Origin of the sequence: Bradyrhizobium sp. UFLA01-814, from assembly GCF_046718885.1 — a bacterium.
GTDB classification, from domain to species: domain Bacteria; phylum Pseudomonadota; class Alphaproteobacteria; order Rhizobiales; family Xanthobacteraceae; genus Bradyrhizobium; species Bradyrhizobium elkanii.
Map to the genome: position 1 here is coordinate 1 of NZ_JAQOSR010000017.1, position 57,671 is coordinate 57,671.

Annotated in this window: 50 protein-coding genes and 5 pseudogenes (1 of these 55 running past the window's edge); 19 read left to right on the forward strand and 36 right to left on the reverse strand. The window is 58.4% G+C overall.

The annotated features are described in order from the left end of the window. Nucleotides 1-42 precede the first annotated feature (42 nt). Nucleotides 43-246: pseudogene (locus tag PMN64_RS07795) on the forward strand (cold-shock protein). Nucleotides 247-594: 348 nt separating this feature from the next. On the opposite strand, the gene PMN64_RS07800 reads toward PMN64_RS07795, so the two are convergent. The 5 genes from PMN64_RS07800 to PMN64_RS07820 all read right to left on the reverse strand — a co-directional run bounded on the left by PMN64_RS07800 (nt 595) and on the right by PMN64_RS07820 (nt 5,378). After that, complete coding sequence (locus PMN64_RS07800) at nt 595-1,698, reverse strand: radical SAM protein (protein WP_411780268.1); 1,104 nt, start codon at nt 1,696-1,698, stop codon at nt 595-597. Then, nucleotides 1,695-2,993, reverse strand: a complete 1,299-nt coding sequence (locus PMN64_RS07805; RefSeq protein ID WP_411780326.1) for an APC family permease — start codon at nt 2,991-2,993, stop codon at nt 1,695-1,697. The genes PMN64_RS07800 and PMN64_RS07805 overlap by 4 nt, the downstream gene beginning before the upstream one ends. A gap of 141 nt (nt 2,994-3,134) precedes the next feature. Beyond that, on the reverse strand, nt 3,135-3,881 hold the full coding sequence (locus PMN64_RS07810) for a YqcI/YcgG family protein (protein ID WP_411780269.1): 747 nt from the start codon (nt 3,879-3,881) through the stop codon (nt 3,135-3,137). Between the two features lie 763 nt (nt 3,882-4,644). Continuing rightward, nucleotides 4,645-5,079: a type II toxin-antitoxin system VapC family toxin gene (locus PMN64_RS07815; RefSeq protein ID WP_411780270.1), complete on the reverse strand. Its 435-nt coding sequence runs from the start codon at nt 5,077-5,079 to the stop codon at nt 4,645-4,647. Beyond that, the gene (locus PMN64_RS07820; RefSeq protein ID WP_411780271.1) at nt 5,076-5,378 is read right to left on the reverse strand and encodes a hypothetical protein; all 303 of its coding nucleotides are present in this window, start codon (nt 5,376-5,378) and stop codon (nt 5,076-5,078) included. The genes PMN64_RS07815 and PMN64_RS07820 overlap by 4 nt, the downstream gene beginning before the upstream one ends. Nucleotides 5,379-5,938: 560 nt before the next feature. Here PMN64_RS07820 and PMN64_RS07825 point away from each other — a divergent pair. Further along, entirely contained in the window at nt 5,939-6,799 is an 861-nt protein-coding gene (locus PMN64_RS07825) for an MBL fold metallo-hydrolase (RefSeq protein WP_411780272.1), read from the forward strand. A gap of 957 nt (nt 6,800-7,756) precedes the next feature. Here PMN64_RS07825 and PMN64_RS07830 read toward each other — a convergent pair. Then, a complete protein-coding gene (locus PMN64_RS07830) occupies nt 7,757-9,718 on the reverse strand; it encodes a putative bifunctional diguanylate cyclase/phosphodiesterase (protein ID WP_411780273.1) in 1,962 nt (653 codons plus the stop codon). 1,374 nt (nt 9,719-11,092) lie between these two features. Then, on the reverse strand, nt 11,093-11,551 hold the full coding sequence (locus PMN64_RS07835) for an acyl-CoA dehydrogenase family protein (protein ID WP_411780274.1): 459 nt from the start codon (nt 11,549-11,551) through the stop codon (nt 11,093-11,095). Nucleotides 11,552-12,450: 899 nt separating this feature from the next. Here PMN64_RS07835 and PMN64_RS07840 point away from each other — a divergent pair. After that, nucleotides 12,451-13,920 (forward strand): pentapeptide repeat-containing protein, encoded by a 1,470-nt coding sequence (locus PMN64_RS07840; protein ID WP_411780327.1) that lies wholly within the window; start codon nt 12,451-12,453, stop codon nt 13,918-13,920. 622 nt (nt 13,921-14,542) lie between these two features. Here PMN64_RS07840 and PMN64_RS07845 read toward each other — a convergent pair. The 12 genes and pseudogenes from PMN64_RS07845 to sfnG form a co-directional block, all read right to left on the reverse strand. Next, entirely contained in the window at nt 14,543-15,715 is a 1,173-nt protein-coding gene (locus PMN64_RS07845; RefSeq protein WP_411780275.1) for an LLM class flavin-dependent oxidoreductase, read from the reverse strand. Between the two features lie 62 nt (nt 15,716-15,777). Continuing rightward, nucleotides 15,778-16,839, reverse strand: a complete 1,062-nt coding sequence (locus PMN64_RS07850) for an ABC transporter substrate-binding protein (protein ID WP_411780276.1) — start codon at nt 16,837-16,839, stop codon at nt 15,778-15,780. 33 nt (nt 16,840-16,872) lie between these two features. Continuing rightward, nucleotides 16,873-17,706 (reverse strand): ABC transporter permease, encoded by an 834-nt coding sequence (locus PMN64_RS07855; RefSeq protein WP_411780277.1) that lies wholly within the window; start codon nt 17,704-17,706, stop codon nt 16,873-16,875. Next, nucleotides 17,706-18,482 carry an ABC transporter ATP-binding protein gene (locus PMN64_RS07860; protein WP_411780278.1) on the reverse strand — a complete coding sequence of 259 codons (777 nt, stop codon included), beginning with the start codon at nt 18,480-18,482 and terminating at the stop codon, nt 17,706-17,708. The genes PMN64_RS07855 and PMN64_RS07860 overlap by 1 nt, the downstream gene beginning before the upstream one ends. A 280-nt stretch (nt 18,483-18,762) precedes the next feature. After that, nucleotides 18,763-19,161 (reverse strand): annotated as a pseudogene (locus tag PMN64_RS07865) (ATPase, T2SS/T4P/T4SS family); the annotation flags it as partial. A 110-nt stretch (nt 19,162-19,271) separates the two neighbouring features. Then, nucleotides 19,272-20,468: an acyl-CoA dehydrogenase family protein gene (locus tag PMN64_RS07870; protein ID WP_411780279.1), complete on the reverse strand. Its 1,197-nt coding sequence runs from the start codon at nt 20,466-20,468 to the stop codon at nt 19,272-19,274. 16 nt (nt 20,469-20,484) lie between these two features. Beyond that, nucleotides 20,485-21,309 carry an ABC transporter ATP-binding protein gene (locus PMN64_RS07875; RefSeq protein ID WP_411780280.1) on the reverse strand — a complete coding sequence of 275 codons (825 nt, stop codon included), beginning with the start codon at nt 21,307-21,309 and terminating at the stop codon, nt 20,485-20,487. A 67-nt stretch (nt 21,310-21,376) separates the two neighbouring features. Further along, the gene (locus PMN64_RS07880; protein ID WP_411780281.1) at nt 21,377-22,705 is read right to left on the reverse strand and encodes an ABC transporter substrate-binding protein; all 1,329 of its coding nucleotides are present in this window, start codon (nt 22,703-22,705) and stop codon (nt 21,377-21,379) included. Between the two features lie 29 nt (nt 22,706-22,734). After that, the gene (locus PMN64_RS07885) at nt 22,735-23,796 is read right to left on the reverse strand and encodes a branched-chain amino acid ABC transporter permease (RefSeq protein ID WP_411780328.1); all 1,062 of its coding nucleotides are present in this window, start codon (nt 23,794-23,796) and stop codon (nt 22,735-22,737) included. A gap of 4 nt (nt 23,797-23,800) precedes the next feature. After that, nucleotides 23,801-24,691 (reverse strand): branched-chain amino acid ABC transporter permease, encoded by an 891-nt coding sequence (locus tag PMN64_RS07890; protein WP_411780282.1) that lies wholly within the window; start codon nt 24,689-24,691, stop codon nt 23,801-23,803. Next, complete coding sequence (locus PMN64_RS07895) at nt 24,691-25,605, reverse strand: ABC transporter ATP-binding protein (protein WP_411780283.1); 915 nt, start codon at nt 25,603-25,605, stop codon at nt 24,691-24,693. Before PMN64_RS07895 ends, PMN64_RS07890 begins: the two co-directional genes overlap by 1 nt. 12 nt (nt 25,606-25,617) lie before the next feature. Continuing rightward, nucleotides 25,618-26,724 carry a dimethylsulfone monooxygenase SfnG gene (gene sfnG / locus PMN64_RS07900; protein ID WP_411780284.1) on the reverse strand — a complete coding sequence of 369 codons (1,107 nt, stop codon included), beginning with the start codon at nt 26,722-26,724 and terminating at the stop codon, nt 25,618-25,620. 852 nt (nt 26,725-27,576) lie between these two features. On the opposite strand from sfnG, the gene aepX reads away from it, so the two are divergent. The 6 genes from aepX to PMN64_RS07930 all read left to right on the forward strand — a co-directional run bounded on the left by aepX (nt 27,577) and on the right by PMN64_RS07930 (nt 33,709). Then, complete coding sequence (aepX, locus tag PMN64_RS07905) at nt 27,577-28,446, forward strand: phosphoenolpyruvate mutase (protein WP_411780329.1); 870 nt, start codon at nt 27,577-27,579, stop codon at nt 28,444-28,446. 600 nt (nt 28,447-29,046) lie between these two features. Next, the gene (locus PMN64_RS07910; protein ID WP_411780285.1) at nt 29,047-29,817 is read left to right on the forward strand and encodes a phosphocholine cytidylyltransferase family protein; all 771 of its coding nucleotides are present in this window, start codon (nt 29,047-29,049) and stop codon (nt 29,815-29,817) included. A 45-nt stretch (nt 29,818-29,862) separates the two neighbouring features. Next, the gene (locus PMN64_RS07915; protein ID WP_411780286.1) at nt 29,863-30,468 is read left to right on the forward strand and encodes a CDP-alcohol phosphatidyltransferase family protein; all 606 of its coding nucleotides are present in this window, start codon (nt 29,863-29,865) and stop codon (nt 30,466-30,468) included. A gap of 19 nt (nt 30,469-30,487) precedes the next feature. Next, nucleotides 30,488-31,267, forward strand: coding sequence for a class I SAM-dependent methyltransferase (locus PMN64_RS07920; protein WP_411780287.1), 780 nt, complete (start codon nt 30,488-30,490; stop codon nt 31,265-31,267). A 27-nt stretch (nt 31,268-31,294) separates the two neighbouring features. Beyond that, nucleotides 31,295-32,422, forward strand: a complete 1,128-nt coding sequence (locus tag PMN64_RS07925) for a PLP-dependent aminotransferase family protein (RefSeq protein WP_411780288.1) — start codon at nt 31,295-31,297, stop codon at nt 32,420-32,422. Nucleotides 32,423-32,527: 105 nt separating this feature from the next. Beyond that, nucleotides 32,528-33,709 (forward strand): MFS transporter, encoded by a 1,182-nt coding sequence (locus tag PMN64_RS07930; RefSeq protein WP_411780289.1) that lies wholly within the window; start codon nt 32,528-32,530, stop codon nt 33,707-33,709. Here PMN64_RS07930 and PMN64_RS07935 read toward each other — a convergent pair. Genes PMN64_RS07935 through PMN64_RS07965 form a run of 7 tightly spaced genes read right to left on the reverse strand, consistent with a single transcriptional unit; the run spans nt 33,683 to nt 41,362 of the window. Beyond that, complete coding sequence (locus PMN64_RS07935) at nt 33,683-35,059, reverse strand: hypothetical protein (RefSeq protein WP_411780290.1); 1,377 nt, start codon at nt 35,057-35,059, stop codon at nt 33,683-33,685. The two genes, PMN64_RS07930 and PMN64_RS07935, sit on opposite strands and share 27 nt — an antisense overlap. Further along, nucleotides 35,056-36,252, reverse strand: coding sequence for a PLP-dependent aminotransferase family protein (locus PMN64_RS07940; RefSeq protein WP_411780291.1), 1,197 nt, complete (start codon nt 36,250-36,252; stop codon nt 35,056-35,058). Before PMN64_RS07940 ends, PMN64_RS07935 begins: the two co-directional genes overlap by 4 nt. 12 nt (nt 36,253-36,264) lie before the next feature. Then, entirely contained in the window at nt 36,265-37,053 is a 789-nt protein-coding gene (locus tag PMN64_RS07945) for a glycerophosphodiester phosphodiesterase (RefSeq protein WP_411780292.1), read from the reverse strand. 7 nt (nt 37,054-37,060) lie between these two features. Next, nucleotides 37,061-38,350, reverse strand: coding sequence for an extracellular solute-binding protein (locus PMN64_RS07950; RefSeq protein ID WP_411780293.1), 1,290 nt, complete (start codon nt 38,348-38,350; stop codon nt 37,061-37,063). A 29-nt stretch (nt 38,351-38,379) separates the two neighbouring features. Then, nucleotides 38,380-39,222 (reverse strand): carbohydrate ABC transporter permease, encoded by an 843-nt coding sequence (locus tag PMN64_RS07955; RefSeq protein WP_411780294.1) that lies wholly within the window; start codon nt 39,220-39,222, stop codon nt 38,380-38,382. Beyond that, nucleotides 39,219-40,187, reverse strand: coding sequence for a carbohydrate ABC transporter permease (locus PMN64_RS07960; protein ID WP_411780295.1), 969 nt, complete (start codon nt 40,185-40,187; stop codon nt 39,219-39,221). Before PMN64_RS07960 ends, PMN64_RS07955 begins: the two co-directional genes overlap by 4 nt. After that, nucleotides 40,184-41,362 (reverse strand): ABC transporter ATP-binding protein, encoded by a 1,179-nt coding sequence (locus PMN64_RS07965; protein WP_411780296.1) that lies wholly within the window; start codon nt 41,360-41,362, stop codon nt 40,184-40,186. The genes PMN64_RS07960 and PMN64_RS07965 overlap by 4 nt, the downstream gene beginning before the upstream one ends. Nucleotides 41,363-41,919: 557 nt before the next feature. On the opposite strand from PMN64_RS07965, the gene PMN64_RS07970 reads away from it, so the two are divergent. Together PMN64_RS07970 and PMN64_RS07975 are read left to right on the forward strand one after the other, a co-directional pair. After that, a complete protein-coding gene (locus PMN64_RS07970) occupies nt 41,920-42,213 on the forward strand; it encodes a hypothetical protein (protein ID WP_411780297.1) in 294 nt (97 codons plus the stop codon). 52 nt (nt 42,214-42,265) lie between these two features. Next, entirely contained in the window at nt 42,266-43,138 is an 873-nt protein-coding gene (locus tag PMN64_RS07975; RefSeq protein ID WP_411780298.1) for an isocitrate lyase/phosphoenolpyruvate mutase family protein, read from the forward strand. A 493-nt stretch (nt 43,139-43,631) separates the two neighbouring features. On the opposite strand, the gene PMN64_RS07980 is transcribed toward PMN64_RS07975, so the two are convergent. Next, a complete protein-coding gene (locus PMN64_RS07980; RefSeq protein WP_411780299.1) occupies nt 43,632-45,170 on the reverse strand; it encodes a porin in 1,539 nt (512 codons plus the stop codon). A 167-nt stretch (nt 45,171-45,337) separates the two neighbouring features. On the opposite strand from PMN64_RS07980, the gene PMN64_RS07985 reads away from it, so the two are divergent. Together PMN64_RS07985 and PMN64_RS07990 are read left to right on the forward strand one after the other, a co-directional pair. Next, a complete protein-coding gene (locus PMN64_RS07985; protein ID WP_411780300.1) occupies nt 45,338-45,619 on the forward strand; it encodes a helix-turn-helix domain-containing protein in 282 nt (93 codons plus the stop codon). A 674-nt stretch (nt 45,620-46,293) separates the two neighbouring features. Continuing rightward, the gene (locus PMN64_RS07990; protein WP_411780301.1) at nt 46,294-47,202 is read left to right on the forward strand and encodes a LysR family transcriptional regulator; all 909 of its coding nucleotides are present in this window, start codon (nt 46,294-46,296) and stop codon (nt 47,200-47,202) included. Nucleotides 47,203-47,560: 358 nt separating this feature from the next. On the opposite strand, the gene PMN64_RS07995 is transcribed toward PMN64_RS07990, so the two are convergent. The 3 genes from PMN64_RS07995 to PMN64_RS08005 all read right to left on the reverse strand — a co-directional run bounded on the left by PMN64_RS07995 (nt 47,561) and on the right by PMN64_RS08005 (nt 48,811). Beyond that, nucleotides 47,561-48,094, reverse strand: a complete 534-nt coding sequence (locus PMN64_RS07995) for a DUF2285 domain-containing protein (RefSeq protein ID WP_411780302.1) — start codon at nt 48,092-48,094, stop codon at nt 47,561-47,563. Between the two features lie 58 nt (nt 48,095-48,152). Then, nucleotides 48,153-48,335: a transcriptional regulator domain-containing protein gene (locus tag PMN64_RS08000; protein WP_411780303.1), complete on the reverse strand. Its 183-nt coding sequence runs from the start codon at nt 48,333-48,335 to the stop codon at nt 48,153-48,155. Between the two features lie 164 nt (nt 48,336-48,499). After that, nucleotides 48,500-48,811: a DNA -binding domain-containing protein gene (locus PMN64_RS08005; protein ID WP_411780304.1), complete on the reverse strand. Its 312-nt coding sequence runs from the start codon at nt 48,809-48,811 to the stop codon at nt 48,500-48,502. A 621-nt stretch (nt 48,812-49,432) separates the two neighbouring features. Between PMN64_RS08005 and PMN64_RS08010 the strand changes: the two genes are divergently transcribed. Then, the gene (locus PMN64_RS08010; protein WP_411780305.1) at nt 49,433-49,714 is read left to right on the forward strand and encodes a helix-turn-helix domain-containing protein; all 282 of its coding nucleotides are present in this window, start codon (nt 49,433-49,435) and stop codon (nt 49,712-49,714) included. A gap of 1,353 nt (nt 49,715-51,067) precedes the next feature. On the opposite strand, the pseudogene PMN64_RS08015 reads toward PMN64_RS08010, so the two are convergent. The 3 genes and pseudogenes from PMN64_RS08015 to PMN64_RS08025 all read right to left on the reverse strand — a co-directional run. Next, nucleotides 51,068-51,624 (reverse strand): annotated as a pseudogene (locus PMN64_RS08015) (IS30 family transposase); the annotation flags it as partial. A 190-nt stretch (nt 51,625-51,814) separates the two neighbouring features. After that, complete coding sequence (locus PMN64_RS08020) at nt 51,815-52,555, reverse strand: class II aldolase/adducin family protein (protein WP_411780306.1); 741 nt, start codon at nt 52,553-52,555, stop codon at nt 51,815-51,817. Nucleotides 52,556-52,977: 422 nt separating this feature from the next. Beyond that, nucleotides 52,978-53,355 (reverse strand): LexA family protein, encoded by a 378-nt coding sequence (locus PMN64_RS08025; protein ID WP_411780307.1) that lies wholly within the window; start codon nt 53,353-53,355, stop codon nt 52,978-52,980. Nucleotides 53,356-53,419: 64 nt separating this feature from the next. On the opposite strand from PMN64_RS08025, the pseudogene PMN64_RS08030 reads away from it, so the two are divergent. Then, a pseudogene (locus PMN64_RS08030) lies at nt 53,420-53,767 on the forward strand (IS630 family transposase); the annotation flags it as partial. Nucleotides 53,768-53,775: 8 nt separating this feature from the next. Here PMN64_RS08030 and PMN64_RS08035 read toward each other — a convergent pair. Next, a pseudogene (locus PMN64_RS08035) lies at nt 53,776-54,404 on the reverse strand (IS66 family transposase); the annotation flags it as partial. Further along, nucleotides 54,401-54,640 (reverse strand): IS66 family insertion sequence element accessory protein TnpB, encoded by a 240-nt coding sequence (gene tnpB / locus PMN64_RS08040; protein ID WP_411780308.1) that lies wholly within the window; start codon nt 54,638-54,640, stop codon nt 54,401-54,403. The pseudogene PMN64_RS08035 and the gene tnpB, both read right to left, overlap by 4 nt. Nucleotides 54,641-54,970: 330 nt before the next feature. Between tnpB and PMN64_RS08045 the strand changes: the two genes are divergently transcribed. The 4 genes from PMN64_RS08045 to PMN64_RS08060 are packed head-to-tail and all read left to right on the forward strand — an operon-like array spanning nt 54,971 to nt 57,211. Then, nucleotides 54,971-55,162 carry a hypothetical protein gene (locus tag PMN64_RS08045; RefSeq protein ID WP_411780309.1) on the forward strand — a complete coding sequence of 64 codons (192 nt, stop codon included), beginning with the start codon at nt 54,971-54,973 and terminating at the stop codon, nt 55,160-55,162. After that, nucleotides 55,140-55,421, forward strand: coding sequence for a recombinase family protein (locus PMN64_RS08050; RefSeq protein ID WP_411780310.1), 282 nt, complete (start codon nt 55,140-55,142; stop codon nt 55,419-55,421). The genes PMN64_RS08045 and PMN64_RS08050 overlap by 23 nt, the downstream gene beginning before the upstream one ends. A gap of 21 nt (nt 55,422-55,442) precedes the next feature. After that, nucleotides 55,443-56,384, forward strand: coding sequence for a recombinase family protein (locus tag PMN64_RS08055; protein WP_411780311.1), 942 nt, complete (start codon nt 55,443-55,445; stop codon nt 56,382-56,384). Nucleotides 56,385-56,407: 23 nt separating this feature from the next. Further along, nucleotides 56,408-57,211, forward strand: coding sequence for a hypothetical protein (locus tag PMN64_RS08060; protein ID WP_411780312.1), 804 nt, complete (start codon nt 56,408-56,410; stop codon nt 57,209-57,211). Here PMN64_RS08060 and PMN64_RS08065 read toward each other — a convergent pair. Then, on the reverse strand, nt 57,175-57,671 hold the 3' portion of the coding sequence (locus PMN64_RS08065; protein ID WP_411780313.1) for a transposase. It continues 49 nt past the right edge of the window; the window shows 497 of its 546 coding nt (coding positions 50-546); its start codon lies beyond the right edge, outside the window — the gene reads right to left on this strand; the stop codon is at nt 57,175-57,177. The genes PMN64_RS08060 and PMN64_RS08065 overlap by 37 nt on opposite strands.

The window sequence follows — 57,671 nt, forward strand, 5'->3', positions numbered from 1 at the left end:
GCTAGATAGAACAGGCTTCAAACTGGAGATACTGCAGTGGCGATGGGTACCGTGAAGTGATTCAATCCGACCAAGGGATATGGCTTTATCAAACCCGATGATGGGGGACCGGACGTCTTCGTGCACATTAGTGCTGTAGAGAAAGCCGGCCATGACGGCCTCCCGGAGGGCGCTCGCATTAGCTATGAACCAAAGAGCGGCCGTGCGGGTAAGGTCTCCGCCGAAGATCTGCGAATTGGTGGATAGGATACGATCAGGATAGGCCGGGCTGATTTGCCGCCTCCGGCCCTTGATCACCGTGGTATCAATCTGGCCTCAGCGCATTCCTGGCATCGCTGAGGTCGTCTGCGCGTCCCGCAATGGGATTGGCATTTGGCGCGACGGCCACGGTCTTACAAGGGGGCTCTGCACCGAACGGCTTGCGATAGGGAGCAGGACCAGTCGATTGACCGGCCTTGCTAAAGGGCAACAGCATCCAGGCCGCCAACAAGCGGCGATATCCGTGCGTGGCAAAGGAAAGAGGCGGCCTGCCCCTGCAACCTGCCCTCAACGTTCTTCCGATAGGGACAATTGAACGTGTGCAGCAGACGCCATTCACACTTTCGCTCTTCCATATTCCTTCCACAGCATGACTTCGAGCTCTCCTGGAACGTCGAGATGCTCAGGAAAATCTGGGAAGGGAATTGAATTTCCGTCGCGTACGAAGAGGACGAGATCGGTATCGCCGTTCTTTTCCGTACAATGTTCTCGCCTCACCTTTCCGCAACTGGTGTCGAGCACGAACCGGGTCGAGTTGATCCATGATGGCGAAAACAAGTTGAGTTGATCTGCAATGTGCCAAATGCGACCCAAGCGCACGCGGAAAGCCGCGGAGAAGTTGATCGGATCTGGAATGAAGATTGACAGATTGCGCACGCCCAGCCCGTCGAGCCTTTCCAGCAGACGATGAAGTACTAGCTGATGATCATTGGTATTTCGCAGCAATGGAAATTGATTGTAGAGCCTAATCTTGTGCCCTCGAAGGTCTGCGATCTTTTCGGAGACCTCTTCGCAGATTTCGTATGGGTGCACGATGTGGAAGGTGATGCGAAGGCCGTGTCTCGCCAGGATATCAATCTTCTCTGCGGTGAACGCCTTTGGCTCAAATACGATCGCTCTTGTATGAATTCGGATTGACTTCACCGATGGAACCAATCGAATTCCTTCGATGATTGTCTCCAGCCGCGACGCTGGCAGCATCAAGGGATCTCCCCCTGACAGGATCACCTCAGTGACTTCTGGTTGGCGGCGAAGATAGTCAATCAGCCGATCCAGGTCAGCATCTTGTTCATCTGGCTCGTCAATGAACGTGTTCTCACTCAGCACGTCCATGCGGAAACAATACTGACAGTGTCCAAAGCACTTCGAGGTGGTTAGGAAGAGTACGCGGTCTGCGTATTTTCGCACTATCGAGGTTTTGTTGGCGCGCCCACACGCATTTGATCTGTCGTTGACGAAATCCTTTACCTCATTGGGAGCCCTCAATGAAATTCTGTCCTGCGTTGGAAAGGACACCCGGTGAAGTGGCCCCAGATGATTGCCCAGCGCCGCAACCTCTTCCTTGATCTTCTTTTCATAGAACGGCGTGACTTTCACAGGTAGCAGGCCCTCTCTCATAGAGACGGCCTTGAACTCCTCATTGATATGGCGTTGATTCATAACAATCTCGTTCGACTGTTGCGGTTCGAAAAGTACGCGATGAAGGCAGTAGATGCGATGTAGAGGAGCGAAGACTTTGCGTTAAGCAGGATCGGCGCGGAGGGAATCACCACCAAGCCAGCGAGGAGCCACGAAACTGCTCCTCGCCGCAGCCTGGCGAGCGCGATGGCCGAAATGACGTAAATGGCAAGAAAGTTCATGCCGGCCAGGCGGAACATCATCTCAATGTTTAGCAACCGAATCTGATCGGCGATCACGACCGTGATCAGACACGCAGCCACAAAATATACACTGTTGCGGGGAGCGCCATTGCGCAAGTCGCCGAGGCAGGCGGGAAGAACGCCTTGCCCGGACAGGTAAATAACAAGCCGTGAGACGGCCACAACTGATCCGAAGAGATTGGCCGCGATCAGCACTGTTCCAAGCAGAGGAATCAGCCAACCTGGCGCAGTCGGTGCGATTTGCACTGCAGCTTGAAATACTGGCGTATCAAAGTTTGACTTGATATCGGAGACATGCACGAGCGCTGCGCTGGCGATGTACACGCCGCAGACCAGAACAAACGCAAAAAACATTGCTGTCCCAAAAGTTCTCTTAGGATCGCGGAAGTCCGCAGACAAATGCGACGCGATCTCCCAGCCGGCGAAAGAGAAGAAGATCAGCGGAATCTGGGCGGCGATCGAGGCAAGATCGGTCGGGTCACTGAATCGGATACCGTTAGCCCGCGCCGCTAGCATGAGTAGGACAGCCAGCACCCCCACCAAAAGAGATAATGACGAGCCACCCACTAGCCTTACGCTACTAGAGAGTGTCTCGCTCCTGAACAGAGCAAGGCAGACAGCAAACACAATGAGCAGCGCGGCAAGGAGATGAACATCCACGCTAGAGCCGGTCAATTTTTGCAGGTAAGTCGCCCCCACAATCGCGATGGACGGCAACCCCAATACCGTCGCTCCGAAGAAGAGCAGCGATACCAGCAACTCCAGGTACTGACCGAATGCAAGCTTGGCATAGTACGCTACCCCGCCGGTGCTCGGATATGCACGACCCAGAATAGCCATTGTTACGAGGATCGGCGCAGAGAGGAGCGAGCATGCTAACCAAGCGTAGATGCCATCCTTGCCGAGCTTTTCGAATACAAGCCCCGGGATCACAAGAATGCCGGATCCAAGGATCACCGTGACGATGAGCAAAGCGCCTGAGATAAGTCCCAGGTGTCCCTTGAGTTGGCTTTGCAGCTCATCTTTCACATCAGCCCTCGAAAGAGAGAGGCGTTCGTCGCAGGTCGCGATCACCGCCAACCTCACATTTGCAACCTCTTGATTCCGCCTATGTCACGGTCGGCAGGAACGCGGAGACATCCCTCGCTTAACGCTTAAGACCAATGGACCGGCATTCGTGGTCTTGACGAAGCGAAAATCAAACCGTCCCGCAACTCAGTTGAAACGTAGAGGACACTGCAGGGGAGCATCCTCGTTGTTGTCGGCGATCATGTATTGCGGCCACTGGGCTTCACCTAGAAGGTATGATCCCAGCAACGGGCTGTGAGTGACGTCATCATAGGTGTCAATGTTGCGTCTGATCTTTGCCATGACCGCTCTGCCGCGCCGGTTGGCGGGAGCTGCGATGTCAAAGATCTTACGAGGGTTGATGACGCAGGCTAGCCCGGCTCCCATGTTTCTGCTCCTGCGAAGAACGTGCGCCGGATGGCTTACGTTCACGAAGAGCTCACAGCCGTGGAAGCACATCGTCCACGTAGGATGCGCAGGATCCTTAGACACGTGCGAAGGCCATGGTCGCTGATCTTGATCCAGCAGATATTGCATCGCTTCGATGAAAATCTGCTTGAAGTTGTCCCTCGTCGTCAGTGCCGAAACCGGCTCAAAGAGCACAAGTAATGGACGGTGGTGGCTGATATCGAGAGTGTCGATATCGATCTCCTCAATGTAGCTGCGTAACCCACAAGCAAGATGGTCTAGCTCATATCGCGAATTTTCGAGGTCATATGGGACGAGAAGGAAGCGTAGATGGCCTCGCCTAACCGCGTTTTGCGCGAAGAAGCAGGGAAAACCGGTGCGACTCCCAGCCTCATCTTCGAACTTCGTTAGAATGTACAAAATCACTGCGCGACCCCACAGGAATCGTTCAGTGAGGCCGGCGAGTTCACCCTGGTTAATCAGCATGCTCTCTCGCTTTCCATTTAGGGGACAAAGCGTTGAGCGGCGATGGCTGAGGTCGGTACGCCAGAAAGTGTTCCGCCGCTCGGAGCGCAATGTCCGGGGCCGATGTTGGGCGGGCCTGTCATGGATGACTTCTCCTCTATGGTGGAGAGCATTTGCGGGTAGCCCTGCAGGGGGCGTGCCAAACGAGACAGTCACGTTCGGATAATGGGATCACTCTGATGACCCTGTGTGATGTCCCACGCTTCGAAGTTTGATGTCGGCAAGCTGACAGTGAGGGTCGCTTTGAGGCCACGGCTCTGTGCGATTGAGCGCAAAGTTTGCCCAAGCTTAGCTCGTCGGCGTCCGATTTGATAACCATCGACGGTGCCCGCAGAAGTATTCGGTGAGAAGCTTCGTAACCAGACAGACTTGATGGCGGCAGATATCGTTGCATCCATCCGCGAATCTGGCGGCGCGTCTGCCGCCTCCAGGTGCTTGACATCGAGATCCTTGAGGAGATCCGCGCCGCGGAGATCATGGATGCACAGGTTAGAGACGGCGATACCATCTCGCGTCGCGAGCAAGACAGGTCAGCCACTCAGCTTCGGTCTTGGCCGGTACCGCTCAGTCAGATGTGGAAGCTCGCCAACGGTCTCCTCCGGATTTGTTCGGAGGCAGGGAAGTCAGAGAAGTTGGCGTCGGAAAAATCCAGGACGAAGCCGGGACCTCGGACAAAGTCGACGAGGTCGTCAATGAGGCGCAGGTCGATGGACCTGGATGCCGCTCACGGCGCTCCTCCGCGCATCGGATTTGTGATTTGAACTCCGGCGAAATCCCTCTCGTTGTCCGTTACGACAGTACATTCGTTTGCTCCCGCAACGGCTGCGATGATCATGTCGAGCCCGCTGCGCGGCTGCCCGGTGGTTTTGCCCTCAGCCATGAGTCGCGCCCAGATAAGCCCGGCTTTTTCGTCGAATGCCAGAATGCGGCCGGCGAACAAGGCTTGAGGCCCCTCCGGGCCGGAGAACCACGCATCGAGAGCATCCCGCTTCTTTCCGCGTGGCTTTTCGAGGATGCCGCGCCGGATTTCCGCGACCGTAAGTGATGCGATGAACAGATCCTCATCTCGCTGCGCTGCCATCCAAGCCAGTAGCGCCTCTGACGGCTGCGGCTTGACGACATTGCTGATGATGTTGGTGTCGAGAAGATAGCGCGTCACAGATCGACCTTGCGCCCTTCTACGCGCGGGCGCCTCAGGTCGAGATCGGCGCCGACGAGTGGCGAACGACGCAATGCGTTCAAGATGCCACCGGCCTTGGGGGGCTCACCAGAAACGGCCTGTTGAACCGTGCGCCGGAGATTGCCAGCTTCCGGCCCCTCCTCGCTCAGCTTGCGCGCAAGCCCCCTGATGAGCTCGCGATCGGTCTCGAGGGCTTGGAGCTCGAACCGCACAATGCCACGCTTCGTCAGCCGGGATCGGTAATTTTCGATCGCCCTTTTCTGCGCGCTCTTGCTCACTGTCGCCTCCACACTATATCTGGATATATAGCCGAACCTTCGGTTCGCTGCAAGGCCTCGGCTCTTTGTGACCCCAAGAGCGGCAGAGACGATAAGAGGGCGAAGCAGGGCGCGATGTCGCGCCCCTCATTTCAGACCAAACGGTTTCGATACAACTAATTGATATTACTATATTTTTATTTTGCCTTGAGAGCGCAGTTCGACGCCTTTGTTCGGATGCGGAACAATCCGCGCAATGCCCGCCCGGCCAGCCGCGCGGGATTTCGTTCAAGCCGAAACTAACAGCCATAAGCGTGACCGCCTCCCGGACTAAGGGGGCGTCATGAAGATCGAAATTTACGCCCGCTACTTGTCCGACAATCAGCGCGACGAATCGATCGAAGATCAGTTGCGGCTCTGCCGAGAAGCAAGGTTGGACGGTGGTCGATAGCTACACTGATGGCAAAGAGGCCCAATGCGATGCGTAACTTACGGCGTCTGCGAAACAGCCGGCTCTCCATGTCGCCGGCTGCAGACACTCTGACGAAGAGGGCTCGGGCCGCCTTCTGCCTGATCCTACCATGGAAGGCATGCAGATCGGCGGCCCCCAATGGGTTGGGCTGCCACTTCGCTTTGAGCAAACAGATTTCACTGCCAAGCTGGAAGCTGCCGTCGATCTGCTCGCCTCGGATTCGGAAGGGCTCATGCGCGGCCAGGCCAAGTGCGTCGAACAGACGTTTGAGGAGACCCTTGAAGCACAGCCTCCCGCCTGGGGAGCGAGTGAGGTAACCTGCAACAAATCCGCTTTGATCTTAGCAGCCTTCTGCCGGTCGAACGCAGGACGCTGTGGGCTCACCGTCGCAATCGGCGAGAACATTGCGATCGTCCAGAGGACCTTTAAAAAGATCTTACCGGCATTCGCCACCAATGGCAGCCAATTCGACCAGTTGTTCAAGGACGGTGAGGCTTTTCGGATCGGCAAGCTGGAAGGTCGCGCCATCCACACACCCGGTCACACGCCAGCCTGTGTGACGTACGTGATCGGCGATGCCGCATTTGTCGGCGATACCCTGTTCATGCCGGACTACGGAACCGGCCGATGTGACTTCCCGGGTGGTGACGCTCACATGCTTTACCGCTCGATCCGGAAGCTGTTTGCACTTCCGGCGCAAACGAGGCTTTACATTTGCCACGACTATCAGCCTGGTGGACGCGCTCCACTATGGCAAAGCACGATCGCAGAGCAACGCGAAAGGAACGTTCACGTTCATGATGGTGTGGGTGAGGAAGAATTTGTCGCGATGCGCAACGCGCGCGACAACAAGCTCGACATGCCCCTTCTGATGTTTCCTGCGGTGCAGTTCAATATGTGGGCGGGTCAGCTTCCACGTCCGGAAGACAACGGCGTCAGCTATCTGAAGACACCGCTGAACCAGTTGTAGTTGTTTGTGAGCGTTGCAATTCCTAGTAGGCTGGACTAGGTGCGCATCTGCTCAAATCTGGAGGATCGATTGCGACCGACGCGCGATCACAGCCCAGCTCGAATTAAAGACGTCACCCGAACTCGCCTTCACCTCGCACCCGCGGGCGCTTCGCGCTAGCTCCCGTCACTAGCTCCCGTCAAGTCCAGCAGTCGGGGCGAACTCAGGCTTGGATCAGACTTCGGGAAGCAACGTCATCAAAGCGCTCGAAAGGCGGTTCTTGAGCCCCTTGGGGAGACGAAGCGGTTCCGTCTAACCGCTGCATATGAGGCACATTCTCCGCTTACTGCCGAAGGCTTCGCGACCGTCCTGGCCAAGACTGTAGGCAGCCGCCCTAATAGGATTGCGGGCGCCCTCAGGCCTATGAGCTAGGAGATAGCCGAAAGTGTCGGGACACGCTTCTACACTGCTCGCACGTACCGCATTTGTCACTACCACGCGAAGTTTGTGCAACGATGTCGCTGTCGACCATTTCAGAAGTAAATTCGGCGAGCACGTGTTCCCAAGCAGAAGTAATTGGACTTCGCCGGCCTTGCAACCATAGTTGACTGACCTCAAGCCAGCCTCGGACCACGCAGCCCAAACTGCGGCTGAGGCATCGAAATTCAACGGGTCCTTAACTCGTTAGCTTGACGTGAGTTGGTCGTGTGCGGCAAATTTTGCTCGAGGGTACGTCTTTGCCGGGCGCGTGGTGCTCACCTGAGGTCAAGCCACCCCGAAATGCCCCCCGCAAATGGGGGCCGCATCATCTCAGCCGGCGTCTCTGGTGCGAGGATTCTTTCGAATGGCTCGCGGCAGTGGCATCGCCGAGACCGGCACTGGCACCGACGATGCCGGAGGCGACCGGCGCAACTCTTTCACTCAAGATGCGGATGTTCGATGTTCATCACCATCGACCTTGCGAAACGACCTCATCCTTCAAGCCGCGGAAGTCGACCATTGGCTGGGTTGATCGAGAAGAGCGAAAACATGGTCGACCGCGACCGGCCGACCGACGAGGTATCCTTGCACTTCGTCACAACCGGTCTGACGCAAATAGTCAAGCTGCTCGGCGGTTTCGACGCCTTCGGCGACCACGCCGATCTGCAGTTCCTGCGCCAGTGTGATGATTGACCTTACTATCGCTGCGCTATCCGGCCGCCTCAGCATGTCCCGTATGAAGGACTGATCGATTTTGATGCGAGTGTAAGGCAGCTTCAGCAAATAGGTCAGAGATGAATATCCTGTTCCGAAATCGTCAAGTGCCACCGTCACTCCCAGTTGCAAGAGCGAGTTGAGGATCGATGATGCCGGCGCGTACTTCGAAATGAGCATCGATTCGGTGATTTCGATCTCGAGACGGTGAGGAGCAACCCTGGCTTGGGAGAGGGCTTGCACGATTGTCTGCAGGATGCTGGCGTTATGGAATTGAGCCGCCGAAAAATTAACGGCGATCCTGAGGTCCGACGGCCAGTTCGACAGCGTCGAGCAGGCGCTTCGGACTACCCACTCGCCGATCTCGTGGATCAAGCCGGTTTCTTCGGCGATTGGAATGAACTCGGTCGGGGAAATTACTCCGCGGACAGGATGCCGCCATCGCAGCAAGGCCTCAAAGCCGGTGACCCGGTTCTTGCGAATATCAAGGAAAGGCTGGTAGAGGAGGAACAGCTCGTCTCTGTCGATCGCAAGCTCCAGATCCCGCTGCAGCGTCCTGCGTTCGCGCGCCGATTTGTCGTCGCTGGCCTCAAAGAAGCGAATTGTTCCCGGCCCCGCCTGCTTGGCGCGATAGAGCGCAATGTCGGCATTTCTCAGGAGTTCATGAGGCACGTCGCCATCGCGTGGGGCCACTGCAATTCCGACACTGGTCGCCCCTGCGATCTCGCATTTCTCGATCGGGAATGGTTCGGCGAAGGCGCCGACGAACCGCTCGGCAACTTCCAACGCGTCTTCCAACTTGGTCAGATTGGTCATAACAAGCGCAAATTCATCGCCGCCGATGCGCGCCACAGTATCAATCTCCCGTACGCATCGCTGCAGTCTGGATGCGGCCTGCGCGAGAAATTCGTCGCCTGCGAGATGGCCAAATTTGTCGTTCACTTCCTTGAAGCGATCGAGATCCAGAATAAGAACCGCGAATTCCTCGCCGGAGCGGGCGAGCCTGTTGAGGGCGCCTTCGAGGCTCTCATTGAAGGCGAAGCGGTTCGGCAGTTGGGTCAGGGGATCCCGCCGACCCCTCCTTTCGGCCTCCAGTTGTGCAATGGTGCGTCTGGTAAATTCGAAGGAATGGGCGAAAACGCCGTGCAGGAGTACGAAGCCATAGGCCACAACCAGGATGGCGACGAGCAGATAGACGAAATCGTCGTTTCTGCCGAGGCAGATTGCCGTACCCACAAAGATCGGAGCCGTGAACGCCACTGCCGCCACCGGAATCGTCGCGAAGGCGAACGCGCCACCGGCAAGCATCCCAGAGCACAGACATGTTATGACGAGCTGCCCGCCGTTTGAGGCGTTGGCGAAGAAAGCCACCGGAACGATCGCCCAGGCGGTTCCGAGAAGCAACGCATTGCGTACTAGCCGATGCATGGCCTGACGCGACACGAACTGGGGCTTCGTCATCCGGCGTGATGAACGCGCCTTCAAGCCTATGGATAGCGCGCCGCAGACGACGGTCGCCGCCCAGACCAGGGCGAAATTTCGGTCGGGCGAATGCCAAAGGGCAATTGCGAGCACGGTCGCATTGCAGGCGTTGGCCAGCATGATGGCCAGCGAATAGCCCAGCACGAGGGAGAGCTGCTCAGCACGAATATATCCTGCGACCGCTTCATCGGCGGTCGGCCCGCCGAATGCCGCCAAGTCCCCGGCCATCAGCTTGGAGAGATAGGAATTCAGATATGCCCTCATTCTGGGACCCCGCAAGGCTCGCTTCGACGTTGGCGCCAGCGCTGGAGGGTCGCGGCAAATCTTTGACAAAAGATAAACTCATGATTGTAACGCTAGCCTAACAACACCTACGAGCTTGCATCCGAAGAAAGGCGCGGCGGACTCATTGTTGAGGTCTGGAGGTGTTATGCGTTAAAGACCAACTCCGTCCGTTTCGTACCGATCTATCGTTTTTATAGATCGCAGATTTGAGCTAAGCCGCATGCGGATAGCTCGACCACCAAGCTGAATGAAACGGCGCGACGGTGCGAGATCGATCAGGCTCGACGAAGGCCGCCGAGACGCGGCATTCGACGGTTGGCGCGCTTGCTCCAACGATTCTCTCTTTGCGTGGGGCCCGCGGTTCGCCGTCCTGCTGCACGACACGCCAGACGATAATTTGGCTAGGCAATCTTTCGGTGGAGGCATCGACGATTTCCTGGCGTCAGAATTGCACCTGGGGTCTCGGATCTGGCGATGCAATCAAAGGGGATCGTGCTCAAACGTGACCGTGTCTCCGACTTGCTTTCTGACACGCACTGCGGCCAGCCTCACGCTGCTTAGCTCAAGCCTGCTCGCCTTGCGTTCACTTCAGTCGCCCCAGGTCCGGGCTTCGTCTAAGCGGACTCTGCCGGTAGACCGCAATCCGCGTTGATTGTCGCGTTGGTGCTCGGCGGGCGCACGGGTACTATGCCAACTAACGGGGTCATTTGCGTCCAGCGCGCGAAGCTCTGCCCTGTGAATTAAAGTGCGAGGTTTGCACCAAAACGCACAGACCGCACCTCGCGGTCGCCCGCCCGAAAAACTATGCTGTCATGGAACTGTGCGGTACGGACAGAAATCGGCCGGGGGACAACTTGCTAACGCCCAATCGTGGGCGCATTGACCAATGCGGCTCGGCCAATCTGCCTCTGGACATCGATTGACGTCTCTCCGCGGGTGACGGCTTCCAGGAGTTTGCAGGCGACATGAGTTCGAGCGTGGTCTCCTGACGCGAGACACTCTCGCACATCTCCTTCAGAACGGCGCGCAACAGGGTGGCCAATTCGGAAACGACCATTCGAACGCCCTCAGTCCCTCGATAATGATCATTTGCCGGCGCGTAGCGGGATAAACATCTGGTTGAGTGAACTTGGGGCTCGTATGCGGGCTTGCTCGCCCCTGTCGGGCTTAGCGCAATGGTATGACGACGATAGAATGAGCACCAGCGCAAATCACCGGGCTTGCACTTGCGCCGCTGATGCCGACGGACTGCTTTGGAGCAGACGGTCGGAAAGAGCGCGAATTCGATTCCGAAAAGCTCACGTGATCGGGTCCGTCACGGAACGGGCCCAACCATCAGCCACAGAGCTTGACCTATTCCCCGCCCTCATAGAACAGCTCGAGCGGCAACCCGACCAACGACTTTCCGATCCAGTCCCGCGCGATCACGTTCGACGGTCCCATCGCGATCGCGGCGCGCGCATCGTGGAACGAGCGTTCGATCGGCCCGCGCCGATAGCCGTAACCGCCGGTCACGGTCAAGGCTGTTGTCGCAACCGTGTTGGCGACCTCGGCGGCGTGCACCTTGAACTCGGTGAGTGGAATCAGGATCTCGCTCTGCGGCTTGCCAGCCCGCCACAGCTCGTCCAGCCTGGCGGCGAGCTCGTTGCGCCATGGACGCAAGGTTTCCACCAGCACCTTGGCGGCCCCAAGCTCCTGACGGATCGCCTGGTAATCCGACAGGTTCTTGTTTCTATGCTTGTGCACAAAGCTCGAGGTATGTGCGACTGCCGCATTCAGGGCGCCGCGCGCGACGCCTTCCCATGGCGCCAAGACCGATCAGGTAAACCGGCGAGACGCCGTCATAGATGATCTCTTGCCCTGGCCTTCGGAGCCGAGCAGGTCGTGGCTCGGAACCTTGACGCCCGCATAGCGGATCGGTCCGGAGTGGTTTGCCTTGACGCCCAGCGCGTCCCAACGGCCGGCAAGATTCCAGCCGAGCGGCCGTGCTTGAATGGCAGAAAGACGTCCACGTTCCTGGCGCCTACGATCTCGAAATCGACACCACAGCCCCCAAGATTGCGCAGCAATTGTCCTAGAGCGAATTGGACGATCCCAGGATCGTCCAACCGCGTTTGAGAAGCTGGTCGCATGCGCGAACAACGATTAAGGCGAACTGTAGTTTGAGAGCGGCGATGAAATTACTTATCGAGTTAAAGGCTGCACCCGCGCCGCCTTTGCAGCCGGTCCGAGAGCAGCGGAGTTGTCGTGAGCCAGAACCGGCCGAATAACGCCAAGGTCCCGACCGAGATGCCATAGAAGCGCCGACATCGACTTAGCCTATCTGCGACGTGCTAGTCGAAACCGGGCCGGGTCCAAGTGGAGCGAACGGAAGTCACAGGCTTCAGGCACCAAGGCAGATGCCTTGGGGAATCTCCGGGATCTTGCTCGCAAAGCAAGAAGGCTGCGGAGACGGCACATAGGGAGCAGCCTACTAGAAGTGACAGTTGAGCCGACGCGAACGGTTTGCACTATCGCTACAAGCGTCATGCAATCACCAAAGCGAAAATCGTCGGCAGGCAAGGCAAAAGGGCCAATACAATGATCCGCAATTAGAGAGGTCGAGTCGTGAGCTCAACTCGTTGACCAGCCCTGGGCATGATCCGGAAACACTCGGTCACCTAAGGGATTCTGCGCTCCAAAGAGTGTCCAAGATGTCGCGACATACAGAAATGGACTGCAACGCTGGTAATATCGGGGATTCAGCAGTCCAACGAGCGCCAATAGGTCATTCCTCATCAGATGGTGACTTTCTGCGCTACTGGAGCCGATCGGGTGATCGAGCGTCAGCACTAGCTGCGGTCCGGACGCGAACGGAGGATGCGATCAAAAAGACCGGCATCGGTCTGAGGTTATCCGATGAGAACTTTTGCGGCTATGATCTATCCGAATTTTCGCTACGCCGAAGCGTTCTTAATCGCGCGCAACTCCACCGCGCGAAGCTAGACTTGGCTGATCTGTCCGAGGCCACCCTTATTTGTCCCGGACTGGAAAATGCAAGCTTTCGAGGCGCCAAGCTCGACTTCACATATATGCATGCGATCGCCGCGCAGGTTTGCAATTTCGATGATGCAAGTCTGCGCAACGTGATTGATGCAACGGGCAGCTTATTTCATGGCTGCAGCATGAGACGAACGCGGTTCGATAACGCGGTGCTGAGTGGCGTCCTTTTCTACCAGTGCGACGCGAGCCACGCCACCTTCGACGGTGCGGAATTGCAGGGAACGACAATCAATGAATGTTTCCTTCCGCTCTCTTCCTTTCGCCTTGCCAAGCTGAACCAGGTTACCGTTACGAATACTCATCTGGCCGGCTGTTGTTTCTCCCGCTCCCGCGGTGAGAGCCTGTCAATCTTGCGCCCGACCTCAGTCAATGAGCTTGCACTAGACGACGCCTATCTTCCATATCTGCGGTTGCAGAAAGCGCACGGTCACATCATGGCAAAGGCGCTGAACGCTCCATTTTCAGATTTCAGCCTCTCGAACCTTTCAAACGCTGACCTTGAGCAAGCAGACCTAACGCAGGGGCGCTTCCTGTCCGTGAACTTCGCCAACGCTAATCTCGTCGGAGCGGTCTTGAACGGCGCATCGGTTCGGTGTTGCCAGTTCGACGGAGCGGACATGTCCCATGCGTCAGGAGAAGCCATCTCCATTACGGAGAGTGCAATGAGGGCCGCCAACTTCAGCGGCCTCCGCGCTCGCTCTGCGTTCATACGCGGCTGCGATGCCGCCGGCGCAGACTTCTCCAGGGCCTATCTCTACCGATCGGTCATTACGGGCGATCTTGCGCAATCCATGACATTGACTCGCGCGAACTTTGAGGGTGCCAATCTGATCCAGTCGTACATTGCGGCAGAAATGACCGACAGCAACCTGGAGGCCGCACGCACCGCTTATGTCCGGATGAACCAATCGTCTCTCCACAGGGCGAATTTGAGCGGGATATCGCCGTTTCAAGCAAGCTTCGTAAAGACGGACTTCTCGGATGCAAAAATTACGACGTTTGAGCCGCCGTTCTTCGCAGACCGATGTCCTGGGCTTGGGCCTGCGTTGAAGGCGGCCTCGGATCAACAGAACGACGCTTCAAATTATCTCACCGAGTTTTCGTCCTTGATGAGACGTGGTCGAGAAGGGTCAACTTGAGTCTGCTGTGAAAAACGTAAAAATCGATGACGTGGTATGCCCAGCCAAAAACCAGTCCTCCGGAAAACAGAGCAGCTGGAAGCATGTAGAGTGGGCCTCCAGCCCTATAAGCAAAGTGTCGCCCGAGCGAGCTTTTGAAGGCTTTGCGCGCCTCATCCCCGAGGGTCCAAGAGACTGCATCATGTGGGTCTTACACCGTACAAACTTGACGAGACCAACATCAGTGACATGCTATCACGATGGGAAGGATAGGTGCGGGGTTCGCCTTAGGGCGGATGGGCCGCGGACGCCGGCGAGATGCAAGCGATTGTTGAAGGAGACCAGCAAGTAGGGCTCCACGCAGCCGCGTGGGTGCCGCTATGATTGAAGCATCGATCGCCCGTGTGCGTTGGCACGGAGCTGTATCAACCGATCCAGACATCTATGGGCGGGACGATCACGCGGCAAAGTGTCCAGCAAGGACCATTCGCTCTTGCATAACCTGCCGGTTCGGCCTGCGGTGTTCTCCGGCAGGCGCTACGATAATCGGCTTGCTGGAGACCTCCGGTTCCGCATGAAGGTCGATCGATGCGGCTTGCAAACCGTAGCGAATGTGGGCTTCAGGCAGAGCAAGATTGAGCCTCTAGTTGACCGGCAACCGCACCCCGGCTTGCTGCAGTAGCGGCAAAACTGACTTGCCGAAGAATTCGAGGTCCTCGCGAAAATCGTAGAACGAGATTTGCATCCCGTCGCAGCCGGCCTTGTTCAGAGCGATGAGCCAGTCCGCAACCTGCTGCGGGTCACCGATGAGGTGTACATTCCCGCCGAGAATGCGTTCCCGCGGCACATGATTGGTCCAGGCTTTGCTGTCCCCACTCTTGAAATGATTGGCGTATCCGGCGGCCGCCTCCATGTCCGCTAACCGGATGATCTCTTCATAATACTCCTTCGCCTCGGCCTCCGTCGACCGGCAGACGATCATCGGATTGATGATGGTACGGATTTCACGACCGAAGGTGCGGGCTTGGGCCTTGAGCTTGGCCGTATGTGCGGGCAGCGCCTCGATGGCCCGAGCGACGTTGGCTCCCGCAGGACTTGTGATGAAGGCGAGATCCGAGTGCCGCGCCGCGTAGGAAAAGCCTGCGGGCGAACCGGTCGCGCTCACAAGAATCGGCCGTCCGTAGCGCGGCTTCGGACGCACGAAGGCATTCTCAAGACACCAGAATCGACCGTCATGGCTGAAATTGTGCTCTGATTGCCAAAGCCGGTTCGTGATGGACATGAACTCGTCCGCCATCTCGTAGCGAAGATCATGCTCCTGGCGGCGCATGCCGAACATCAGTGGTTCGGCTGGAGAAAAGCCGGTCACGACGTTGATGCCGAAACGCCCTTTCGAAATGTGGTCAGCCGTGGCTGCGAAGCGTGCCAGATGCATCGGATGCCACGGACCATAAAGAATGTGGATAGTCGACAACAGCAGCAACCGTCTGGTCAGCGCAGCGAGCGCAGTGACGGTGATGAACGGATCAATCGAATCCTCCCTAAAACGAATTTTCCCACCATACCCCCCGGCGCGAACCCACTCCGACAATCCGAACACCAGATCGAACCCTAGTTCCTCGGCGCGGAGTGCCAGCGCCGCGTTGTAGTCGAACTCCCATGATGTGGACCTTGGCGCGGCCGAGGCCGACCACCCTCCGCTTTGTGTGGGCAGAAACAGGCCAAGGATCATCGGTTGGCGCAGCACGCGTGCAAGCGGGCTGTCTGCAAAATCCGCAGGCGAGCGTGGCCCGGGAATTCGGGTGTCCAAATTCATCTCAACTCCAAACGAGAAGAGCCGTGCGACAGCGCAGCGGCCGGTTGTGGCAATTTCGTGCGTTAGTCCACGACCCTGATCTTCGCGGGATCAGGAAAATCGCCGGTCGCTATTTGCGTTTGCGCAATGGTCAATGGTCCGCGATCGTAATAGGAAGCGGCCTCGATCCGCGCAGTGAGCAGCTTCTGCACATGCAGGAAGTCGAGGACCTTCTGGCTTTCTAAGATTTCGTTGGCGGTGATGGTGAAATCCAGCGTCTTGACGTCCTTCACCGGCGCGCGCAGATAGCGATCGGCATCCGTGGCGACGCGCAGCAGGCTGGCGTCCAGGCGGGAGGTTTGCGCGAACCATTGGTCGGCTTGCGCGAGGTTGTTCGACGTCCACCAGGTCGCCACAATCCATGCTTTCAGGAAGCGGACCGCCGCCTCCTCGCCGTGGCGTGCCAGCCATGGCCCGCTTAATCCCTGAATTCCGGAAGCCCCCTTGGGATCGCGCCACAACTCCTTGCCGATCTTCTGCTGCAACAGCCTTTCGTAAGTCGGATCCCAGGTTGCGACCGCGTCAACGAGCCCACCTCTCAGCGATTCCGCCTGTTCGGCAATATCCTGATTGATGATGGTAATGTCCCTGAACGGCTCCTTGATTCCAGCCGCCACCACCGCCTGAACGCTGCGGGGGAATACTGTGGTTCCGAACGGGCCTGACAGCTTCGCTCCCTTCAGATCCGCAAGGGTGGTACCTTTAAAGTCGTTACGCACGACGATGCCGAAGCGCTGATCATGTGTCCGGTGCAGCACTTTCGAACCGGGAATGCGGGAGATCGCTCGCAACGTGGGCGCGTCCGCCGCATAGATGTTATCGATACTTCCAGCAACGGCGGCTTCGCCGAGCGGTCCACCGAAAGTGAAGGTCTTGAACTCGGCTTCGATTCCGTTGAGCTCGAGGATGTTAGTGTGGCGCAACGTCTCGAAAATTTCGCCGCCACCCGCCCAGAGGCTCTGATAGCCAAGTGTGATCTTGGACGATGGCTTGGCTTGCGCCTTGATGATCGGCGGCCGCGGAAACCCGGCCGCCAGACCGCCAAGCGCAGTACCTGCGCCGATCAGGAACGTTCTGCGTTTCACGACATCACCCCATTCATGTTGACAGCAATTCAATCAGTCGGCGGCTGGCCGCACAGAGAGCTTGCGCTCGACCAGCAGCATCAGGCTGTTCATGACATAGCCGATCAGGCCGATGACCATCATGCCGGCAAGCACCTTCTCAGTTTCGATCGTGGTCCGCGCAAGCTGGATCATGTAGCCAAGCCCCGAGGTCGCCGAGACCAGTTCGGCCGCGATCACGCACGTCCAGCCGGTGCCGAGCCCAATCCGCATTCCAGTTAGAATATGCGGGAGTGTCGCGGGCAACAGGACCTGGCGAATGAACAACGATCTCGGCGCACCGAAGCAGCGCGCTACGCGCACGTACACATCAGCAAGCGAGCGGGCGCCATCGTAAGTACTGGTAAAGATCGGAAAGAATGCGCCCAGTGAAATCAGAAACCAGGCGGGCCGATCCCCGAGTCCGAACCACAGAATCGCGATCGGAATCCACGCGATCACGGAGATTGGACGGACGACCTCGATCAGCGGCATTACGTACCGGCTCAGCACAGGCAACCGCCCCAGAAGAAGGCCGAACCCTACCCCCGCAATCGTAGCCACGGAGAAGCCGACCAGAACCCTGAGGATACTGGCGGACACGTCGCGCCATAGCATGCCGGCGCGAGCCAGATCCACAACGGCGGCCGCGATGGCCGACGGTGGCGGAAGCAAATTGCCGTTGACGATCCCGGACCGGACGCCCAGCTCCCACAAGACCGGCAGCAGCATTAACGGAACGAAATATCGAGCCCCGCTCAATGCGGAGACGACAGACCTCGTTTTGCCGCCACTACGCTCGGCGCTGGATCGATCCAGCGAATAATTGCCAACCTGCAACAGCGACATCAACGACTCTCCGCCGTGGGGGTGCCGTTGCCCAGCAAGTCGAGTACCTCGTGCTTCAGATTGAGGAACAGGGGATCGCGCACGCGAATCTCGGGTGCGCGGGGGCGCGGGATCGATACGTCGATGACAGAACGGATGCGGCCCGGCCGAGCTTCCATTACGATCACCCGATCGCTCAGGAACACCGCCTCCTCGACGTTGTGCGTGATCAGGAGGAAGGTCTTGCGAGCGCGGGACCAGATTGCGAGTAGCTCTTCCTGAAGCCGGTCGCGGGTGAGTGAATCAAGCGCCGCAAAGGGCTCATCCATCAAGACAACATCTGGATCCGGAGCGAGCGCTCTCGCGATGCTGACCCGCTGTCGCATGCCCCCGGACAATTGAGATGGATAGGCCGTGTCAAAACCGTCCAATCCGACGAGCGAAATGAAATGATTGACACGAGCGTCCCGTTCTTCCCTTCGCAATCTCTGCGCACCCAATCCGAACGCAATGTTGTCGGCGACGGTCAGCCACGGAAACAATGCGTAATCCTGAAACATCATTGTGCGATCCGGCCCCGGTCCGCGGACTTCGACGCCTTGCTTTAGCACGACACCCGTCGTTGGCTTGATGAAGCCCGCGACAAGGTTCAACAGGGTCGTCTTTCCGCAACCGGACGGACCGATGATCGACAGAAACTCGCCAGCCCGAATATCGAGATCAATCTCCTGAAGAGCAGAAAGGGGCTTCCCGTCGCGTTTCTCGAAATGCTTGGAGACACCCCTTACGGAGAACATCAGACGGCTCATACAGCAGTGGACAAGCCACGCATTATCCACGGGGGACGGGGATAGTGCTTTCAAAGATCGAAAGCCTCCGATTGACGTATGCTGAGTTTCCTCGATCACGCAGTACGAATGCATTGCCTGCACCTGTGGCAATCGATGCTTCGCCACGATTCTTGCATTCTTGCGGACCACCGCGCCTGCTTTCGTCCAGGCGGTGAGCAACCATAGTACGATCAGGCGGCCACCCTCACGTCGGCTCGCTGAATGTCGTCCCGGATCTCCCGCCGCACAAAGTGAGGACGGCCTCCTGGATCAGCTGCTCGAGGCGGCGAAGCGCGCCCAGTGCCGCGTGAATTGTACCCATCCCACCGGGATGGCCGGTACCCCAGGCTTTGAAGAGTTCCAAGGCTTCGCTGCCCCGCACCTCGCCGATCGGAATGCAGTCAGGGCGCAAACGTAGGAAGACCGGACCAGGTCCGACAGCGACGCGATGCATCCTTGGTGCGCAGCGCGACCAGATTGGACGGGGCACTGCAGCTCGCATGTGCCCTCGATCAGCACCACGTGATCGATGGTGCCGGCGGGTGGCCTTGCCGGCCGAGGAGCCGCCAGCGACCAGGACGTTTTTGCGCGATGCGACGGCGGGCCGCAGCGCTGCCGCTTGATCGGCGGTCACGGTTGCGAAAGCGTTTGGCCGCAAGCCTTGCGGCACTCGATCACCCGGCACGGCAAACGAAGCTCACGCGCTAGACTTTGGCGTGCGAGCAGCCGGAACACCCTGTTCCGCCGAATCGTGCCCTATTCCCCGCCCTCGTAGAATAGCTCAAGCGGCAGCCCGACCAGCGACTTTCCGATCCAATCCCGTGCGATCACGTTGGATGGACCCATCGCGATTGCAGCACGGGCATCCCGGAACGATCGTTCGATCGGCCCGCGCCGATAGCCGTAACCGCCGGTCACGGTCAACGCCGCGGCGGCCACCTTGTTCGCGACCTCGGCGGCATGAACCTTGAACTCGGTGAGCGGAATCAGGATCTCGCTCTGCGGCTTGCCGGCACGCCACAGCTCGTCCAGCTTGGCGGCGAGTTCGTTGCGCCAGGGGCGCAAAGTCTCCACCAGCACCTTCGCCGCCCCGAGCTCCTGGCGGATCGCCTGATAGTCCGACAGGTTCTTGTTCTTGTCCTTGTGAACAAAGCTCGATGTGTGCGCGACAGCCGCATTGAGGGCACCGCGCGCCACCCCCTCCCAGACCGCGCCGAGGCCGATGAGATAAGCCGGAGAGACGCCGTCATAGATGATCTCTTTACCCTGTCCCTCGGCGCCCAGACGATCGCGGCTCGGAATCTTGACGCCCGCATAGCGGATCGGTCCGGAGTGGTTTCCCTTGACGCCGAGCGCGTCCCAGCGGCCGGGCAAGATTCCAGCCGCCTTGCCATCGACGATGAAGAAAGAGATGTCGGTCTGATCCTTGGCGCCGGGAGAGCGCGTCTGGACCACGTAGAAGTCGGCCTGGCCCGAACTCGTCGTGAACGACTTCTCGGCATTGAGAACATAGTTCTCGCCATCACGTCCGGCTTCCGAGAAATTGTACCACCAATGCCCACCGGAGGCCCGCTCGCTGGTCGAATAGGTGCCGAGCAGAGTGCCGCCCTTCGCCTTGAGCCAACGCTCCTTTTGATCGTCATTGCCGAACAGGTTGATGGTCTGGGCCGCGCCGACATGCATGACATAGACGAGCCCTGTCGAAGCATCATGCTGGCCGATACGATAGGCTGCCTCCGCGAAGTCTCCATGACTTAACCCAAGCCCGCCGAAACGCAGCTCATTGAGAACCCCCGTCCAACCCGCCGCCGCCAGCGCCTGCAGGTTTTCTCTCGGAAATCGGCCTTCGAGGTCGTTGCGCTCGGCATGGAGTTTGACCGTTGTTTCGATCGCGCGGTCGAGACTAGAATAAATATCGTCCTGCGCGACGCGCGCGAGATTGTCCTTGCTCATGGGTATTCTCCTCTTTCTATCGGATGAAGCTGTTGTCAAACGGCCGCATGATCGGCCGGCGAGGGGCAGCGCAATGCGCCGGGTGGGCTGCGCTCTCCCCGGGACTTCCGAGATAGAGCGCCTTGATCTCGGCCCGCCCGCGCATGTCCGCGGCGTCGCCCGCCAGCACCGTCGATCCGGCGTCGAGCACTGCGGCGCGGTCGGCGTAGCGCAGTGCCACTGTCGAGTTCTGCTCAGCGACCAGGATCGACAATCCCTCCTCGCGATTGAGTCGCCTTAATGTGCTGAAGATCGTCTCGACCATGAGGGGGGCGAGGCCCATCGACGGCTCGTCCAGCACCAGAAGTCGCGGGCGCGCCATCAAGGCGCGGCCGATCGCCGTCATCTGCTGCTCGCCGCCCGAGGTGAGGCCCGAGGCCGATCGCCGGCGCTCTTTCAGGAGCGGAAACAATGTGTAGACGCGCCCAAGCCCCGCCGCGATCTGGCGTCGCGATAAACCGCCCCCGATGCCGCCGGCGATCAGGTTCTCCTCGACCGTGAGCGCACGAAAGCAGTGGCGGCCTTCCAGCACCGGGACCAGACCCAGACGCACCAGTTCGGCCGAGGCGAGCGCGCTTGTCTCGTGCCCGTCGAACACGATGCGACCGCGGACGAGCTGCCCACGCTCTGCATGCAACAGATTGGAGACCGCTTTCAGCGTCGTCGACTTACCCGCCCCATTGGCGCCAAGCAGCGCGACGATCTCGCCCTGGCGCAACGTGAGCGAGACGTCCGACAACGCGCGAATGGCATGGTTGTAGGTCGCAGCCAGGCCTTCGAGGACAAGAAGATGATCGCTCATTGCGATGCTCCAGATCTTCAGGATCCGGTAGCAGGCAACGCCTGCTCCCGGGTCATCTCCGTTGCCGTCACTGGCTGACTGGCGTGTCGTCGGATTTGCGAGTCTTGATGTTGTGTTCAGTCGCATAGGCCGCCGACGATTTCTCGATGATTGGGCGCAGGAACGCCCAGTCGGGTGCGATCCAGTCCGACACCACCTTCCACTTGGTGCCGTCCCACTGCTGGAAGGTCACGCGACCATCGCCCTCGTGATTGTCCCAGGTCACGTTGATGGAATGAAACAGGCCCTTGGCGCCCAGCGCCTCGACCCGCGCGGGATCGAGCTGCAGATGCTCAAAACCCCAGCGCACCTCGTCGCCGGTGAGCGTTCGCTTGCCGAATTTCTGCTGCGCGATCCGGATCGCCTCAACATTGAGAATGCCGTTGACGATGCCGAGGTTGTGATAGACGCTGCCGATTCGCTTCTTGTCCTCGAGATTGCCTTTGCCTGCACCGTAGACGGTCTTGATGATCTCCTGCAGGACCGTGTATTCGGCGCCGGACGCCTGGGTCGTGATCGCGACATAGCCCTTAGCGGCATCGCCGGCGGGAATGACGTCCTCTTCCGAATTTGACCAGACATTGCCGATGATGTGATCGACCGGGAAGCCGACTTTCTGCGCGGTCTTCAGTGCCACCGGATTCATCACGCCCCAGCCACGCAGCACCACATAATCGGGCTTGGCACGCCGGATCGACAGCCACTGCGATTGCTGTTCATTGCCGGGATGCGGCACCTCGACCTGCTCGAGGGAGAAGCCATACTTGTCGGCGAGCAGCTTGTAGATCGGGATCGTCTCCTTGCCGTACGGCGAGCCGTGATAGAGCACGACGATCTTCTTGCCCTTCAATTTGTCGGCACCGCCCTCACGCGAGGCGATGTAGTTCACGATGCCGGACGTCTCGCTGTAGGGGTTGAGCAGCAGGGGAAACACGTAAGGAAACACCCGACCGTCGGTTGAATCGGTCCGGCCATGGTTGATGGTGATCAGCGGCACCTTGTCCTTGGTGATGCGATCGATCATCGCATAGGCAATCCCGACGGAAAGCGGATTCCAGGCCGCCACCCCCGAATGGCTTTTCAGCCGCTCATAGACTTCGACACCGCGTTCGACCTCGTACTGCGTCTCGCCCTCTTCCCAGGTCAGCTTGACGCCGCCAACGCCTCCGTCGCGAATATTGATGAGGTTCAGATAGTCGATGAAGCCGCCGAAGAAGCCCGTGCCGCCAGCCGCGTAGGGGCCGACCCGGTAGCTCTGCAACGGGAAGAACTGCTCGTCGGCGTGCGCCGACAGCGCGGCAGAAAGGCCAATGGCGGCGGCGAGCGCCGCAGCCCGAAGAGATCTTGATAGACGCATGACATTTGCCCTTTGGTTCAAGAGGCCTTTCAAAACTGGGTGGAGCGACGACACCAACGAGAAGACCGGCGCAGGACCCGCTCTGCGAGGCGGTCAACCAGCGCGATCAAGCCGCGCGGTTCGGCGATCAGAAGGCCGATAATGAGCGCACCGATAACGATACGCTGACTCATCTCGAGCACACCGGAATCGAAGACATCGCCGAGCAGCGCGGCGCCAAGGCGCGAAAGCAGAAGCGGAAACACGACCATGAATGCCGCGCCGAGAAACGCTCCACGGATCGAGGCCAGCCCGCCGATGATGATAATGAACAGGATCTCGAACGAACGATCCAGGTTGAAGCCTGCGGGCTCCACGGTGCGCAAGTAGGCGAAGGCCCACAATACGCCTGCGATCCCGATGATGAACGATGAGACGCCGAAGGCGAGCAGCTTGGTACGCAACAACGGCACGCCGAGCACCTTGGCGGCGGTCTCATGGTCGCGCAGCGCAATGAAATTCCGCCCGACCTGGGAGCGCAGCAGCCGGATCGCAAGCAGCGTCACCGCTACGACGACCGTCAGCGAAAACAAGTAGCGCCCGGCCGCGCCCGAGAAGGTGAGTCCCGCCACCGAAAGCGGCGGCGCGTCGATCACGCCGGATGGATTGTTGTTCGAGAACCACTCGAACTTGGTGAGCACCCACTGCACGAAGAACTGCGCCGCGAGTGTCGAGACCGCGAGGTAGAAGCCGCGCAGCCTAAGGCTCGGCAGACCGAACACCATCCCAATGGCCGCGGCCACAAGGCCCGCGGCGACAAGGCTCACCAGGAATGGCAATTCGTGCAGACGTAGGTTGAAATTGTAGGCGGCATAGGCCCCAACAGCGAGAAAGGCTGCCGATCCGAGCGAGACTTGGCCGGCATAGCCCGTGAGCAGATTGAGGCCCAACGCGGCAAGCGCGAGTGCAAGGAACGGCGTCAGCATTGCATCGAGCAGGTAATCGGAGCCTGCGAACGGAACGACGCCATAGGCTACTATCAGAAGAATCGCAGGGGCGAGATGACTGCGGGTAAGCCAGCCGGCGGCAATCGAGCGGGCAGGTCTCGCCATCGGATCACACCCTTTCCACCAATTTCTGGCCGAACAGCCCCGAGGGGCGCACCAACAGGAAGCCAAGCGCCACCACATAGGCAGCCCAGGCCTCAATTCCGCCGCCGAAGAACGGGCCGACATAGACCTCGGCCAGCTTCTCGATCGCGCCGATCAGGACGCCGCCGACGATGGCGCCCGCGACCGAGTCGAAGCCACCAAGCACCAGCACCGGCAGTGCCTTGAGCACGACGAGGGACAGCGAGAACTGCACGCCAAGGCGCGCTCCCCACAATAGGCCCGCAACCAACGCGACGATTCCCGCCGCGGTCCACACCGCCGCCCAAACACGAGGCAGGCGCAGCCCGACCGCCAACGCGGCGAACTGGTCATCGGCGACCGCGCGGAACGCGAGCCCGGTTCGGGTGAAACGGAAGAACAGCGCAAATGCTGTGACAATAGCCCCGGCTATCACCGCCGCGAACAGGTCGAACTGACTGATTAGAACGCCGCCGAGCTCGAACGGAACGTCGTCGATGCCGAGATTGAGGCCGTGGACCTGTGTGCCCCACAGAAGCTGCGCAGCGCCCTCGATCACATAGGACAGGCCGAGGGTTGCCATGAACAGCGTCATCGGCGACTGGTTCACCAGCGGTCGCAGCACCGTGCGCTCGATTGCCACGCCAAGCGCCACCATGATCACGAGCGTCGTCCCCAAGGCCAGCCAGAACGGCACACCACGCTCGGCCAGGCTCACAAAGGTGAGCGCTGCGAACAGGAGCATCGCGCCTTGTGCGAAATTCAGGACGCCTGACGTCTTGTAGATCAGCACAAAGCCGATAGCGACCAGCGAGTACATGACGCCGGACAACAGACCGCCGACGAGAACCTCGATGAAGAACTGGTAATCGAACATCAGATCACGAGCTCCGTCTCACCTTCATGGTCCACGCCAAGATACGCATCGATCACGACCTGGTCGGACCGCACCTCGCTAGGTGTGCCATCGGCGATCTTGCGGCCGTAGTCGAGAACCGCGATCCGATCGGAGAGCCCCATGACAACGCCGATGTCGTGTTCGATCAGGACGACGGTAGTGCCAAACACGTCCCGCGCATTGCGCACATGGGCCGCCAATTCCTGCTTCTCGCCCAGGGTCACACCGGCCAGCGGCTCATCCAGCAGCAACAGCTGCGGACGAGCGATCAGCGCTCTCGCGAGCTCCACCCGCTTTTGGACTCCGAAGGGAAGTCCGGCCGCGAGCTGATGCTTGACCGCATCGAGATGGAAAAACGCGATCACGTCTTCGGCGGCGGCGCGGGCCTCGGCTTCCTCGCGACGCGCCTGCGGCGTCGAGAGCATCTGCCGCACGAAGCCGGCACGCCTGCGGTGCGCGAAGCCCATCATGACGTTGTCGAGCACCGGCAGGCCCTTGAACAACGCGAGGTTCTGGAAGGTGCGCGCCACGCCATGCGCCGCAAGCCGTTCCGTCGACACCTGCGTGAACCGTTCGCTGCCGAGCCGCACGGTCCCCCGATCCGCACGATAGAGCCCGCTCACGACATTTAGCAGCGAACTTTTGCCGGCACCGTTGGGACCGATAATGGCACGGATCTCGCCCTTGGCGACGGCGAGATCGATGCCATCGAGCGCCGTGATGCCGCCGAAGTTGAGCGTGATATCCTCGAGTCTCAGCACCGGCAGGTCGACGCCCGCCGCGCGTGCGGCTGGCGCCGCGGCAGTCGAACTCCCCACCTCCCGCGCCGCCTCGATGGCGCTCTCGCGCGCCACGATCAGGGCCTCACCGCCCGCTGCCGCAACCAGGCTCATGTCCGTCCCCGGCTATTCCGCCGCCTGAACGTGCGGCTCGCTGCGGGCTTCGAGCTCGCGGACCAGCGGGATCACGTGCTTGCCGAAATACTCGACCTCTTCCTGGAAATGCAGGAAGCCGAGCAGAATCAGGTCGGCGCCGGCGCGCTTGAGGTCGATGACGCGTTCGGCGACCTGCTGTGGCGTGCCGATCAGGTTGGAGCGGAAGCCGTCGTTATATTGGACGAGATCCTGGAAGGTGGATTTGGCCCAATTGCCCTCGCGCTCGGGGCTGGCATTGCCGGCGTTCTGGACCTCGTGGTGAAAGCCGTGCACTGCATCCGGGATCGCCTTGTCGAGAATCTCCTGCAGGACGTCCTTGGCTTCGCTTTCCGTTCTCCTGACAATGCCGAAGGCATTGATGCCGATCTTGGTTCGCCAGCCCTTGCCGAAGGTCTTTTCCTTGGCCCTGATGTCATCAACCTGCGCCGCAAGTCCCTCAGGCGTATTGCCGTTGGTAAAATACCAATCGGACACCCGGGCCGCCATGTCGCGGGCCGCACGCGAGGAGCCGCCCTGGAAGATCTCCGGCAGCGGTTCGAGCGGCTTCGGCTTCAGCGAGTATTCGTTGAACCGATAGAAGTCGCCCTTGAGGGTGAAGCTGTCCTGCGTCCAGGTCCCGCGCAACGCGTTGATGAACTCTTCGGAGCGGCGGTAGCGCTCGTCGTGATCGAGCCAGGGTTCGCCGATGGCGTGAAATTCGCCGCGGAACCAGCCCGAGACGATGTTGACCGCCACGCGGGCATTGGTCAGCTGGCTGATCGTTGCGATCTGCTTTGCAGCAAGGGCTGGGTTCCAAGGCCCGGGAAGGAGCGCGGCAATCACCTTGAGCTTTTCGGTTGCTGCAAGCAGCGCATGCGAGAAGCTGACGGATTCATGCTGCTTGTCCGCGCCGTAGCCGGCGGTGAACCTGATCTGGCTCAAGGCGTAGTCAAAACCTGCCTTCTCCGCGATCTGCGCTAGCTTGCGATTGTAATCAATGTCCCAACTCGTGCGCTGCTCGATCGAAGAAATCACAAGGCCGCCAGAGACGTTTGGGACCCAGTAGGCGAACTTGATGGGCTCGTTGTTCGTGGTCATGCGGTCACCTCATGTGAGTTGGCTATGGATCAAACCGACAGCGGACTGGCGCAGGCAGCCCATCGCATGCGCCTCCTTGCTAAAGGAAAGCGAAGGCGCAATTGCTAGGATTGGATGCAGGCTACAAGGGAGAAATGTATTCGAGTTCTGCGGTGTCAGCGCAGGAACGCATAGTTAATGCAATCAACAGAGTGATGTGCGCATGGCGCGGCCAGCGCACAAGGACCTGCTTCCTCACGGACGAGAGTTTTGCAAATCATCAGCGTTCCCCTCCCATCAATCACCAGTGATTGATGCTTCATATTCCCAGAGAAGATGCAAGCCTGCGAGTCCAAGAACCACTCTTTTTCATCGCGCCTGGAAAACTCGCTTTTCTAGTTTCGAAATAAACGGCTTGTTTGTTGCCGAGCAGCTAAAATCTTTCGCTCACACGTATCTTCGCGACCTGACGGGCCAAAAGCGCCGATAGTCATCCCTTTCGTGAGACAGCTATTACAAGAGACTTTCTTCTGGGGAAGGAACTCGAGCACTCTGCCTCCGCGCATGCTCGGTCCAAACCCAACACGGTCATAGGCCCACCCTCATCCCGTTTGTCGCCTCGTTGCCCGCTCGAAAAGGGCGATCGCGACTGTGCGCCTTCAGGCAAGATGCGGCCCGGTCAACTACCAATCCAAGTCGTTGATCCAGATGACGGAACGATGTCAAAGCTATCGACGACAAACATCGGCTGGCCACACACGACGGCAAGGACTTTGCATGCGAGATCAATCCCCACAACCTGCTCTTGCCAATGGCTTCCATATTCCTCTTGCCAATGGCTTCGATCTTCGCGCCGGCTCCTCAACTCCCCAAATGCTGCGCGATCAAATCTGCTCCAGCAGCGAACTCACCTTCCTCATGGAAGCGCACGACGGCCTCTCTGCCGCGATCGCGGGCCGCGCTGGCTTCAAGGGTCTCTGGGCGTCGGGTTTATCCATTGCATGCTCTCTTGGATATCGCGATGCCAGCGAAGCGTCATGGAGCCAACTCGTCGACGCCGTGGAGCGTATCGTGGATTCGGCCAAAATGCCTGTCTTGGTTGATGGAGATGGCGGCTTTGGGAATTTCAACAATGCCCGCCTGCTCGCCCGGAAGCTCCGCCAGCGCGGCGCGGCCGGTGTCGCGCTGGAGGACAGCTGCTTTCCGAAGATCAACTCATTTATAGGCGATCGGCATCCCCTCGCCGATATCGACGAGTTCTCCGGTCGTTTGCGCGCCGTGAAGGACACAGTCGCGGACGATCTGATCCTCGTGGCACGTATCGAGGCGTTGATCGCCGGGCACGACATGGATGAAGCCATTCTACGCGCCCACGCTTACGCCGACGCGGGAGCCGATGCGATCCTCATTCACTCGCGAAAGACAGCCGCGGACGAGATCATTGCGTTTATGCGCGCCTGGCAAAACAGATTGCCAGTCGTGATCGTTCCAACGAAATACTATCGAACACCGGTCTCGGTCTATCGTAAAGCCCGCATCTCGACCGTGATCTGGGCCAATCACTCCATGCGCGCGGCAATGATGGCGATGCGACAAGTCTGCGATCGCATCTTGGCGGAAGAGAACACAGCTAGCATTGAACCTAATATTGCGACGCTCGAGGAGATCTTCGAAATGTTCAATTACAACGAACTCGCTAGTGCGGAATTGCGATACCAATCTCCCGATAGCCCGCGCCAATAGCTTTTCACCCACACAACAGCTTATCGAAGGAACCGCTCGTGATGCGATCGTCCGCGTTGATGTCACACTTCAGACGATTTTTGCGCAGAACGCACGTTTCCCTTGCTGATACTGCACATAGGATCAAATGGCGCGACGACGTCATCGATCTGTGCACTGCCGCGTATCTCGGCTCGATCCCCCCGGATATCTCGATGGTCAGTCACGAAGGGCCTACGAGTTCATGTTTCTCCTGGAGAGCCGTCGACGCGGGCGGTAATAGGCCCTCTTTAATGACGGGGTCTTCTTTCCAGGGCAGCCGTAGATCTCACGTCGCGGCAGCGACGAGAAGCAGGATTTTTGATCGACGGAAGACCTCACCTCGGCGCAACGGATACGCTTTTTGAGATCGTCGACTACCGCCCCAGCTAGAACTGCTGCTAAGGCGGCGGACGCAAACGGCGGACACTCATCGATCTAGCAGCAGGAATAATCTGGGCAGGCTGGCGCCCTCGGCCCCGCGATAATGCAATTGCTGTGAAGCGCGCTTGGTTTGATGCCGTTGGAAGCTCAAGGCCGAAACTGAATTGGCTTGTAAGATAATGACGTGAGATCACCTAAATGACCATCAACTTCCCCAGGAAGGCCGTCATTCTCGCTGCTGGTTTCGGTTCGCGCTTGCGACCGCTGACCGATCTGCGGCCCAAACCACTCGTCGAGGTCAACGGAACCCCGATACTGCACAACGCTCTGCGAAACTTGGGAGCTGTTGGCGTGGAAGAAGTGACGATCGTTGTCGGATACCGCAAAGACGCAATTCAGTATGCCTGCGGCACTCATTTCGCTGGTGTCCAAATCCACTATGTCGAGTCTTCCGTATTCGATCGCACCGGCAGCGCTTATTCCCTCTGGCTCGCGCGCGATGCACTCTTGTCGGGCGATAGCTACGTCCTGGAAGGTGACGTCTTCTTTGAGGAGGATGCGCTCCGTTACCTCAACCTGCATTCGGGCGTCGACGTTGCTGCAGTCGCTCCCTTCGACATGAAGATGCAAGGAACAGCCGTTCTGCTCTCACAAGACGGACTTATCTCGGCGTTCCGCTTGAAGCAGTCCTCAGCAAACGTGTCGCAGAGCGGACCCGCGCTTTTCAAGACTATGAATCTGCTTAAGTTCTCGCAATCCAGCCTCAGCAACATCATCGTTCCCGCGCTCGACGACATCATCGGCTCCGGTGCCACTCAAGCCTTTATAGAGGAGCTGCTTGCCTACTTGGTGGAACGACGCGGCATGCAACTTGCCGCTGCACGCTGCGACAATCTGAGATGGTACGAAATTGACAGCACCGAAGACCTGCGAATTGCGGAAGATCTTTTTTCGAGCGCGCCAACCTAGCGCCGACGGACATACGCCGAGCGGGACAGTCGACTTGAGGGGACGATGCTCAGATATCTAGTGGATCCAGCGAATGCGATGACTGCTACAGGTATCGTGATCTCGAGTACCGCAGTCTACGCAGCACTCGTAGGACATGTCGAACTAGCAACAGCATTCGGGCTATGGGCAATGCTTGCGGACCAATTCGACGGAATCATCGCGAAGCGAACGAGGCACAGGCCTGAAGACGTCGGTAAGATCGGCAAAAGCCTTGATGGCTTCTCCGACATCATCTATGGCGCGGTGCTCCCGACGATAATCTTGATGACGATTGCGGATTATTCAATCGTCACACTAGTGCTAGGTGCCGCACTCCTTTTAGCGGGCGCACTACGGCTGAGCTACTTTAGCAACTTCGGTCTTTGTGGAGGGGCCTTCACCGGATTGCCCCTTTCGTATGACCTTCCCATCATGGCAATATTGTTGCTCGCGCGACCCCATATCGGCGATTCCGCCTTTACCCCGCTGGTTCTGTGCCTGTTTGGCGTCCTCGCCTGCCTCCACGTAGCACCGGTCCGCGTCCCTGCCCCACGAGGCATAATGTACGTGGGCATTACGGCTTTCTGTCTGGCGGCTTCAATCACCTTAATCCAGCGGGGGCTCCAGTGACGCAACCCAAGGAAGTCCAATGCTAGACATTCCGAACGGCCCCGCGACGAAGTGGGGCGATTTCAGCATGAATGCGGTCGAGTACGGTCAACGCCCGCCTTATTCACCAGTTGTACTCGGCGCACTAACAAGGACGGTTGCCAGCATTTTCGGTCAGGTGGTAATAGCCGAGCTTGGTGCCGGCACCGGCAATTTGTTGCGATCTTTCGACAGCCAAGAGGTTATCGGCTTTGCCGTCGAGCCCAATGACGCAATGCGCGCTGTTGCCCATCGCCTTGCGCCTCATGAATCTCGATTCGAATGGGTGTCAGGTACCGCCGAATCTTCCCAATTGCCCGATAATTCCGCGAATTGGGTACTTCTTGGAAATGCGTATCAGTTCGTTAATCCATCCAAGATGTTCCGCGAGGCTCACCGCATTCTCCTCGAGCATGGCTTCCTGACAATTGTCTGGAATCTGAGAGACTTTAAGCGAGATCAGCTGCAGCGCCAGATCGAGGAAATGGTGAAACGCCAAGTGCCCGATCTCAAGAGAACCGGCACGTCGGTTGCGGACATAATGGATGCGGTCGACACGGAAGGCCTGTTTTCCGAATATTGCTACCTGGAAGCCGGACACGAGCAGAACTTCCTCCCCCAGCACTTCCTGGATACGTGGAAGGCGGGGCACGATGTCCCTAGCCAAGTGTCCAAAGAGGTATGGGAAGACATTTTGAGCAAAACCGCGGAGATGATTCCCAACGAACCGTTGATCCGCACGCTCTGGATCACTCGCGCCTGGACGTTTCAGGCCATCTAGCGGTTCAAACGATAATCAAAGGCACTCGTGGCTGACGCTCCGTCCATAGATCTGTCGAAGGCTATCCCGCCGACGCCGCCGGAGCTGAATTCCGGTCTCCAAGACGTGCTTGCAGAGTTCGCTAGCGAGCCGAATGTCGGCGAAAGGCTGCGACGTAACCGTATCGGCGGTAATGACGAAGATCGCGAGGCGGGGGCCGTGTGGCTTGGCCGGCGCCTTGGCGAGAAGCCATCTCACGACAGGATTATAATGGCCCATGGTACCCAGAACCTACTTGGGCTGCTTTTGCGCCATTACGTCGGCGAAAGACACACGCTTCTGGCGGAGGCACTCACCTACCCTGTACTTGTGCCGCTAGCTGCAAGGTACGGCGTCAAGGTACGTGGGGTTGCCATTGACGAAAGCGGCCTGCTCCCCGACGCATTCGAAGCTGCATGCCGACAATGGCAACCGAAGGCACTGTTCTGCAATCCGACGGTACACAATCCCACGACATCGGTCTTACCTGCTGCTCGCCGCAGATCTGTCGTCTCGATCGCGCGGCGGTACGGCGTCGTCATCATCGAAGATGACGTTCTCGGTCCGCTGCATAAAGGTGAGCCGCCTCCGCTCGCGAGTATTGCCCCTGATGTCGTCTGGTATATTCAGTCGGTTTCCAAATGCATGGCTCTAGGGCTGAAAGTTGCATTTTTGGTCGGGCCCAGCGCCCTGCATGTGCAGCAGCTCGTAGGTCCGGTGTCCAACCATTCCTTTTGGTTCCCGTCCGCCTTGGCGGCTGAGATCGCCACTCGATTGATTCTGAGTGGCCGAGCTGAAGAAATCTGCCAATCGATCGCAGATCACGCGGCGCAAAGACAGGCGATTGCACGAAAGACCTTGCGCGATTTTTCCTTTCAGAGCGAAGCGGGCGGTTTGCACATCTGGCTCAACCTTCCCTCGCACATTTCAGGCGGCACATGCGTCACAAAGGCAGCAGCCCTCGGCGTACAGATTCGGGCCGCTGAAGCGTTTTCTACTCTCGGGGAGAGCGCCAATAGCTCAATTCCACAGGCCGTTCGGATCGCTCTGACGTCGCCAAAAACGGACGCGATGTTACAAGACGGCTTGGTGCGCTTGGCATCGATCCTTTATGGCAGCGCCGACCTGGCACCTTAGCATCCTACACCAGGCGCAGCGCAAATGAGCGAGCCAACGAAAACGTCCCGGCTTGTTGGGAAGCATCTGGCGCCACCCCGCGATGAGCGCTCCTGGACCACCTTGGTGACTGCACCCTTTCTGCCTAGCGCGCTAGCTGCATTACTAGCCTATCAAGGGTTTGTACTGGCGTGGTTTGTGACATCCGTTCTGATGACCGAATTGACGGACGATCCAGTTTATATCGCCTTGGTCAATGCCGCAGTTCAGGTGCCTTTGCTGCTCGTCGCCGTTCCAGCCGGAACCTTGGCAAGCCAGTTCAATCGCCGCACTCTGCTACTCGCGGGGCACATCTCGACGGTGGCCCTCCTGTTATTCTACGCGTACGCGACCTTGCGTTTACCCCTTACACGGTGGCTGTTGATCACCATGCTGTTCTGGCTCGGCACAACGGCCTCGTTTGCGATGGCGCTTTGGCAGATTGTGGGGCCCGATCTTGTCGCTCACGCTTCGGTTCCTACCGCCACAATCTTGATATCAGGCAGTTTCAACGCTGCCCGAGCAATCGGTCCAATCATCGGAGCCACAACCATTGGTCTCTTCGGCTCGACACCCACTCTCCTGCTCAGCGCATTCTTCGTTGGGGGTGCCATCATTCTTTTGTCCATACCGAAATCTACGGCAACTAGGCTGACAGCCGCAACCCTAGAAATGCCTTCGCCAAGGATATCGTCAAATCAACATTTGAGTCCCACGTCCTTGCCTCCCCGCACATGTCAAGCCGCTCTGGTGTCAGTCTGTGGCAGTTCGGTGCCGGCTCTGCTTCCTGCCCTGGTCAAAGGCCAATACCAGAACGACATAACGATAGCGCTGGGGCTCTTGACCTCCTTTCTAGGGTTTGGCGCATTGTGCGGGATCATCGTTTCAACAATCATTCACCGCCATTTAGGGCTCGGTTCGATTTTAAAACTGACAGCCAGCTTGTTGTTTGTGCTTAACGCCGCAATTGCGATTCCGGCACCGCTTTGGCTTTTATCTGTCATCACATTCGTGTTCGGTGCCTCTTGGTTTCTATTCGGGACATCGCTGAATATCGCTGTACGAACCGAAGCACCAATTGCCCTCAAGAGTCAGCTGGTGGCTCGATTCCTGATGACGTTCTATCTTGGCACGGCAATCGGCAGCGTCCTCTGGGGCGCTCTGGCGTCTCATATCGGAGTGCACGCGGCGCTCCTTGCTGCCTCTGTCGGAAACATCATTGCAGTCGTCGTTGAAGATAGATCACGACGTAAATGCACGAACGCTTGAGCGCTGCGAAACTGACGATGTCGCGAGTATCTCCTTGAGCCCGTCGAACAGCGTGCTACCGACGTGCGTCCAATCGAGCTTGCGTTTTAGCAATCTGCAAAACAAATCGGCTGCCGCACCAGAGAGAGTAGCGAGCCGAACTATACCCTTGTTACTCCTTGGCGCGCCAAAACTCCCCCAAGCCGTCGTGCGATCTTGAGGGCGTGGCTCAGTTAGCCTTCGTAGTTCGTCTAGCTCCTCCGAGGATATCATTGTCGCGACAACCCCGAACGTCGAGTATGGAACATTCTGCAGAATCTGTAGCCGGGAGATTGGCCCGGCTCCTAGCCAACCGAAGACGCCGTCCAGGGTCGGCTGACCGCAAGTCACATAAGCGAGGGCTATGTCAGCTCCGCCTGACGCCGCATATACGGCCTTGGCCAGGAATGTAGCGAGGGGAGCAGGCCCGCCAGACCTTGCGATCAATGGCCGATCCAGATGGCCCAAGACCTCGGATTGCTCGGCGCGAATGATATTCGCGCCATGGCCCTGCCATTGCTTTCCTGTACTCCTGACCATGTGTGCGCCGACGCTCACCTCTATGGACTTGCCCGACAAGCAAACGTCCAGGATGGCAAGCTCTGCTCCGAGCGGCCACGGCTGCACGACCGGCGTGCCTCCAATGCGACCGAAATATCGTCCCAAGGTGTGGCCTGCGACAATGAGATCAACTGCCTCGTGCCACGATCTGCAACGAGAGAAGAAACCCATCGGGTCGGCACCATAGCGGCCTTCCGAAGAAAAGGCCCAGTCCACCCCCTCATGGCAGATGCACACGACCACGCTGGCGCCCGCTCGGCGCAACTCTGCCGCAGCTTCCTTGACCTGGAACGCAAGACCCTCGCCTGCTCCGGGCATCGGCCGTTCGGGGCAGATCGACCAGGACGACATGGAGGCGTGATCATGATGTGTTAGACCGATCAATCCAACCTCGCCATCCCTAGTAGCAATCATTGCGGTACCAGGAAGTCCCAAATCGACATTGGCCGACAGCAGCGGGAAGCCAAGCGCTCCACTGTGGCGGCGAAGGAAGGACGCCCCAAAGTCGAGATCATGATTGCCGACGACCGAAGCGTCGATACCCAGTTCACCGGCGGCACGAAGTCCACCAATGCCGTTTGTTGCGACGGTGAGCGCTCCACCTTGCGAGAAGTCGCCGCTGTCAAGCCATAGCGCGCTTTTTCCCGAACGTAGTTCATTAACAGCCGAGCGTAAGGATTCGCCTCCAGATAGTTCGCCATATGAGGTAGGTACAACCGCAAACGAGCCGAAGAAATCATGTGTCGTGAGAAGCCGGATGTGGCGCGTCATGACGCGTCCTGCCCGGCGATCGGGCGAGCAGGCATGCCGTCGTCAAGCAATGAGGCGAGCCGAGTAAGGCCCGATACAAGTGATTGTCGGTCCGGCGGACTACTTAACGACAATCGAATTGCAGGAGTGGAGATGCTTTCGTGAACCGCAAACTTGTCTGCCGTTCTGACCAAGACGCCTTGTTTCTCGGCAGCCTGCTGGAAGTCAAGATTAGACCAGGGACGCGGAAGGTTTAGCCAGATGTGCATTGAACCCTGGGACCCGCGAAAGCAATGTTGCCTCAATACAGATCGGGCAAGCTCGTGCCGCTCGTCCATTTCTCTTCGAATGGCTGAGGTTGCACGCTCAGCGGTGCCGTCATCGATCCATTGACACGCAATGGCTGCGTGCAGTGGTGCAGGAAACCAGCTCGAGTACCTGCGCTCTCTTTCAAGGAGCCCCTGAGCGTCGTCAACGGATGGCGCCAGGAGATAAGCGATACGCATTCCATGCGCCAAGCATTTCGTGAGCCCCATGATATACCACGTCAGGTCGGGCGCTAAGGCGGCTATCGGAGGCGGAGCCTCGGGGTGAAGCAGGCCTAGAACGTCGTCTTCAACGATGCGAATTGAGTGTTTGCGAGCAAGCGCTACTAATTCCTTTCGCCTTTCGAGCGACATCGTCGCGGTGGTCGGGTTATGAATTGTCGGATTGCAATAGAGAAGCTTGATTTGCACTGGCGACTGCTCAAGAGCCTCTGACACGGCAGCGGGATCTAACCCTTCGTCGTCGAGCGCAAGCCCCTGTAGCCGGATTTTCGTGTGGGAGGCTATGCCCTTCAGTACACCATAGGTGAAGGCCTCCGTCAGCACGGGACAATCGGATCTGGTACAATTCCGAAATAGCAAGTGCAAGGCGCTCTGCGTGCCGTTGGTCACAATGATCCGGTTCGGATCGATTGCTTCGCCAACTCTTCGGGAGAGAAGCCGCGCCCCAGTCAACCGGTCTTCTATAGTTCCACCCGCAATGCTGCCATCGAGCAGAGTACCGACGGTCGGCTGCGCGGCGAGGCTCGTTAATGCGCTCTTTAGTCCTTCCGCAATGTCTAGCGACGCGGGAGGTATTGAACGCGTGAAATCAACCGGTGCGCACGGTCGATTGTTTTGTAGATCCGAATTCGCGTTGGACGCGTTTGCACGTGTGCTTGTTTGCATTGCTTTTTAATCCTACTTCGCGGGCGGCACTGCGGCGTCCGCCACGGCCCGCAGGGCAAGGCCCGGGTTGTTCAGCACGACCCCATCGGGCCGCAAACGCTGGAGTTGAAGGAATGCATCCCGGTCTGTATCGCCTGATGGCTTTGCAAGGGAGCCGCATGTGACCATGATCCTGGCCTTCCGCCCCCTGAAATGCTCAATTCTTTCACATGTCGTCCGCGTCTTGTGCAGACGGATCCAATGACCGGGAAACAGGGCTGCGAACTCCGCGAGTTCGTCGTCGTCGTGCATCAAGGCAACCTGCCGAATGTCGGGTTCGGCTTTCCTGACTGCGACGCCGTCGGACAAACTATTGATGCCCACTATGAACCGAGCTGGGTCCGCATGCGCCACAGCAATCCTCAAGACATCTAGTTTTGAGAATTCGGCGTGTTCCTTGACGTCAAGGTAAACCGGAAGTCCAACCCCAATGAGATCCTCGATAGTTGCTAGCCCTCTACTCCAAGCCTGGAACTCTCGATACTCGACTTGCCTGACCGCAGTCATTTTCGATCGAACCGAGACTTCCTCGTCGTGCAGGCAGACAACGCGCCCATCGGCAGTTAAGCGCAGGTCTGCCTCCAGAGCATCCGCTCCGACCTGCTTCGCATGTTGAAACGCCCAGATGGAGTTAGCTGGATAACTGGCAGAGTCGCCACCATGCGCAATCACGATGGGTCGTCCCAACGTCTGGAAGCTCGCATCCCAAAAAGATTTCATAGAATTGACCGCATCGGCGTTAGGAGGTGCATCGTCCGGCATCCTCGTTCTAGGTGCCAAGCAGCGCGCCAACCTCGGTTCGCATGGAAGCGAGAGCTTCCTCGGGAGTGCGCTTCAGCGTGAGAACTGCCTGAAGGTGCCGTTTGATAGTGTCAGATATCCTAATCGAGTTTTCGCCAGGGAATGCATACCACTCGGTGAGCCGCGATAGCTGCGTTACGGCGGCCCCTTGATTGGGCCGGTCTTTCATGTAACTGCCAAGTCGGTCCGGATCTTCAAGAGCCCGTCGGTTAACGGAAACAAGACCTGTTTGCCGGCCGATGATAGTCTGCGCCTCTACGCCGAGGGCAAATTGCAAGAGTTGCCACGCTGCGCGGCGCTTACCATCGTCTTTCGTAAGTATCATGGCGACGGTACCAGCTGCGGGAACCTTGCCATCTTCCGAGCCTAGAGGTAACGGGGCCGCGTTCAGCGTAAAGACGCCATTGGCCTGCCTCTCAAGGCCCGGGAGGGCGCCACTTGAGGTGACAAGCACGCCAATTCTGCCAGCTGAGAATGCCTGGCGCGCCTGGTCGCGAGTCATGTCGACGGCGCCCTGCCCTGCTCGCGCGAATGCTCTAAGTACTCTCAGAGCCTCCAGGCCTTTCGGATCGTCGAACAAGATCACCTTGTCGTCCGGTGACATCATTCGTCCACCAAGTGTCGCGACGAGTGCCTTGTAAGTCCAGTTCCCCGTGTTGTCGTACTCGAAGAATCCCCCAACGATGCCGGGGTCCGATTGGTGAATGCGCGAGATGAGCGAAATCGTCTCCGGCCAGGTGTTCGGAAAATGATCAGAATCTGCTCCGGCCTTACGTACCAGTTCGGCGTTGTACGCAATAACCGGCGTAGAGACACCCAACGGCGTTCCGTACTGTCTTCCAACGACTTGCCCCATACCCTCAGCACCTGGAATCAAGCCCAGCGATTGGAGACTTGCCGCCGTCGCTCCCACTTCCTCAAGCGGAATGGCGAGTTTTCTGTCGACCAATAGCCGCATAAGGTTCGGGCTGATGAACAAGACGTCGGGAAGGTCGCCGACAATTGCTGACCGCAGCGTACGCTGGACCAGCTCTTCGTCTTCGCGAACAGCAGGAATCAGTTCCACAACAACCGACGGATGGTGTTGCTTGAATGCCTCGATCACCGATGCGAATGCCTGCTGATAGATCGACGGAGCGGCCGCCACTTTAATAGTGATGGTTTGGACAGGCGCCGAGATGGCCCCGTCACGTGGTCCCGTCGTAAGCAGCAGGGAGGATGAGCCGGCGAGAAGATAACGCCGTGTGAGTTTGAACATGAGTTGATCCTATGAAGTTCGCGAGCTGTTTACTTCACCGCACCGCCTGTCATTCCCTCCACAAACCATTTTTGTGCGGCCAGGAATGCGATCAGCAGCGGCGCAACAACCATGGTTGAAGCGGCCATCAATGGTCCGTAGTCATTGCCGGCCTCTTCGTTCTTGAAGGCCAAGATGCCGAGTGGCGGCGGCATCAACGACTGGTCGCGCACCGCGATCAGCGGCCAAAAGAGGTCGTTCCAATGGGCGACAACCGAGAAGATCGAGAATGCGATGACGGCCGGGAGCGCCATCGGCACGATGATTCTCCACACGATGGCGAGTTCAGAGAGGCCATCCAGGCGGGCGGCGTGCACGACATCGTCGGGAATGGTTTTGAAGAACTGCCGAAACAGGAAGATGCCGAACGGCGAGACCACATAGGGAAAGATGAGGGCTGCATAGGTGTTGAGGATGCCGAGCAGATATCCCAGCACAAAGAGGGGCAAACACAGAACCTGGTGCGGCAGCAGCAGGCCGATGAGTAACATGCCGAAGAGCAGGTCGCGGCCGGGAAACCGCAACTTGGCGAGCGCATAGGCGCAAGGCGCGCAGATGATGATCTGAAGCGCGAGGATGACAACGCAGACAAGCAGGCCGTTGCACATGTAGCGCGGCAACGGCGCTTCGGTTAGCGCTTTCGTATAGTTTTCGATGCCATAGAATTGGGCGGGCCACAGTGAAAGCGATGCGCGAAAGACCTCTCCCGGCGGCTTGATTGACAGCGACACCATCCAAACAAAGGGGACAAGGATGAGAGTTCCGGTGATGAGCAGCACAGTATGTCGAAGAATGCCGGCGGACCGCGATAGCTGCTTGTTGGCAATGCTCATTTGTAATGCACTTTTCTGTCCATGACGTGGGTCTGGACGAGAGTGAGGGTCACGACGATGGAGAGAAATACGACGGCAACCGCCGCGCCATATCCGGTGCGCAGATATTCGAAGCTCTCGCGATAGAGCGTGTACATCAGCACCTCGGAAGTGTGACCAGGGCCGCCTTGGGTAAGCACTTTAACGGTGTCGAAAGAATTCAACGCCCTCAGTGTCACAACGACGACAATGAACATGGAGACTGGCCCGAGCATGGGCAGGGTGACGGTGCGCACCCGATCGAGCCAAAGGTCCGCCCCGTCAACGTCTGCAGCATCGTAGAGATCTTGCGGGATGCTCTTAAGACCGGCGAGAAACAGGACCATGGCATAACCGAGATTCTGCCAGATGCCGATCGCAGCCAGTACCACAAGCGCCGTATTTCCGTCGCGCAACCAGTTGTAGATCGGGATACCAATCGCGGCGAACGTCTGATTGACAAGGCCGATCGTGGGATTCAGCAGTGCCTCCCAAACAATCGCCATGGCCGTGATTGTCGCCATGAATGGCATAAAGTGGATGGCGCGGTAAAAGGCGCGGCACGACTTTCCGCTTTCGATCAGAAGCGCGATGAGGAACCCCATGACGATCGTGCCAGGCACAACGACCAGAACGTAGATGATGGTGTTGAGAAGGGAGGCCCTGAAGGCGTCATCAGCAAAGACCTCGCGGAAATTGGCGAGCCCGACGAACGAAAAGGAACGCGCCCCAAACTGCCAGTCCGTGAGGGCAATGAGGAATACGCCGATTACGGGCAGCAGGAATAGGCCAAGCAGCAAGAAGACTGCCGGCCCCGCAAGGATCCAGGCTGCCGCGGCCTCTGCAAAGGCCCGCCTGCGGGCCGGCGAGGTGGTCTGAGACAAGCCAGTGCCACCGGCCGCGGACGCCGCGTCGAACGATCCGATGAGAGGAACCGGTCGGCTCATCGGGCAACTTCCCGGATCGCGGTATTCGGTTCTCGGCTCGGTGCCACATGCCGGCGCAGGCGCCATCCGTCAGCAGCAAAGAGAAGCACGCGATCCGACGAAACGCCGACATGCAACGTCTGGCCATGAGCAACATGGCTCGCGCGTTCAGCGTCCAGCCTTGCGATTAACGGCCGGTCGACGCCCGCTAGATCAAGGTGAACAAATAGATCGGCCCCCATATGCTCGATCATGCGTACTGAGCCGGTCAGTACACCATGTCCGGCGCGGTCGATGTGATGAAGCGCCTCCGGCCGAATACCAAGTGTGACAGGCGTGCCGGAGCGCGCATCCACCTCAATCGCGATGGTCGATCCGGCCACATCGATCAGGCCGCGCTCGCGCACAACACCATTGAGCATATTGATCTTGGGCAAGCCGATGAATTCCGCGATGCGCAGCTCGCTGGGATCGGCGTATATGTCCTGTGGCGGAGCAACCTGCAATATTTCGCCGTCGAGCATCACTGCCACCCGGTCCGATAGCGTCATGGCCTCAGTTTGGTCGTGGGTGACATAGACGAAGGTGCTGCCGAGCCGCCGGTGCAACTCCTTTATTTCGGCTCGCATTTGCACACGCAGCTTGGCATCGAGGTTAGACAGCGGCTCGTCCATCAGAAAAACCGCTGGTTGGCGCACCATCGCTCGGCCGACTGCCACGCGCTGCCGCTGGCCGCCGGAGAGCTGCCCCGGCTTGCGGGCGAGCAGGTGACCAATACTAAGCGAGTCAGCCGTGCGAGCGACCTCCATGTCGATCTTTGCAGCGGCGCCCACCGCACCTGGCAGCAGGCGACCGAGAATGGGCAGCCGCTGGACAGCCGAGAGCCTGCGCATGCGAAGCGGCAGCGCCATGTTGGAGGCGACAGTCATATGCGGGTAGAGCGCGTAGGACTGAAAGACCATGGCAACGTCTCTCTGCTTCGGCCGTAGTCCGTCCACCACCCGTTCGCCGATCGAGATCGAGCCCGCGTCCTGCATCTCAAGTCCCGCCAAGATGCGCAGTAGCGTCGATTTTCCGCAACCAGAAGGGCCGAGCAGTGTCAGGAACTCACCATCTGCTATCGATAGCGAAACATCGCGCAGGACCGAAACCGGACCGAAACTCTTGCGGATACCCTCAATCGACATGGATGCCATAGCTCTTCCTTCACATCGCCACGAAACGTCTGCGGACCGTTTCCGGCGCCTCGTTCGGAGGCGTTGGCCCATGTGTGACGCCATAGAAGCTCGAAGTGCTACGATCGCGTGACAACTATCGAAAAAGTCGATAGGAACATGCGGACATGCGATGATTGGCGCGGTTGGGATGGCGTGATCTCAAGAACGGAACGGCTAGAGCAGCTGGAGGCTGTCATGCCGTGGGCAATGCGACGTCTCGACCTCCTGCCTCCGATCGAGACGATCAACAGATTCCGCCGGCGCTCCCGCGGACCTTTCTTCCGGGCATGCTCCCTCGCACCTTTCCCGCGTGCTGTCAGGAAAACGAGCTTTAGCAAGCAGCTGCATACTGACCGAGCGTCGATTACCAGCTGCTTCTTCCGGGCGGCCAATCCCCCGGGGCAATCTCAGCGTCTGTGCAACACACGCCATATGCCTCTGCGGTGCAAGCAAGCATCGCAAGTTTCGATCACCTCATACAAAAGGCGCGATGGCTCAACTACTTCGGTCGCTCGTGACGGAGTAGAAGTCCTGATATGTCTGAGCTCGCAGGTTTTTCTAACTTGTTCCTTGTTGCAGGACGGCTCGAAGTCGTCCGCCCATCTAAACCCAAGACCATGTCGGCGCGAGCCGCCGCGCTGCGCGATCATGGCGCAGACCTAATCACGCTACTGTTCGACAAACGCACACTGAGCGGCAAGGCAGTCGAATTCGATATCGATTCCGCGCCTGCCCGCTTGATGCGTTCGACGCGGCTATGGTCCGACAGTGGCCGGTGGCTTCTCTTACATCTGCATTTCCATGACTTGGCGTTCGAGAACCCCACGTAAGCCATGCGGGCACACTATCGACACCTGCGCAGCCCTAACCTGAAAGCTCCCAATGTCCCCTGCCAAATCACTGCGCGCCCGCATGGCCGAGACCGGCCTTGTTCACATCATGGCGGCCCACAGCCCGCTTTCGGCCATCCTTGCAGAAGAAGCGGGATTCGACGGCGTATGGGCCTCCGGCTTCGAGTTGTCGGCGCTTTACGGCTTGGCGGACATGAGCCTGCTTTCCATGACACAGCATCTGGACATGCTGCGCGCGATCGCAGGACGGACTACGCTGCCGATCGTCGCCGACATCGATACGGGTTATGGCAACGCCATCAATGTCATTCATGCTGTCAGCGAATACGAGCGGGCTGGCGCCAGCGCCGTCGTCATTGAGGACAAAACCTTTCCAAAGGTAACGAGCCTTATTGCCGGCGGTCGCCAGGAGCTGCTTCGCATTGAGGAATTTCAGGGAAAGATCGAGGCTGCAATCACGACAAGGCGGAACCGGGACTTTCTGGTGATCGCCCGCACCGAGGCGCTGATCGCAGGCCTTGGTGAAGCAAACGCTCTGCGACGCGCGCAAGCCTATGTGGAGGCTGGGGCCGACATGATCCTGATCCACTCGAAAAGAACGGATCCTTCAGAGATCGAGAGCTTTTCTCGCGGCTGGACCGGATCGGTGCCGCTGGTGATTGTGCCGAACGCCTACCCGGATCTCCATGTCGAACGCATCAAAGCGCTGCGCAACATCCAGATGGTGATCTACGGCAATTATGGCGTTCGCGCCGCTGCAACAGCCATTCAAGAGACCTTCCGCCGGATTATCGCCGACGGTGGCGTCCAGAACGTGCATAAGGACATTTTGCCAGTAGAGGAGATTTTTAGACTTCAGCAGATGGATGAGGTCAAGGCAGCTGAGACTCGCTTCCTTCGCTGAAACACGGAATCTCGATAGTTGTCCAAATCTTCGCACGACAGATAGCACCTCGATTGCCACGACGATCCACAAACCGCTCGTGTGTTTTTGCGCTGGTTAGTCCGCATTTGTAAAAAGGTCGGACTTTCAGAAGGCGGCTACCGTCGAGTGGTGTTTCGCCCCTCAACCAGCAAGTCGATCGCTGCTCATTTCGAATCTAGGCTGTTGTTCGCTTTCGATCCTGACAATCTGGATCATTGGAACCAAGCTGTTGCAACATGCGGTCGGCCCTTGTTGGCCCGAACAGTTCTCGCCGAAGACACCTGGATCTGAAGCGACCTCGTAGCGACATGGCGGGGATCGTCTCGATTACAACACATCAGTCCAGAATTGTTACTGGTTGTCTATCGGAGTTCGTCTTGAGACTTAGGCACAATTGGTCCCTAACAGAGTCACCCGGCTTTCATAGTTTCGCCGGGGACGCCCTTTGCTATGCTATCTTGACCCAAAAAAATCACCAGTTGCGCTGAACGCGTAGGAGCAAACTCAGCGTACTCTGGCTCTTGAATTCATACATTGCAGCCGGCTTCGCAACTGCGGCAACTGTCGGTGCCGTAATCGCACCAGAGTATTTCTGATCAAGAAAAGTAGCGGCAAAATCGGCCGAGAACGCGAGGTTGTTGACCGGCGTCCAGCGAGTGATAGTACCGACGGCTGCGATGTTGAAGTCAGGGTTGCACACGCCCGTTAGCCCGAGCGCAGCCATGCCCACACTTCCGCAGATCTGAGCTTTAGCTGCGCCGGTATAGCGAACGGCGGCCCACCCGCCGTAGAATGCTGTATTCCAATAGGGATTCCAATTGTGAGTGTAACCTGCATTGAAGCCGTAAGTCTTGGTCAGCTCTAGTCCCGTGCCGGTTGCGGAACTTGCACCGGAGTAGATGGCGTCAGAGACGCCAGCAATCCCGATATTTTGGTACGCGCCAGTTCGGCTACTGCCTCCGTACATTGCCCATGCCGTCGACAAATTTTCCTGGATATTGAACAGGCTCGCGCCGTCGGTATACACGCCCTGCAAGTTGATTGAATCGCCAGCACCAGTCGGGATGTTATTGATCGACAGCGCCAACTGACCGGCCCACCCCCACTTATCGCCTGCGTGTCCACTCGTTTCGCTCCCACCGTAATACGCTGCATGGTTATTGTGCGCGGCGAGCGATGCCTGGAAGAGACCCCAGGGCTGGTCAATGCGCGTCCTGGCGATGACATCTGGAGCACGGGTACCACCGAAGCTCTGCGAACCGTAAACACCCGTCACAATACCGGCAGCCATGGCATTGGTCGTATTCCAAATGTTCGTCTGATAGTAGGCAGTCGGATCCTGCGCGGAGATTGTCGCCGTGATGCCTTGACCGAAGTCGGCGGTATAGCTCAGCTGGTTGACGCCCGTAGAGTCGCCTCCACCGCCCGGAAGACCGCTGAAATTGTTGGCCGGATAGTTCATCCACGGAGCGCTGAACTGCGAGATCGCCTTGCCCATCGTGAAGCCAGCGAACTGGATGAAGGCAAGATAGACGCCGACCGTACCGAGTCCGAGGCCGTCCCCCGAATACGATGTAACTCCTGTTCCTGTGGCGGCGGTGGAACCAGTCGTCCAGCTGAAGGTAGTCTCGAAGAACGTGCGGACCACGCCGTACCCGGTGGCGGTGCGCGTATCGATCGTGACGTCTTCGCGGGACCGAGCGCTATAGAAATTGCTGAGGCGGTTCTGCGCCCCGCCCGGCCCGCTAACCGAGGTGTTGTAAACGCTGTTCGTCCAAAATGCCGATTCAACCCGCAGGTAACCGCCCAGCTTGATGCAAGTGTCAGTGCCCGGAATGAAATAAAACCCGGCGCCGTACAGCGAGCACACCTTTACGTATTCGACAGCTTTGGCCTTGACAGGAAGCTCAGCTGCTTGTGCCCCGCCGCACGCGATTAATCCTGTCGCAGAAGCCAGAACGAATTGTTTGATCGTGCGCTGTAACTCAAAGCTCATATTTTCGAATGTCATTGCCCTTCTCCTTTCGGCCAAAACTTGTGCGGCCGAGCCAGTAGCGTCGGGGAACAAACATTCGGTGACAGACATCACATAATTCGATTGAAAGGCTCTGGTTTGGTGATGGAATAGGACGGTTATAGCCAGTGGTTTGATGACCATCCAAATGGCTGCTTTCGCACATGAGAGCTCGTGCGCGTGTGGCCTGGAACGTACGCCGGATCCGCGTCAATCGCGGTATTCCGCAAGACCAATTGGCCTACGATGCGGGGATTGACCGCTCCTATATGGGCGGCCTCGAGCGGCAACAGGCGAACCCGACAATTGATCTTCTCGACCGTATCGCCCAGACGCTAGGTGTTGATCTGTCTGAGCTATTTATTCGGCCCCCCAAAGGGGCGACGGCTCCAAAGACCTTGCCTAAAGGTCGTAAGATGGTGCGTACACCACGCAGGAAACAATAGCACTCCTCGTAGCATAGCCACTTCATGGCGCCGGCCGTAAAGGCACTGGACAGCTCTGCTGAGCCGAACATGGCGCGGTTCGAAGTCGCAAGGCGGGCGTGCCGGCGGCGCCATCGTCATCGATGTCACGATCTTCCCAACGGCTGCGAACCTTGTTGCCGATGGGCGTCAGGAACCGTCCGCGCTTAAGAGATTTCTGGAGGAAGGTAGATGCCATCATGACAATCCCGGCCATGTTCTCTTGTCATCCCCGCATCGAGACGTTGATCGCCGCGGCAACGCGGGCAATGCTGCATCGGACGCAAACTCCATGTAGAGGCTGGCGCCGGCATCGTAGCCAGCTCGATCTCGAGAGGCGACTCAACGCCCGACGCCCGCCCCGGCACCAGCACGGTACTGTTGGAAAGATTGAACAAGCAGCTGCGTCCGCTCGAAGTCGCGTGCTGTCGACTGCGAGAACATTGATCGCCCCGACTACATTCGCGCGCTTGAATATCCGCCGATAGCGATTGAAAGCCGAACCGTACGAATCGTACCGATAGCCGATTTTCGTGCGCGAGATACCAATGATAAGTAGTAATCCGGCAATACGCATCGAATAACGTGATACAGCATTCATTTTTGACAATGGCCTGCCCTGGCAACGACATTCGAGATGCTTACCGGAGGGGAAGATGGCTGCCGAACACGATGAAGTCCCCCTCAATGCAATCCGGGCATTTGTGACCATTGCGCGAGAAGGAAGCGTAACGCGCGCGGCTAGCGCGTTGGGAACAACACAGAGTTCGGTCAGCCGCTACCTGGCTGTGTTGCAGGAATACTTTGGTACAGACCTCGTGCTACGGCGAGGCCGGCGCAGCGAATTGACGGAATTCGGAAGGCTTTTCGCGAACACTGTTGCCGAGCCGCTCGATACAGTGTGCTTCACCGCCAAAAGAATGCGGCGCCGGAGCCAACCGGAAGCCAATCGGATTGTGGTCCGCACGTCGCTTTCCACTTTCGCTTTCTCCCTTCTGATTCCGAATCTCCAGGCGTTCTCTGCTGAGATGGGCGGCATAACCGTGGATGTCATTAGCTCGCTGTCTCCGCCGACCTCTTCCGATCATTTCGATATCTTGATTACACGCGACCTTTCCGTTCTCGAACCGGCAGACAATTGGGAAATCTACAACGAGGAACTCGTATGCGTGGGCTCTCCAACTCACGTGGCGGGAAAAACGCTCTCCATTGTTCGCTCAATGCCAATTCTGAACATCACATCCCGGCCGGACATATTGCCTACATGGTCGAGGGCGATGAACCTGGCCGCAAGAGACATAAAGGTAGGCGCGCGATATGATCACAATTATCTTGCCTTGCCGGCGGTCATGACAGGTAAATGTCTTCTAGTAGCGCCCGAAATCGTTGTCAGCGATCTCGTGCGTGGGGGCGTTCTTCAGGTGATACCAGGATCGCGCACTCCCAGTGGCATGCAATATCGAGCCTATGCGGTCGATCGCAGTGACAATCCAGAAGTCGCTCGTGCTTTTTGTCGATGGGTAGCTCGGCTCTGCAAAAAGGCCGCAATTCCGGAAGCCGCCTGACATCGCATCAGGCTATGTCAGATTCCATCAATCGATCCGATTGCAGATACATAGCTCAGCAGAGCGGACCGGATTTGCGGATTTCTGATCGAATGTGCTCGGCCACCACGCTAACCACCAATGGAGAGCTTGCCGCCTGCGGCCATAGTTGTCGAGGTTTGCGCGCCGTCATGATATTCACCCTTCTAGGAGGCGGCGTTCATAAGAGCTCAAACATGATCCCTCAGGTTTCCTGGTGCGCTATCTCGAACTGGCCCGTTGGAGACCCCGAACCCTCAACCTGGCCGTGGCGGCTTTGCCGATGCTGGTCCGGCATCCAATATCCGGACTTCAGCCACGACGATGATCGGCGAACAGCTCAGGAAGGATCGTTCTTGTCTTTACCCTTGCGACGGAGCAATGCGCGATAGCCTCCTCGCATGAGATGCAGCCCTAGCTGGACCAGGCGAATGGTCCGGCTGCGCAGATCGTGTGTTTTCCAGCCTCGATCGGGAATGCGATGCATGCCAAACAGACCTTGCGCGATCTTGCGATAGCTATTTCCTTCCAGCCGCCCATCGACTGCACGCATGGCGAGGATGAGCCGATGGCGAGCCTGGATCGATAGAGAAAGAGGAGGTGGTCCGATGGCGCGATGTTCGAGCGCCAACCAAAATCGGCGTGCCGCCTGCAGACGAACGTCGAAATTGCGGTCCAGCGGCAGGTCAACGGCAACCAATAAGCCGCTCGCTGGACGCTTTCTTAGCCAAAGGCGATGCTTCGCTCCGCCGAGCGGCACGATGGCATGCCATCCATCTTGCGAATGACGAAGCTCGCTGCCCACCAGGTTGCCGAAATCCAACTCGTACCCTTCGTACGCCGGCGTGCAGATCGCCGCGCGGACGAACAGCACGGTCGACAGCGCCTCAGGTGCCCAGAAAATGGCTTGCTCGTCGAACGTCTTTTGCGGATCAGCTGCAAAACGTCAGCCCCCACTTCCGCCGGAAGTGATCCGACGTCGCGCTGGATTGTTCGCTGCTGAAGTCTTGTTGATACTCGCGATCGCGGCGAAGCCACTCCCAGGCTATGTCCGCAGTTTCTGCTTTCCTGGTCTCATCGTAAGCGCTCTCTGATCTCCAGTCGGCACCTGGCATTGCACTGTTTTCCCCGCATGTTCTTGATGCACGCGCAAGGACACTGGACTGACAATTGTGACCATTTCTGGTTGCACCGATGGAGTTATTCAACGCTGATCTACTTAGTCGATGGAACGATCTACATATGCGATGGGAAAGACGTCAGGCCCATTCAGATGGCGTCACTCTTCACTTTTCGGCCAACCGTGGCGAAGGAGATCACGATAGCCATGACGCGCCGCCCACTTGGCGCGAGCCAGATGACTGTCGAAAGCACGGCGCGCGCGATCGGGCTCAAGGGTCGGATCGATACCAAGCACAATGCGCGCGACTTCGCGCCAATCCGCATTATCGGATTCAGCATCGAGCAGACGCATATAGGTCACGGCATGCAGCTCATCGTACGGCGTGAGTTCGGACGCGCTGGGCGCCAAATCTGCGATCTTCGGACCGGCCGGCACTACCTGGAACTCCTTCCAGACTGAAACTTCCATCTAAATCAAAGCGTTCGTAGCCGTATTCATGGCATCTTGGTACCGGCGATTTGTCGCGATGCTGCGCGAATATTCCTGCCAAATGACGGCCGCCATATTCGCTCGCTCCGACGCAAACGGCTGCACGCTTCGTGCCTGCGAAGAGGGATCGATACGTGCGGTTTGTCGGGCAAAACCACACGCGCTCGCTGCTCGATGATTTGGCTGCGCGGCTTGGCCGGTTGGCGAGCATGCTGACTCCACGTGGCCAATTTGCTATTGGTCGCGCCGCCGACAAGCAAGCTGAGGTAACTTGGTGGGCCATCCATTTTGCGCGCGTCAACAGACCAATGCTCCCCACGGGGGGCATACTGCCTTAACGATCTGGGATCGGCATGCAGCCCGGTCCGTGTCTTCATTCCAGTCGGCGCCGACGCCTCTCGCCAACACGCCACCAGATGCTGCTCGTAATAGGTCGTCAGTATCGGCTCATTTAGCGTGACATCGGTGACATCCGGATTCACTGGCCTTTTCATTGAAGCTTATGCCCGGAGACAGCTCATCTGCATTCTGAACTAACTTACCGTAATAGGATTGTTATAGCCAGTGGTTTGATGGTCGGCCGAATGGCTGCTTTGGCGCATGAAAGCTCGTGCGCTAGTGGCTTGGAACGTGCGCCGGATCCGCGTAGGTCGCGGCATTCCGCAAGAGCAATTGGCTTACGATGCCGGGATTGACCGCTCCTATATGGGCCGTATTGAGCAACAAAAGGAGAACCCGACGATTGATCTTCTCGAGCGTATCGCTGAAACGTTAGAGGTTCATTTATCCGAGTTCTTTGTTCAGCCAACCAGAGGTGCAACGGCTCCGAAGACCTTGCCTAAAGGTCGCAAGCCCAAGCGTCCGCATCGCAAGACGAAATAGCACTGTCAGATGGGAGCCCAGTCCGTGTAAAGGCAGTGGGCGACAGCTCTGCTTGAGTTGTTGAAAGTTGCAGAGTCAAAGCCTGCCAACTTGACAGAAAAGTTAAACTGGCCGGCCGGCTAATGTTCGGCGGAACTCGGCAATCCGGAGCATGAAATTCGCATTGGTCCTCAGGGGGCGAGATTCTCTGCACATGCTCCTGAGACAGGAATCCTCAATCGACATCCACACCGGCACAGACCCGGATACGGTCGAAAGAACGCTCGATGGCGGATTGAGCGGCCTCGCGCGCGAGAACGACGTGGCAGCAGCGGGCGAGAAAAAAATCTTTCGATCCTCTCCACCGCTCGAGGAAATCGGGATCCGAAGCGGGGACCGTTCCGGTTCAATTCGGCGAGTTGGACGAAATTGCCGCCGAAGGAACTGAACGGCGCAGTCCCCTTGAAGGCTCCGGCATCGAGGCAACGATACGTCAGTTCAGCCAGTCCTTCTGCTGAAACGGTGACGAAGTTGTAAATCAAGTGGTGTCTTGATGCTTGGACCGCCCGCCGGGGCCTTCCACGTGGCCACATAGCCGGCGACCACGGGACCCAGACAGCCGGGGTCCGCTCCTCCGGCAGTAGCGCGTGCGGTTGGAGGCGGGATTGATCCATCATTCCGATCGAGGCGTGCGGGCCGGATTCAATCAATCGTCGCAACACCAGACTTTGGAGGTTGCGATGAGCATTCGAAAGCGACGATCAATACGATCTGGACGGGCGCCATTACCATCCCTGGGACGGCCGCCAGTTGCTGAGTAACTGAACTTCAACGATTCTGGTTGGGGATTGCGCAGAGAGCGACCAGCGAGGATGCTGGCTCGCCCAGATGCCTTCTGAGTTGCGCAGGCGGCCGATTGTCGGCTGCGTCCTACAGGACGGAGGCGATTAATTGGTGTAGACGGCAAACAACGAGCCGGATCAGTGGCGTTGGCCAGAGAGAGAATATATAGAAGCGTCGAATATCTCAGTAAGGCCCTTCTCGGTGGTTGTTGATCGTCGTGTAGCGTCCGCATTTTGGCAGGACAACTCCGGCGGCCTGACACCGCATTTGCACGATCCGCAGTTCACCTGCTCCGTTCGATGCGCGGCAGGCGCCAACGCCAGGTAGCGCCTTCTAAGGCGTTCTAATGTGCGCGGCTCGGCCAGCGAACGTTGTAAAAAGCCCGCCCCGATTGAAGACTTTCAGCCTCGATTCAACTTGTGTGAAAATCGTTGTTGAGAACCCTTAGCTATCATGCATCGGACGGACCTCTCGCATCTCTTACGCGTGTCATCCTATGAGGCGTACTGGGCGGGCTCAAGACTTTGTCCCTCATGGCAGCAACTCGTCAAGCGCCTCTGCCGTCGTCTTCCAGACTAAGGTCTTTCTCGGTCGAGCATTGAGGGCTGCGACGGCGGCGATTTCGTCAGCGCTGTGAATGCTCAGGCCAGTACTTTTCGGGAAGTACTGACGCAGCAAACCATTGGTGTTCTCATTTTTGCCACGCTGCCACGGGCTTTGCTGATCGCAAAAAATAGACGCCAGCGCCGATCTTGAGACGATCATGCTGGGCCATTTCCTGATCCCAGGTCAGCGAACGGCGAAGTGATAATGGTGCGCGTAATCGCGTCGCGCACGGCTTCGGCACCGTGTCTCGCCAGCGCCGGGCCGTTCTTCATGTGAGAATTCTCGCCATGCCCTCCGAGCCGAGGAAGGTAAAGCAGCATCGTGAAGCGCGTGGAACGCTCCACCAACGTACCGATTGCCGAACTGCCAAGCGGGCATCGCGCGATGGGCTGCTTCGGCGGGCGTTCGCTGATCATGATTTCCGGTGAGAGAAAATCATGGCCTCGGCGGCGTACGCGCGCTCTGGACACCCTCAACACGCGCATCCCCCGGCCTCGGTTTCGCTTGTCATCCCAGAACGCTTCTGCTTATTCAATCGAAGCGCGTCACTCCAACCTTGTTTTGATCAGGTACGACGGCAGAAGGCGCTGTCGCGACGCTTCCTGGTGGCGACACGCGCTACGACATCAACCTCGCATCTGCCGCATCTCTACGCTACGCCCCGGCGGACCATCAGGTCGCGTAGTCCGGACTGATGCGATCGAGGCGGCGTTTGAGCGCCGCCCAGGGGCGCTGGCTCTGATTGTATCGATTATGCTTGCACTGCGCCGCCGTGTAAGCGACGACATGCTCGGACGGTAGAATAATTTTTTGTCCACCTTGCATAGCCGCAATCTGAATGCGGCAAGCTAGCTCCAATTGGTACATGTTGAGGAATGCTTCGGAGACGGTGCGTCCCACGGTGAGCAAACCGTGGTTTCTCAGGATCATCAGATCTTTGCCGCCGAGATCACGCACCAGCCGCTCGCGCTCGTCGAGATTGAGCGCGATGCCTTCATAGTCGTGATAAGCAATGCCGCCGTAGAGAATCATCGATTTTTGGCTCAACGGCAACAGCCCCTGCTCCTGCGCAGCCACCGCAATGCCAGCGACCGTATGCGTGTGCATGACGCATTGGGTGTCCTTGCGTCCCATGTGCACGGCCGAATGGATCGTGAAGCCAGCGATATTAATCTTGGACTCTTCCTCCTCCTCGATGACATGCGTCTCCGGATCGACCACGACGAGGCTCGAAGCCGTGACTTCGTCGAACATCGTGCCGTACGGATTGAGGAGAAAACGGTGTTCCCCGCCAGGCAGGCGTGCCGATAGATGAGTGGCAATCAGGTCGTCCATGCAGAAATGGGCGATCAGGCGGTAGGCTGCGGCCAGATCGCAGCGAATCTCCCATTCCCGGGAGGCATCATTATCCATGTCTTTTCTCCTCAGACCGATTCATTGCACGTGGGAAGATGCTTGAATGCCGGATCTAGTCCCGCGCCATTTCGAAGTGTTCGCTCGATCGATCATCGTCAGAGAGCGCGTTCCGCCGTTTCATATCATTGCTCCTCCACGCCAAGCACGCGCGGCAAAAAGGTGGGTAGTCACAACAGGTGGCTTACGAAGATAGGGCAGGAATGGAGGTTTGTACAAATTATGCGCGCGGCTCGGTCGGACCCCTTATTCTGGAGGAACTAAACCACGGCTATGTCACTTGAGCAGCTACCGCATTAGATAGGGCTAAGAGCGTTGAAGGACCGTTGCGGTATCGAAGCCAAGCTCATCTGCCGTCCCAAAATGGCCAACCGGATTTCGATTGAGACTGCCGCGGTGGAGGGCGGCGTCAGTTGGCACAGTCAGATAGTCAGAATCCACCACGAACCAATACAATTGACCACGACGCTGCGAGGCGTCCCTGGCTGCCTTCTGATGAGGCCAGCGCGTTCCAGCGTCAGCACCATTTTGTGAACCGAGGGCGGGCTGACAGGAAAATACTCTTTCATGTCGGTTTCCGCCGGGGCTCTGCAGTTTAGCCGCGTATAGAGGTGGATGAAGGCAAGGTACTGCCCCTGTTTGGACGTGAAGGGTTTTGCCGAAGGACTCACGCCGGCCATCAGATTCAGTTGTTCGTGCGAGCCTCGATCAAGGAGGCAGTCATGTATGTACGATCTCGGGTCGAACTGAGCCAAGTCGAACGCACCGAACTCAAGACGCTGCTCGGCGGCGGCAAGCATGCGTCCCGCAAGCTCAAGCGAGCGCAGATTTTGCTGGCGGCCGATGCCCTGATCCCGGCCGAGTCCGGATCGGCTCGAACGTTACGATTACGAGTATCGTCGCAAGGGCACCGTCAACTTCTTCGTCGTGCTCGACGTGCATCGCCCCTGGCGCAAGGCCAAGTCACCGACCGGCGTGCCGCAGACCACGCCCAATGCATGCGCGAACTCGTCGATATCCATTATCCCGACGTCGAGACCGTCTGGTTCGTCCAGGACAGACCCATTCTGCCGGCGTGCTCTATCCGGTATACCCGCCTCCCGAAGCCAGACGTATTTTGCGGCGGCTCGAGTTCCACTAGCCCCCCAAGCACGCAAGCTGCTCAAGATCGAGATCGGCGTCTTGCGGGGACAGTGCCTCGATCGCAGGCTCGACGCGATGTAGCAATCGGCTTGCAGGATACCGGCGAAGGCGGCCAGATGCTTCTGGGGATGCTCGCCTCGTCGGTCGCTCGAGGCGTAATAGACTGCCGCCAGCAGCGCAGGCCCGGCAAAGGGCCGGTCATCCCGCACATAAGTGCGGCTCCGTCTGGTCGTGCACTTGCCCTTCGCCAGGATACGGATGGTGGTGTCGTCGCCATGAAGGCGCTCGGCAGCGAGTACATGGCGTTCGACCAAGTGGAAGAGCGGCACCTCAATGACGTTCGATGTCATCCGGCCATGGTTTGCGCACCGGCCGCTTGCGCATGAAGGGGCGGACGTTCTGCGTCTTCGCCGCTGCGGCGTGCGCGGCAAGCTCATCCTCGCTCGCCGTTGTGACGAGTTCTTCGAGCTTCAGCTCCAACTGCTCGAGCAGCCGCGCCGTGCGCTCGGAGCGCTGCCCGTACAGGTCGCGTTTGAGCTTCTCGATCCGCAGCTCAAGATGCGCGATCAGCGCCTCGTTGTCCGACAGCTCCGCCCGCGCACTGGCAGCCACTGCCTCGGCTCGCAGCCGCGCCTCACGCTCGGCCTGCAGCGCCCGCCAAGGCACTCGCAAGGTCCGATGGAAGATCGTCCGGCTTCGATATCATGAAGCCATTGAATCAGATCGAGCAGCAGATTCAAACCGCAAAAGCGGCAATCCGACCCGCGTCGGACGATGGGTTTCTTGAGGGTTGCGCCAATCGATCCCGGACAACAGATAGCCCAACTGCGCCGGAGAGATCGTTACCGATTCACCGGCAACGGATGGCCAGACGAACTTTCCTCTCGCGAGTCTTTTGGTAAACAGGCATGCTCCCTGGCCATTATGCCAGATCACTTTCACAAGATCGCTCCAACACGCGACATTCTACATACAGTCTTCGAAGCGCGACAATTGCATATCCGTGGCACCCGCTTTTTGGGCGGACGCTTCAGGTCGCGCCGTTCCGACGCGGCAAGGATTTGAAATGCATCTACATGGAGGAACGGCGCGGGTTCAGTCGTGAGGTGCCCAATTGGATGTTCGACGAAAGTTACTGTGCCGGCATGGCGCTTGGACCGCCGCAGGTCAGTATTGATGGACTCAACGAGCTTGCCGTTGTTCTGAAGCTTCTCGGAACGAATCAGGCCCCGGGCGTACGATCTCGTCCTTCGATGAAGAGGGAGAAAGGACGTGCGCAGAAAAAGCCAATATCGCGAGCCGATTCAACTGGGGCTGGATCTGGGTCGTCGGATACCCGAGGGCCCGCTGGGCGCCAATCCCAAAGGCCTGATCCAGGCGCTCGCCGACCTCCTGCTGGAAGCGGCGGGCATCGAGACCGTTCAGATGACGGGAGGTGATCATGAGCATCAAGATCACGCCTGATCACCTCAGTCGCGCCGCCATCGTCTATGTTCGCCAATCGACAATGTCCCAAGTCATGGGCAATCTCGAAAGCCAGCGGCGACAATACGACCTGGCACAGGCCGCTGAAACCGCCGGATTTAAGTCCGTGACGGTCATTGACGACGATCTTGGCCGCTCAGGTTCCGGCAGCACCCAGCGGCCTGGATATGGCGTGTTCAGGCGACGTCGGTGCCGTCTATTGCATCGAGGCATCACGGCTGGCGCGCAATGGGCGTGACTGGCATCATTTGATCGACCTATGCGCGCTCGCTTCGCGTTGGTCGTCGATCCCGACGGTGCCTACGATCCGCGGCTTGTCAACGACCGCCTGCTTCTCGGACTGAAGGGGACGATGTCGGAGTATGAGCTGAGCCTGCTTCGCCAACGTGGAATCGCCGCTCGAGACTCCAAGGCCAAGCGCGGCGAGTACCGCTTCATGCTTCCACCAGGATTTTGTTGGAATGAGCTTGGGAAGATCGAAATCGATCCCGACGAACATGTGGCGGGAGTGATTCGACTCGTCTTCACGAAGTTCCGCGAGCTCGGCAGCGCCCGGCAGGTCTTTCTTTGGCTGCGCGCCGCCGACATTAAGATGCCTGTGGTCCTGAGGAACGTTCAAATCTACAAGCTCAGCTGGAAGGCGCCGGCCTATCACTCGGTGATGCAGATCTTGCACAATCCGCTCTATGCTGGCGCCTATGCGTTTGGCCGAATCGCTCAGAAGACACGGATCGTGGACGGTCGCGCCCGCAAGGTCAGCGGGTTCAAGAAGCCACGGGAGGAATGGAATGTTCTCCTGCGCGGCAATCATCCCGGCTATATCAGTTGGCAGGAGTACGAAGATAATCAGAAGCTGCTGCTGGAAAACGCGCACATGAAGAAGAATTGCTCGCGTAAATCGGCGCGCGGGGGACGCGCACTTCTGACTGGCTTGATGCGGTGCGGACGTTGCGGGCGGATGATGCGTGTGTTCTATGGCCAGGCCAGGGGGAATGCCCATCGTTATCAATGCCGCGGCGATGACGCCCATGTTGGTGCAGGCTTATGTATCGGTATCGGCGGAGTGCGGGTCGATCGTGCGGTCGCGCTGCAAATCCTCGAGGCTGTCTCCGATCGGGCTGTTGAGGCAGCGATATTGGCGTCCGACCAGGTTGAGCGCTCGAGAAAAGAGATCGGCGGCCGCCGTCGAACGGGGGCTTGAAGTCGCACGCTACGAAGCGTCTCTTGCCGCACGCCGATACGAGCTTGTGGATCCGGCGAAGCGTCGTTGCCCGTGAACTCGAGGCGCGCTGGAATGGCGCATTGGAGCGGGTTGCCGAGCTTGAGGGTCGGATTAAGGAGCTGCGCGCCGCATCGGCGGAAAGTCCCAAGATCGACCGCGCCTTGCTTCTGCAACTTGCGCATGATCTGCCGCGGGTCTGGAATGCACCGTCCACGGACACACGCAGCAAGCAGCGGCTGGTTCACATCGTGGTCCGAGAGATTGTTTGCGATCTCGATGAGAACACCAACGAGGCGGTGCTGCTCATCCACTGGACCGGCGGCCGGCACACGGGAGTTCGTGTTGCTCGCGTTAAGACAGGCCGATATCCGGGGGATATGGTACCCACTGCCGTTGACGCACTTTGCAAACTCGCTGGTCATTGGCCTGATCGAGAACTCGCCGTGTCGCTCAATCGGATGCGCTGCAAGACCGGCGATGGCGAGACCTGGACGACTGTTCGCGTGCGGGAAATGCGCGAACGCCTGGGCTTGCCGGAATACGATCCCGCATCATCCGACGGCAAAATGATCAGCCTTGCGAAGGCTGCGGCACACTTTGGAATTTGCGTCGGATCAGCAAAGAGCTTGGTGCTGAAGGGCATCTTGCTGGCAACACAAGCAATCAAGGGCGCGCAATGGTTGGTCCCTGTCGACGCGCTGACTTCGGAAACAGTACGCATAGCGGTGCAGCGCGTGATCGAACGTCGTCCGAAAAACTACATTGACTATCAATACGATAGGATGCTCCGACTGCCCGGAATCTGACAAAAGGACGTACAATGAAACGAGCTGTAGGCGGCGACCGCGGAAGACGAACAGATCACCGCCGAGCGGGTCTTAGCGCAGCACCTCCTGCACTTGAAGTGCCAACGACGGAAAGCCTCTGCGCATATCCGTGTAGCCTGTCGCGAGCCACACTCGCACGCCGGTCGGAATCGGGAGCACCAGGGCATCGAGAATTCGGCGCAGCGCGTCTCCATCAACGTCGCCATCGCCCCGGATGCGGTGTCCGCTACCAAGATCGATCTCGATGATGCCCTGGTCCTCCGTCGACGCGCCGGCCCCCTCGTCAATGGCGCTTCGGCCACATCCCGCGGCGGCACAGACGGCTCAATCTCGACCGGCACTAACGGCGCTATACTCGTCTCACCGTGCTTGCAAAGCTCATTGCGCCACCTGAACAGCTGGCTCACATGAAGGCCGGCCATGCGAGCCACCTCGGAAA

Excerpts from the sequence above, each read along its gene's own strand:
- PMN64_RS07800 (WP_411780268.1), bottom strand. The coding sequence starts at position 1,698 with ATGAATCAACGCCATATCAATGAGGAGTTCAAGGCCGTCTCTATGAGA.
- PMN64_RS07810 (WP_411780269.1), bottom strand. The coding sequence starts at position 3,881 with ATGCTGATTAACCAGGGTGAACTCGCCGGCCTCACTGAACGATTCCTG.
- PMN64_RS07825 (WP_411780272.1), top strand. The coding sequence starts at position 5,939 with ATGGAAGGCATGCAGATCGGCGGCCCCCAATGGGTTGGGCTGCCACTT.
- PMN64_RS07830 (WP_411780273.1), bottom strand. The coding sequence starts at position 9,718 with ATGAGGGCATATCTGAATTCCTATCTCTCCAAGCTGATGGCCGGGGAC.
- PMN64_RS07840 (WP_411780327.1), top strand. The coding sequence starts at position 12,451 with ATGGACTGCAACGCTGGTAATATCGGGGATTCAGCAGTCCAACGAGCG.
- PMN64_RS07845 (WP_411780275.1), bottom strand. The coding sequence starts at position 15,715 with ATGAATTTGGACACCCGAATTCCCGGGCCACGCTCGCCTGCGGATTTT.
- PMN64_RS07855 (WP_411780277.1), bottom strand. The coding sequence starts at position 17,706 with ATGTCGCTGTTGCAGGTTGGCAATTATTCGCTGGATCGATCCAGCGCC.
- PMN64_RS07860 (WP_411780278.1), bottom strand. The coding sequence starts at position 18,482 with ATGTTCTCCGTAAGGGGTGTCTCCAAGCATTTCGAGAAACGCGACGGG.
- PMN64_RS07870 (WP_411780279.1), bottom strand. The coding sequence starts at position 20,468 with ATGAGCAAGGACAATCTCGCGCGCGTCGCGCAGGACGATATTTATTCT.
- PMN64_RS07875 (WP_411780280.1), bottom strand. The coding sequence starts at position 21,309 with ATGAGCGATCATCTTCTTGTCCTCGAAGGCCTGGCTGCGACCTACAAC.
- PMN64_RS07880 (WP_411780281.1), bottom strand. The coding sequence starts at position 22,705 with ATGCGTCTATCAAGATCTCTTCGGGCTGCGGCGCTCGCCGCCGCCATT.
- PMN64_RS07885 (WP_411780328.1), bottom strand. The coding sequence starts at position 23,796 with ATGGCGAGACCTGCCCGCTCGATTGCCGCCGGCTGGCTTACCCGCAGT.
- PMN64_RS07890 (WP_411780282.1), bottom strand. The coding sequence starts at position 24,691 with ATGTTCGATTACCAGTTCTTCATCGAGGTTCTCGTCGGCGGTCTGTTG.
- PMN64_RS07895 (WP_411780283.1), bottom strand. The coding sequence starts at position 25,605 with ATGAGCCTGGTTGCGGCAGCGGGCGGTGAGGCCCTGATCGTGGCGCGC.
- sfnG (WP_411780284.1), bottom strand. The coding sequence starts at position 26,724 with ATGACCACGAACAACGAGCCCATCAAGTTCGCCTACTGGGTCCCAAAC.
- aepX (WP_411780329.1), top strand. The coding sequence starts at position 27,577 with ATGCTGCGCGATCAAATCTGCTCCAGCAGCGAACTCACCTTCCTCATG.
- PMN64_RS07910 (WP_411780285.1), top strand. The coding sequence starts at position 29,047 with ATGACCATCAACTTCCCCAGGAAGGCCGTCATTCTCGCTGCTGGTTTC.
- PMN64_RS07915 (WP_411780286.1), top strand. The coding sequence starts at position 29,863 with ATGCTCAGATATCTAGTGGATCCAGCGAATGCGATGACTGCTACAGGT.
- PMN64_RS07920 (WP_411780287.1), top strand. The coding sequence starts at position 30,488 with ATGCTAGACATTCCGAACGGCCCCGCGACGAAGTGGGGCGATTTCAGC.
- PMN64_RS07935 (WP_411780290.1), bottom strand. The coding sequence starts at position 35,059 with ATGACGCGCCACATCCGGCTTCTCACGACACATGATTTCTTCGGCTCG.
- PMN64_RS07940 (WP_411780291.1), bottom strand. The coding sequence starts at position 36,252 with ATGCAAACAAGCACACGTGCAAACGCGTCCAACGCGAATTCGGATCTA.
- PMN64_RS07945 (WP_411780292.1), bottom strand. The coding sequence starts at position 37,053 with ATGCCGGACGATGCACCTCCTAACGCCGATGCGGTCAATTCTATGAAA.
- PMN64_RS07950 (WP_411780293.1), bottom strand. The coding sequence starts at position 38,350 with ATGTTCAAACTCACACGGCGTTATCTTCTCGCCGGCTCATCCTCCCTG.
- PMN64_RS07955 (WP_411780294.1), bottom strand. The coding sequence starts at position 39,222 with ATGAGCATTGCCAACAAGCAGCTATCGCGGTCCGCCGGCATTCTTCGA.
- PMN64_RS07960 (WP_411780295.1), bottom strand. The coding sequence starts at position 40,187 with ATGAGCCGACCGGTTCCTCTCATCGGATCGTTCGACGCGGCGTCCGCG.
- PMN64_RS07965 (WP_411780296.1), bottom strand. The coding sequence starts at position 41,362 with ATGGCATCCATGTCGATTGAGGGTATCCGCAAGAGTTTCGGTCCGGTT.
- PMN64_RS07970 (WP_411780297.1), top strand. The coding sequence starts at position 41,920 with ATGTCTGAGCTCGCAGGTTTTTCTAACTTGTTCCTTGTTGCAGGACGG.
- PMN64_RS07975 (WP_411780298.1), top strand. The coding sequence starts at position 42,266 with ATGTCCCCTGCCAAATCACTGCGCGCCCGCATGGCCGAGACCGGCCTT.
- PMN64_RS07980 (WP_411780299.1), bottom strand. The coding sequence starts at position 45,170 with ATGACATTCGAAAATATGAGCTTTGAGTTACAGCGCACGATCAAACAA.
- PMN64_RS07985 (WP_411780300.1), top strand. The coding sequence starts at position 45,338 with ATGAGAGCTCGTGCGCGTGTGGCCTGGAACGTACGCCGGATCCGCGTC.
- PMN64_RS07990 (WP_411780301.1), top strand. The coding sequence starts at position 46,294 with ATGGCTGCCGAACACGATGAAGTCCCCCTCAATGCAATCCGGGCATTT.
- PMN64_RS08000 (WP_411780303.1), bottom strand. The coding sequence starts at position 48,335 with ATGCCAGGTGCCGACTGGAGATCAGAGAGCGCTTACGATGAGACCAGG.
- PMN64_RS08005 (WP_411780304.1), bottom strand. The coding sequence starts at position 48,811 with ATGGAAGTTTCAGTCTGGAAGGAGTTCCAGGTAGTGCCGGCCGGTCCG.
- PMN64_RS08010 (WP_411780305.1), top strand. The coding sequence starts at position 49,433 with ATGAAAGCTCGTGCGCTAGTGGCTTGGAACGTGCGCCGGATCCGCGTA.
- PMN64_RS08020 (WP_411780306.1), bottom strand. The coding sequence starts at position 52,555 with ATGGATAATGATGCCTCCCGGGAATGGGAGATTCGCTGCGATCTGGCC.
- PMN64_RS08025 (WP_411780307.1), bottom strand. The coding sequence starts at position 53,355 with ATGCTTGCCGCCGCCGAGCAGCGTCTTGAGTTCGGTGCGTTCGACTTG.
- PMN64_RS08050 (WP_411780310.1), top strand. The coding sequence starts at position 55,140 with ATGAGCATCAAGATCACGCCTGATCACCTCAGTCGCGCCGCCATCGTC.
- PMN64_RS08055 (WP_411780311.1), top strand. The coding sequence starts at position 55,443 with ATGCGCGCTCGCTTCGCGTTGGTCGTCGATCCCGACGGTGCCTACGAT.